The organism is Ruegeria sp. G10 (assembly GCF_056533645.1).
Genome location: NZ_JBQFOQ010000007.1, coordinates 1 through 55,235, shown reverse-complemented (window position 1 = coordinate 55,235; position 55,235 = coordinate 1). Strand labels below are relative to the sequence as shown.

Annotated in this window: 59 protein-coding genes, 1 tRNA gene and 1 riboswitch (1 of these 61 running past the window's edge); of the genes, 27 read left to right on the top strand and 33 right to left on the bottom strand. The window is 59.4% G+C overall.

What is annotated here, in order from left to right; all coding sequences use genetic code 11:
• The 8 genes from ACR0KM_RS13040 to ACR0KM_RS13005 all read left to right on the top strand — a co-directional run.
• Window positions 1–553 carry the 3' portion of a pyridoxal-phosphate dependent enzyme gene (locus tag ACR0KM_RS13040; protein ID WP_480859175.1) on the top strand. It extends 479 nt beyond the left edge of the window, so only the last 553 of its 1,032 coding nucleotides appear in the window; its start codon lies beyond the left edge, outside the window; its stop codon occupies window positions 551–553.
• A complete protein-coding gene (locus tag ACR0KM_RS13035; protein ID WP_480859177.1) occupies window positions 550–1,695 on the top strand; it encodes a M24 family metallopeptidase in 1,146 nt (381 codons plus the stop codon). Before ACR0KM_RS13040 ends, ACR0KM_RS13035 begins: the two co-directional genes overlap by 4 nt.
• Window positions 1,692–2,399: a maleate cis-trans isomerase family protein gene (locus tag ACR0KM_RS13030; protein WP_480859179.1), complete on the top strand. Its 708-nt coding sequence runs from the start codon at window positions 1,692–1,694 to the stop codon at window positions 2,397–2,399. Before ACR0KM_RS13035 ends, ACR0KM_RS13030 begins: the two co-directional genes overlap by 4 nt.
• A 138-nt stretch (window positions 2,400–2,537) precedes the next feature.
• Window positions 2,538–3,638 carry an ABC transporter ATP-binding protein gene (locus ACR0KM_RS13025; protein WP_480824022.1) on the top strand — a complete coding sequence of 367 codons (1,101 nt, stop codon included), beginning with the start codon at window positions 2,538–2,540 and terminating at the stop codon, window positions 3,636–3,638.
• A gap of 102 nt (window positions 3,639–3,740) precedes the next feature.
• A complete protein-coding gene (locus ACR0KM_RS13020) occupies window positions 3,741–4,832 on the top strand; it encodes an extracellular solute-binding protein (protein ID WP_480824024.1) in 1,092 nt (363 codons plus the stop codon).
• A gap of 71 nt (window positions 4,833–4,903) precedes the next feature.
• A complete protein-coding gene (locus tag ACR0KM_RS13015) occupies window positions 4,904–6,181 on the top strand; it encodes an ABC transporter permease (protein ID WP_480824026.1) in 1,278 nt (425 codons plus the stop codon).
• Between the two features lie 5 nt (window positions 6,182–6,186).
• Window positions 6,187–7,398 (top strand): ABC transporter permease, encoded by a 1,212-nt coding sequence (locus ACR0KM_RS13010; RefSeq protein WP_480824028.1) that lies wholly within the window; start codon window positions 6,187–6,189, stop codon window positions 7,396–7,398.
• A 160-nt stretch (window positions 7,399–7,558) separates the two neighbouring features.
• On the top strand, window positions 7,559–8,770 hold the full coding sequence (locus tag ACR0KM_RS13005; RefSeq protein ID WP_480859181.1) for an aminopeptidase P family protein: 1,212 nt from the start codon (window positions 7,559–7,561) through the stop codon (window positions 8,768–8,770).
• On the opposite strand, the gene ACR0KM_RS13000 is transcribed toward ACR0KM_RS13005, so the two are convergent.
• Window positions 8,757–8,972: a hypothetical protein gene (locus ACR0KM_RS13000; protein ID WP_480859183.1), complete on the bottom strand. Its 216-nt coding sequence runs from the start codon at window positions 8,970–8,972 to the stop codon at window positions 8,757–8,759. The two genes, ACR0KM_RS13005 and ACR0KM_RS13000, sit on opposite strands and share 14 nt — an antisense overlap.
• Before the next feature lie 30 nt (window positions 8,973–9,002).
• Between ACR0KM_RS13000 and ACR0KM_RS12995 the strand changes: the two genes are divergently transcribed.
• Window positions 9,003–9,518: an aspartate carbamoyltransferase catalytic subunit gene (locus ACR0KM_RS12995; RefSeq protein WP_480859185.1), complete on the top strand. Its 516-nt coding sequence runs from the start codon at window positions 9,003–9,005 to the stop codon at window positions 9,516–9,518.
• A gap of 115 nt (window positions 9,519–9,633) precedes the next feature.
• Here ACR0KM_RS12995 and speB read toward each other — a convergent pair whose 3' ends face one another.
• The 7 genes from speB to ACR0KM_RS12960 form a co-directional block, all read right to left on the bottom strand.
• Window positions 9,634–10,605, bottom strand: coding sequence for an agmatinase (gene speB / locus ACR0KM_RS12990; protein ID WP_480859186.1), 972 nt, complete (start codon window positions 10,603–10,605; stop codon window positions 9,634–9,636).
• 70 nt (window positions 10,606–10,675) lie between these two features.
• Complete coding sequence (dxs, locus tag ACR0KM_RS12985) at window positions 10,676–12,604, bottom strand: 1-deoxy-D-xylulose-5-phosphate synthase (RefSeq protein WP_480859188.1); 1,929 nt, start codon at window positions 12,602–12,604, stop codon at window positions 10,676–10,678.
• 14 nt (window positions 12,605–12,618) lie between these two features.
• Entirely contained in the window at window positions 12,619–13,482 is an 864-nt protein-coding gene (locus tag ACR0KM_RS12980) for a polyprenyl synthetase family protein (RefSeq protein WP_480859190.1), read from the bottom strand.
• Window positions 13,483–13,725 carry an exodeoxyribonuclease VII small subunit gene (locus ACR0KM_RS12975; RefSeq protein ID WP_480519961.1) on the bottom strand — a complete coding sequence of 81 codons (243 nt, stop codon included), beginning with the start codon at window positions 13,723–13,725 and terminating at the stop codon, window positions 13,483–13,485.
• Window positions 13,722–14,648: a histone deacetylase family protein gene (locus tag ACR0KM_RS12970; RefSeq protein WP_480859192.1), complete on the bottom strand. Its 927-nt coding sequence runs from the start codon at window positions 14,646–14,648 to the stop codon at window positions 13,722–13,724. Before ACR0KM_RS12970 ends, ACR0KM_RS12975 begins: the two co-directional genes overlap by 4 nt.
• Window positions 14,649–14,716: 68 nt before the next feature.
• Window positions 14,717–15,418, bottom strand: coding sequence for a response regulator (locus tag ACR0KM_RS12965; protein WP_480859194.1), 702 nt, complete (start codon window positions 15,416–15,418; stop codon window positions 14,717–14,719).
• Window positions 15,415–15,927, bottom strand: coding sequence for a MarR family winged helix-turn-helix transcriptional regulator (locus ACR0KM_RS12960; RefSeq protein WP_480859197.1), 513 nt, complete (start codon window positions 15,925–15,927; stop codon window positions 15,415–15,417). The genes ACR0KM_RS12965 and ACR0KM_RS12960 overlap by 4 nt, the downstream gene beginning before the upstream one ends.
• 158 nt (window positions 15,928–16,085) lie before the next feature.
• Here ACR0KM_RS12960 and ACR0KM_RS12955 point away from each other — a divergent pair, with 158 nt between their 5' ends.
• The 4 genes from ACR0KM_RS12955 to ACR0KM_RS12940 all read left to right on the top strand — a co-directional run bounded on the left by ACR0KM_RS12955 (window position 16,086) and on the right by ACR0KM_RS12940 (window position 19,041).
• A complete protein-coding gene (locus tag ACR0KM_RS12955) occupies window positions 16,086–16,952 on the top strand; it encodes a branched-chain amino acid aminotransferase (protein WP_480824046.1) in 867 nt (288 codons plus the stop codon).
• 115 nt (window positions 16,953–17,067) lie between these two features.
• Window positions 17,068–18,018 (top strand): AraC family transcriptional regulator, encoded by a 951-nt coding sequence (locus ACR0KM_RS12950; RefSeq protein ID WP_480859199.1) that lies wholly within the window; start codon window positions 17,068–17,070, stop codon window positions 18,016–18,018.
• Window positions 18,019–18,129: 111 nt separating this feature from the next.
• Entirely contained in the window at window positions 18,130–18,495 is a 366-nt protein-coding gene (locus ACR0KM_RS12945; RefSeq protein WP_480824050.1) for an SPW repeat domain-containing protein, read from the top strand.
• A 345-nt stretch (window positions 18,496–18,840) separates the two neighbouring features.
• Window positions 18,841–19,041, top strand: coding sequence for a hypothetical protein (locus tag ACR0KM_RS12940; RefSeq protein ID WP_480859200.1), 201 nt, complete (start codon window positions 18,841–18,843; stop codon window positions 19,039–19,041).
• A 22-nt stretch (window positions 19,042–19,063) separates the two neighbouring features.
• Here the strand turns inward: ACR0KM_RS12940 and cobO are convergent, their stop codons facing one another.
• The 5 genes from cobO to ACR0KM_RS12915 form a co-directional block, all read right to left on the bottom strand.
• A complete protein-coding gene (cobO, locus tag ACR0KM_RS12935) occupies window positions 19,064–19,663 on the bottom strand; it encodes a cob(I)yrinic acid a,c-diamide adenosyltransferase (protein ID WP_480859202.1) in 600 nt (199 codons plus the stop codon).
• Window positions 19,664–19,720: 57 nt separating this feature from the next.
• Window positions 19,721–20,656, bottom strand: coding sequence for a DMT family transporter (locus tag ACR0KM_RS12930; RefSeq protein ID WP_480859204.1), 936 nt, complete (start codon window positions 20,654–20,656; stop codon window positions 19,721–19,723).
• Between the two features lie 54 nt (window positions 20,657–20,710).
• Window positions 20,711–21,373, bottom strand: a complete 663-nt coding sequence (locus ACR0KM_RS12925; protein WP_480859206.1) for an HD domain-containing protein — start codon at window positions 21,371–21,373, stop codon at window positions 20,711–20,713.
• Window positions 21,357–22,457, bottom strand: a complete 1,101-nt coding sequence (aroC, locus tag ACR0KM_RS12920) for a chorismate synthase (RefSeq protein WP_480859208.1) — start codon at window positions 22,455–22,457, stop codon at window positions 21,357–21,359. Before aroC ends, ACR0KM_RS12925 begins: the two co-directional genes overlap by 17 nt.
• Before the next feature lie 127 nt (window positions 22,458–22,584).
• Window positions 22,585–23,022, bottom strand: a complete 438-nt coding sequence (locus ACR0KM_RS12915) for a 6,7-dimethyl-8-ribityllumazine synthase (protein WP_480859210.1) — start codon at window positions 23,020–23,022, stop codon at window positions 22,585–22,587.
• Window positions 23,023–23,093: 71 nt separating this feature from the next.
• Window positions 23,094–23,243: riboswitch (FMN riboswitch) on the bottom strand.
• 55 nt (window positions 23,244–23,298) lie between these two features.
• Between ACR0KM_RS12915 and ACR0KM_RS12910 the strand changes: the two genes are divergently transcribed.
• Entirely contained in the window at window positions 23,299–23,922 is a 624-nt protein-coding gene (locus tag ACR0KM_RS12910) for an FMN-binding negative transcriptional regulator (protein WP_480859212.1), read from the top strand.
• A gap of 56 nt (window positions 23,923–23,978) precedes the next feature.
• Window positions 23,979–24,587, top strand: coding sequence for a glutathione S-transferase (locus ACR0KM_RS12905; RefSeq protein WP_480859214.1), 609 nt, complete (start codon window positions 23,979–23,981; stop codon window positions 24,585–24,587).
• Window positions 24,588–24,591: 4 nt separating this feature from the next.
• On the opposite strand, the gene ACR0KM_RS12900 is transcribed toward ACR0KM_RS12905, so the two are convergent.
• The gene (locus tag ACR0KM_RS12900; protein ID WP_480859216.1) at window positions 24,592–25,038 is read right to left on the bottom strand and encodes a c-type cytochrome; all 447 of its coding nucleotides are present in this window, start codon (window positions 25,036–25,038) and stop codon (window positions 24,592–24,594) included.
• A gap of 484 nt (window positions 25,039–25,522) precedes the next feature.
• Between ACR0KM_RS12900 and petA the strand changes: the two genes are divergently transcribed.
• From petA to ACR0KM_RS12885, 3 genes are read left to right on the top strand one after another with little or no spacing between them, the layout of a single operon-like run.
• A complete protein-coding gene (gene petA / locus ACR0KM_RS12895; protein ID WP_480824070.1) occupies window positions 25,523–26,107 on the top strand; it encodes a ubiquinol-cytochrome c reductase iron-sulfur subunit in 585 nt (194 codons plus the stop codon).
• A 14-nt stretch (window positions 26,108–26,121) separates the two neighbouring features.
• Window positions 26,122–27,453 (top strand): cytochrome b, encoded by a 1,332-nt coding sequence (petB, locus tag ACR0KM_RS12890; protein WP_480859219.1) that lies wholly within the window; start codon window positions 26,122–26,124, stop codon window positions 27,451–27,453.
• A gap of 17 nt (window positions 27,454–27,470) precedes the next feature.
• A complete protein-coding gene (locus ACR0KM_RS12885; RefSeq protein WP_480859221.1) occupies window positions 27,471–28,256 on the top strand; it encodes a cytochrome c1 in 786 nt (261 codons plus the stop codon).
• Between the two features lie 141 nt (window positions 28,257–28,397).
• On the opposite strand, the gene mtaB is transcribed toward ACR0KM_RS12885, so the two are convergent.
• A complete protein-coding gene (gene mtaB, locus ACR0KM_RS12880; protein WP_480859223.1) occupies window positions 28,398–29,654 on the bottom strand; it encodes a tRNA (N(6)-L-threonylcarbamoyladenosine(37)-C(2))-methylthiotransferase MtaB in 1,257 nt (418 codons plus the stop codon).
• Window positions 29,651–30,493, bottom strand: a complete 843-nt coding sequence (dapF, locus tag ACR0KM_RS12875) for a diaminopimelate epimerase (protein ID WP_480824078.1) — start codon at window positions 30,491–30,493, stop codon at window positions 29,651–29,653. The genes mtaB and dapF overlap by 4 nt, the downstream gene beginning before the upstream one ends.
• A 212-nt stretch (window positions 30,494–30,705) precedes the next feature.
• Here dapF and ACR0KM_RS12870 point away from each other — a divergent pair.
• A tRNA-Lys gene (locus ACR0KM_RS12870) sits at window positions 30,706–30,781 on the top strand.
• Window positions 30,782–30,997: 216 nt separating this feature from the next.
• Here the strand turns inward: ACR0KM_RS12870 and ACR0KM_RS12865 are convergent.
• The 3 genes from ACR0KM_RS12865 to ACR0KM_RS12855 all read right to left on the bottom strand — a co-directional run bounded on the left by ACR0KM_RS12865 (window position 30,998) and on the right by ACR0KM_RS12855 (window position 33,464).
• Window positions 30,998–32,125: an ATP-binding protein gene (locus ACR0KM_RS12865; RefSeq protein WP_480859224.1), complete on the bottom strand. Its 1,128-nt coding sequence runs from the start codon at window positions 32,123–32,125 to the stop codon at window positions 30,998–31,000.
• Window positions 32,126–32,325: 200 nt separating this feature from the next.
• Window positions 32,326–32,985, bottom strand: a complete 660-nt coding sequence (locus ACR0KM_RS12860; RefSeq protein ID WP_480824082.1) for a response regulator transcription factor — start codon at window positions 32,983–32,985, stop codon at window positions 32,326–32,328.
• A gap of 38 nt (window positions 32,986–33,023) precedes the next feature.
• A complete protein-coding gene (locus ACR0KM_RS12855) occupies window positions 33,024–33,464 on the bottom strand; it encodes a PepSY domain-containing protein (protein ID WP_480859226.1) in 441 nt (146 codons plus the stop codon).
• A 332-nt stretch (window positions 33,465–33,796) separates the two neighbouring features.
• Here ACR0KM_RS12855 and ACR0KM_RS12850 point away from each other — a divergent pair, with 332 nt between their 5' ends.
• Complete coding sequence (locus ACR0KM_RS12850) at window positions 33,797–34,861, top strand: hypothetical protein (RefSeq protein ID WP_480859228.1); 1,065 nt, start codon at window positions 33,797–33,799, stop codon at window positions 34,859–34,861.
• A gap of 248 nt (window positions 34,862–35,109) precedes the next feature.
• Here the strand turns inward: ACR0KM_RS12850 and ACR0KM_RS12845 are convergent, their stop codons facing one another.
• The 7 genes from ACR0KM_RS12845 to iolD form a co-directional block, all read right to left on the bottom strand.
• Entirely contained in the window at window positions 35,110–35,298 is a 189-nt protein-coding gene (locus ACR0KM_RS12845; protein ID WP_480824088.1) for a hypothetical protein, read from the bottom strand.
• Between the two features lie 471 nt (window positions 35,299–35,769).
• Complete coding sequence (gene iolG, locus ACR0KM_RS12840) at window positions 35,770–36,759, bottom strand: inositol 2-dehydrogenase (protein WP_480859230.1); 990 nt, start codon at window positions 36,757–36,759, stop codon at window positions 35,770–35,772.
• 1 nt (window position 36,760) lies between these two features.
• Complete coding sequence (locus ACR0KM_RS12835; protein WP_480859231.1) at window positions 36,761–37,591, bottom strand: class II fructose-bisphosphate aldolase; 831 nt, start codon at window positions 37,589–37,591, stop codon at window positions 36,761–36,763.
• Window positions 37,588–38,445 (bottom strand): 5-deoxy-glucuronate isomerase, encoded by an 858-nt coding sequence (locus tag ACR0KM_RS12830; RefSeq protein WP_480859234.1) that lies wholly within the window; start codon window positions 38,443–38,445, stop codon window positions 37,588–37,590. The genes ACR0KM_RS12835 and ACR0KM_RS12830 overlap by 4 nt, the downstream gene beginning before the upstream one ends.
• Before the next feature lie 12 nt (window positions 38,446–38,457).
• On the bottom strand, window positions 38,458–39,435 hold the full coding sequence (gene iolC, locus ACR0KM_RS12825; RefSeq protein ID WP_480859235.1) for a 5-dehydro-2-deoxygluconokinase: 978 nt from the start codon (window positions 39,433–39,435) through the stop codon (window positions 38,458–38,460).
• Window positions 39,432–40,271, bottom strand: coding sequence for a phytanoyl-CoA dioxygenase family protein (locus tag ACR0KM_RS12820; RefSeq protein ID WP_480859237.1), 840 nt, complete (start codon window positions 40,269–40,271; stop codon window positions 39,432–39,434). Before ACR0KM_RS12820 ends, iolC begins: the two co-directional genes overlap by 4 nt.
• On the bottom strand, window positions 40,271–42,139 hold the full coding sequence (gene iolD, locus ACR0KM_RS12815; RefSeq protein WP_480859239.1) for a 3D-(3,5/4)-trihydroxycyclohexane-1,2-dione acylhydrolase (decyclizing): 1,869 nt from the start codon (window positions 42,137–42,139) through the stop codon (window positions 40,271–40,273). The genes ACR0KM_RS12820 and iolD overlap by 1 nt, the downstream gene beginning before the upstream one ends.
• Window positions 42,140–42,268: 129 nt before the next feature.
• Here iolD and ACR0KM_RS12810 point away from each other — a divergent pair, with 129 nt between their 5' ends.
• From ACR0KM_RS12810 to ACR0KM_RS12800, 3 genes are read left to right on the top strand one after another with little or no spacing between them, the layout of a single operon-like run.
• Complete coding sequence (locus ACR0KM_RS12810; protein ID WP_480859241.1) at window positions 42,269–43,372, top strand: Gfo/Idh/MocA family protein; 1,104 nt, start codon at window positions 42,269–42,271, stop codon at window positions 43,370–43,372.
• Window positions 43,373–43,391: 19 nt separating this feature from the next.
• The gene (locus ACR0KM_RS12805) at window positions 43,392–44,285 is read left to right on the top strand and encodes a TIM barrel protein (RefSeq protein ID WP_480859243.1); all 894 of its coding nucleotides are present in this window, start codon (window positions 43,392–43,394) and stop codon (window positions 44,283–44,285) included.
• Window positions 44,286–44,298: 13 nt separating this feature from the next.
• On the top strand, window positions 44,299–45,432 hold the full coding sequence (locus tag ACR0KM_RS12800) for a Gfo/Idh/MocA family protein (protein WP_480859246.1): 1,134 nt from the start codon (window positions 44,299–44,301) through the stop codon (window positions 45,430–45,432).
• Here the strand turns inward: ACR0KM_RS12800 and ACR0KM_RS12795 are convergent.
• Window positions 45,429–46,433 (bottom strand): LacI family DNA-binding transcriptional regulator, encoded by a 1,005-nt coding sequence (locus ACR0KM_RS12795; protein ID WP_480859248.1) that lies wholly within the window; start codon window positions 46,431–46,433, stop codon window positions 45,429–45,431. The two genes, ACR0KM_RS12800 and ACR0KM_RS12795, sit on opposite strands and share 4 nt — an antisense overlap.
• Window positions 46,434–46,621: 188 nt before the next feature.
• Between ACR0KM_RS12795 and ACR0KM_RS12790 the strand changes: the two genes are divergently transcribed.
• The 3 genes from ACR0KM_RS12790 to ACR0KM_RS12780 all read left to right on the top strand — a co-directional run bounded on the left by ACR0KM_RS12790 (window position 46,622) and on the right by ACR0KM_RS12780 (window position 49,573).
• Entirely contained in the window at window positions 46,622–47,572 is a 951-nt protein-coding gene (locus tag ACR0KM_RS12790) for a sugar ABC transporter substrate-binding protein (RefSeq protein WP_480522167.1), read from the top strand.
• A gap of 86 nt (window positions 47,573–47,658) precedes the next feature.
• Window positions 47,659–48,783 (top strand): ABC transporter permease, encoded by a 1,125-nt coding sequence (locus ACR0KM_RS12785; protein ID WP_480522168.1) that lies wholly within the window; start codon window positions 47,659–47,661, stop codon window positions 48,781–48,783.
• 1 nt (window position 48,784) lies between these two features.
• The gene (locus ACR0KM_RS12780; protein WP_480522169.1) at window positions 48,785–49,573 is read left to right on the top strand and encodes an ATP-binding cassette domain-containing protein; all 789 of its coding nucleotides are present in this window, start codon (window positions 48,785–48,787) and stop codon (window positions 49,571–49,573) included.
• A 36-nt stretch (window positions 49,574–49,609) separates the two neighbouring features.
• Here the strand turns inward: ACR0KM_RS12780 and ACR0KM_RS12775 are convergent, their stop codons facing one another.
• Genes ACR0KM_RS12775 through ACR0KM_RS12755 form a run of 5 tightly spaced genes read right to left on the bottom strand, consistent with a single transcriptional unit; the run spans window position 49,610 to window position 53,807 of the window.
• A complete protein-coding gene (locus ACR0KM_RS12775; RefSeq protein ID WP_480859250.1) occupies window positions 49,610–50,152 on the bottom strand; it encodes a DUF3833 domain-containing protein in 543 nt (180 codons plus the stop codon).
• Window positions 50,149–50,766 carry a DUF3833 domain-containing protein gene (locus ACR0KM_RS12770; RefSeq protein ID WP_480859252.1) on the bottom strand — a complete coding sequence of 206 codons (618 nt, stop codon included), beginning with the start codon at window positions 50,764–50,766 and terminating at the stop codon, window positions 50,149–50,151. Before ACR0KM_RS12770 ends, ACR0KM_RS12775 begins: the two co-directional genes overlap by 4 nt.
• Window positions 50,763–51,986 (bottom strand): MFS transporter, encoded by a 1,224-nt coding sequence (locus tag ACR0KM_RS12765; protein ID WP_480859254.1) that lies wholly within the window; start codon window positions 51,984–51,986, stop codon window positions 50,763–50,765. The genes ACR0KM_RS12770 and ACR0KM_RS12765 overlap by 4 nt, the downstream gene beginning before the upstream one ends.
• On the bottom strand, window positions 51,986–52,522 hold the full coding sequence (locus ACR0KM_RS12760; RefSeq protein ID WP_480824117.1) for a hypothetical protein: 537 nt from the start codon (window positions 52,520–52,522) through the stop codon (window positions 51,986–51,988). Before ACR0KM_RS12760 ends, ACR0KM_RS12765 begins: the two co-directional genes overlap by 1 nt.
• Entirely contained in the window at window positions 52,479–53,807 is a 1,329-nt protein-coding gene (locus ACR0KM_RS12755; RefSeq protein ID WP_480859256.1) for an NAD(P)/FAD-dependent oxidoreductase, read from the bottom strand. Before ACR0KM_RS12755 ends, ACR0KM_RS12760 begins: the two co-directional genes overlap by 44 nt.
• A 192-nt stretch (window positions 53,808–53,999) precedes the next feature.
• On the opposite strand from ACR0KM_RS12755, the gene ACR0KM_RS12750 reads away from it, so the two are divergent.
• A complete protein-coding gene (locus ACR0KM_RS12750; RefSeq protein ID WP_480859258.1) occupies window positions 54,000–54,725 on the top strand; it encodes an SDR family NAD(P)-dependent oxidoreductase in 726 nt (241 codons plus the stop codon).
• Window positions 54,726–54,727: 2 nt separating this feature from the next.
• Here the strand turns inward: ACR0KM_RS12750 and ACR0KM_RS12745 are convergent, their stop codons facing one another.
• A complete protein-coding gene (locus ACR0KM_RS12745) occupies window positions 54,728–55,015 on the bottom strand; it encodes an I78 family peptidase inhibitor (protein WP_480859260.1) in 288 nt (95 codons plus the stop codon).
• Window positions 55,016–55,235: the final 220 nt, after the last annotated feature.

Genomic DNA, 55,235 nt, shown 5'->3' with positions numbered 1-55,235 from the left:
GCAGAATGGCTGGACCTTGCTGTCGGACAGCTCTTGGGAGGGATATACCGATCTGCCTTATCTGCTGATGGAGGGGTATTTGCAGATGGCCGTTGAAGCGGCAGAGCAATGCCCCGAACAGCCCACCCACATCTTGTTGCAGGCCGGGGTCGGCGGCATGGCGGGCGCGGTCGCTGCCTATGCGCGCAAAATCTGGGGCGACGCGCCGCAGATTGTTGTCGTCGAACCCGATGCCGCCCCGGCGCTTCAGGCCAGCGTCAAAGCCGGGCACTGCGTCTTCGCCGATGGCCCGGACAGCATCATGGGGCGGCTGGATTGCAAAGAGCCTTCACTGATCGCCCTGAACGGCTTGGCGCGGGATGCCGATCTTTTTCTGACGCTCAGCGACGATGAGGTCTCCGCGCAGCTGCCACGCATGGCCGAGGCGGGGCTGGAGACCAGTGCCTCGGGCGGGGCGGGCGTTGCGGCGGTCATGAACGCCGAGGCGCGTGCGGCGATGGCGATAGACGCGCGGTCGCGGGTTCTGTGCATGCTGACCGAGCAGCCCGCATGACCGCTTTCGCGCCCGAGGAATTTCAGGCGCGACTGCACCGCGCGCAACAGCAGATGGCGCAGGCCGAGCTTTCGGCACTGTTGCTGACCACCGAGCCCGAGATACGTTATTTCACTGGGTATCTGACCCGCTTCTGGGAAAGCCCGACGCGACCCTGGTTCCTGATCGTGCCCGCCTCGGGCAAGCCGGTGGCGGTGATCCCGTCGATTGGCGCTGCCCTGATGGCGCAGACCTGGATTGACGATATCCGTACCTGGAGCGCGCCGGACCTCGAAGACGACGGCGTTACTCTGCTGGCGGACACGCTGGCCGAGTTGACGCCAATGGGCGCTACGATTGGCTGCCCGGATGGGCACGAAACCCATGTCCGGATGCCGCTGGCCGACCTGAAGCGCCTGCAGACCGGAATTGGCAGCCGCCACATCACCGGCGATCAGGGCATCCTGCGCGCCCTGCGCATGGTGAAATCCTACGCTGAGGTCGCCAAGATACGCGCCGCCTGTCAGATCGCTGCCCGCGCCTTTGCACGCGTGCCCGAGATCGCCGCGACCGGTGTGCCGCTGGATCAGGTTTTCCGACGCTTCCAGACGCTTTGCCTTGAGGAAGGGGCTGATTGGGTGCCCTATCTGGCCGGAGGCGCCGAACAGGGCGGTTATACCGACGTGATCTCGCCCGCTACCCGATCGCCGCTGAGGCCGGGCGATGTGCTGATGCTGGATACCGGCCTCGTGCGGGATGGGTATTTCTGTGATTACGACCGTAACTGGTCGGTTGGCCCGGCCAGCGCACTGGTGCGGGACGCGCATGCGCGGTTGATCGAGGCGTCGGATGCTGCCTTTGAACAGGCCCGCCCCGGTGCCACCGCCGCACAGCTGTTTCATACGATGAACGCGATCCTGACGGATGGTACGGGGGGCACTGATGCCGGGCGATTGGGTCACGGGCTGGGGATGTCGCTGACCGAATGGCCATCGTTGATCCCCGGTGATCACACCACGCTGGAACCCGGTATGGTCCTGACGCTTGAACCGGGTATTGCCGTGGGTGGTAAGATCCTTGTGCACGAAGAAAACATCCTGATCACCGAAGGCGCGCCCGAATTCCTCAGCCCGCGCATCGGGCCCGAGATACCGACGCTATGACGATACTGCCCTATACGCTTGACCCTGACGACGCTGCTGCGGCGCCTATGGGCCTTATTGTTCTGCAAACCGATGAGACGATCGAGCCCGAGTTTCGCAGCCTGTTCGCCGGTGACCCCAGCCCCCTCTACGTTAGCCGCATTCCCAGCGGGGCCGAGGTCAACACCGAGACTCTGGCGCGGATGGAGATCGATCTGCCCGCCGCCGCCGACCTGCTTCCGAAGGCGCGGCGTTACAAGGTGGTGGGTTATGGCTGCACATCGGCCAGCTCTGTGATCGGATCGGACCGGGTTGAACAAATGGTGCAGCAGACCTGCGACGTTGTGACCGTGACCAACCCGTTACGCGCCGCTGCGGCTTGTGCGGCTGATCGCGGCGTGTTGAAATTCGCCCTGCTCTCGCCCTACATCGAAGAGGTGAACACGCCGTTGCGGCAGGCCTTCGCACAGATGGGCATCACGATGGACGTGTTCGGTAGCTTTGGTGAGGCCGAAGAGGCCAAGGTTGTGCGTATATCAACCGAATCCGTTGTAAATGCGGCGGTGCGGCTGGGGTCCGACCCCTCTGTCGACGCCGTATTTCTGAGTTGTACGAACCTGCGCACGTTGGCCGCGATCCCCCGTATCGAGGCGCAGATCGGCAAGCCGGTGCTGTCCAGCAACCAGAGTCTGGCGTGGCATATGAAAGCGCTGAACGCCCTTTGATTGAGCAGAATTGTGTTCGCGTTATCGCTAAAATCACTATTCTGGGTTGCCAGTCCCGCTTGGCTGCGTTTTTAATGCGGGACATGATCAATGAAATCCGGACCAACCGGATAATCATTTGACGCAACAGGGGGTCTTGTGACCGACATAAATACCGACGCCGCGTTTGTTGAATTTCAACGCGTTCAAAAGTCTTATGATGGCGAGAATCTCGTTGTCAAAGATCTCAACCTGGCGATGCCAAAGGGCGAATTCCTGACCATGCTCGGGCCGTCCGGATCAGGCAAGACAACCTGCCTGATGATGCTTGCCGGATTCGAAACCGCCACCCATGGCGAGATTCTTCTGGATGGCAAACCCATCAACAACATCCCTCCGCACAAGCGCGGTATTGGGATGGTGTTCCAGAACTATGCCCTGTTTCCACATATGACGGTGGCCGAGAACCTCTCGTTCCCGCTGGAGGTGCGCAAGCTGGACAAGTCCACGCGCGAGGAAAAGGTCAAGCGCGCGCTGGACATGGTACAGATGGGCGATTTCGGCAATCGCCGCCCCGCGCAGCTTTCGGGGGGGCAGCAGCAGCGGATCGCCCTGGCCCGCGCGCTGGTGTTTGAACCGGAACTGGTGCTGATGGATGAACCGCTGGGCGCGCTGGACAAACAGCTGCGTGAGCATATGCAGTTCGAAATCACCCGCCTTGCGCATGAGCTGGGCATTACCACCGTTTACGTGACCCACGACCAGACCGAAGCGCTGACCATGTCGGACCGGGTCGCGGTGTTCGACGATGGCCGCATTCAGCAACTGGCCCCGCCGGATCAACTGTATGAAGAGCCCGACAACAGCTTCGTCGCGCAGTTCATCGGTGAAAACAACACGCTGGAAGGTGTGGTCAAATCGATCGACGGCGACAGCTGTGTGGTGCAGCTTGATGACGGATCAGAAATTGATGCGGTGCCGATCAATGTTCACAACCCGGGCGAGCGGACCAAGGTTTCGATCCGCCCGGAACGTGTGGAATTCAACAAGGACCGTCTGCATGCCGACGCGCATACGCTGAAGGCGACGGTCAAGGAATTCATCTATATGGGTGACGTGTTCCGCTTCCGCATGTCGGTTGCTGGCAATGACGAGTTCATCGTCAAGACACGGAACGCCCCCGATGCCATCCGCCTGAAACCCGGACAGGAGATCGAGATCGGCTGGCTGGCACAGGATTGTCGTGCGCTTGACGCATAGACCAAACCGCGCGGCACAAGCGCGGTTTCACTGAGGGACCGGCTGGCGAAAACCCGTGCGTCAGCTGACCATACAACAAACGGGAAGTACTGGGAGTAACACATGAAACCAACCAAAACACTGCTGACCGCAGCGGCTCTGGCGACGGCTGCCGGTGGCGTTTCCGCCGAAGAGATGACCATCGTCTCGTGGGGCGGCGCCTATTCCAAATCGCAGCTCAAGGCTTATCACGAGCCCTATTCGGAAAAGACTGGCGTCACCATCCTGAACGACGACAGCTCGGCCGAAGCGGTGGCCAAGCTGCGCGCGATGAACGAAGCCGGCAACATCACCTGGGACGTGGTTGACGTTGTTGCAGCGGATGCGATCCGCCTGTGCGACGAAGGTCTGGCGATGGAAATCGATCCCGACACCATGCTGGCTCCGGCACCTGATGGCACGCCCGCATCCGAAGATTTCGGTGATCTGCTGGTCAGCGACTGCTTTATCCCGCAGATCGTTTACTCGACCACATTCGGATATCGCACCGACCTGGTGGGTGATACGCCGCCGACAGACGTCTGTGCCGTGTTTGATCTGGAAACCTATCCGGGCAAACGCTCGCTGGAGAAGCGTCCGATCAACAACATGGAATGGGCCCTGATCTGCGACGGTGTTGCCAAGGACGACGTTTATGACGTGCTGGCTACTCCTGAAGGGCAGGATCAGGCTCTCGCCAAGCTCGACACCATCAAGGACAGCGTTGTCTGGTGGTCGGCTGGCGCGGATACACCGCAGCTGCTGGCCGATGGCGAGGTCATTATGGGTTCGACCTATAACGGTCGTCTGTTCAGCGTGATCGAAGAACAGAACCAGCCTGTTGCCATGCTCTGGGACGCGCAGGTATTCGATCTGGACGGCTGGATCATCCCCGCCGGTCTGAGCGAAGAGCGTCAGGCGCGCGCACTGGACTACATCATGTTCGCGACCGACACTCAGCGTCTGGCGGATCAGGCCAAGTGGATCTCGTACGGCCCGGCCCGTGCTTCGTCGGCTCCGCTGGTGGGTCAGCATGCCGAACTTGGCATCGACATGGCACCGCATATGCCGACCGACCCGGAAAACGCCAAGAACACGTTCCTGTACAACTACGAGTTCTGGGCCGACTACCGCGACGATATCGACGCCAAATTCCAGGCGTGGCTGGCGCAATAAGCGTCTGATTTCATGACAAAGTCGGGGGCGGTACTTCGCCCCTGACCCCAGAAAGGACCCAAGGGGCACCGATGACTGACGCCACCCAACAAAACTCCGGTCCGATGCTGGCCGCCGATGGAACGCCGCTTAAGCAATCGCTTGCGCGGTCATTAAGACGGCAAAAACTTCGGGCGCTGATGCTGGTGGCTCCTCTGCTGCTGTTCGTGCTGTTCTCGTTCATTGTGCCGATTGCGTCGATGCTGTTCCGGTCGGTGGAAAACAGCATTGTGCAGGAAACCCTGCCCCTGACGGTCGAAGCCCTGCAAAACTGGGACGAAACCAGTGGCGAACTGCCGGATGAGGCGGTCTACGACGCCTTTGTGCGCGACATGGTCGTGGCTGTCGATAACAAGACACATACCCGACTGGGCTCGCGCCTGAACTACGAAGAGACAGGCATGTCCTCGATGTTCCGCCGCTCGGGACGGAAAATGGGCAAGCTGGATCCTGAGACAGATGGTCCATTCAAGGATCAGGTGATCGAAATCCACGAAGGCTGGGGGGAACCGCAGACCTGGGCGGTGATCAAGACGCATTCTCCGGCGATTACAAATGGCTATTTCCTGAATGCGGTCGACATGCAGCGCACGCCCGAGGGCGCGCAATCGCAGCCCGAGGACAAGCAGATTCTGATCAAGCTGTTCGGGCGCACGCTGTTCATGTCGCTGGTGATCACCGCGTCGTGTATCCTGCTGGCCTATCCGGTCAGCTACCTGCTGGCGACCCTTCCGATGCGGGTGTCGAATCTGCTGATGATATTGGTGTTGTTACCGTTCTGGACGTCACTTCTGGTGCGAACCTCGGCGTGGAAGGTGATGTTGCAACAACAGGGTGTGATCAACGAAACGCTGGTTTGGCTTGGGTTGGTGGCCGATGACGCCCGACTTGTCATCATCAACAACCAGATCGGCACGATCATCGCGATGACGCATATCCTGCTGCCGTTCATGATCCTGCCGATGTATTCGGTGATGCAGACGATACCGCCATCCTACACCCGCGCCGCGAAATCGATGGGCGCAACCAACTGGACGACCTTCTGGCGCATCTATTTCCCGCAATCCATTCCGGGTATCGGCGCGGGGTCGATCCTGGTCTTCATTCTGGCGATTGGTTACTACATCACGCCCGAGATCGTGGGTGGCACCAAAGGTGTCTTCATCTCGAACCGGATTGCCTATCACATCTCGTCCTCGCTGAACTGGGGACTGGCGGCGGCGCTGGGTACGATTCTGTTGGGCGTCGTGCTGCTGCTCTACTGGTGTTACGACAAGATCGTCGGCATTGATAACGTGAAGCTGGGATAATCGACATGGCCGCACTTACTCCGATTTCCCGCAAACCTTTGTCCATGGTTCTGCCCAGCGTCGCGCTCGCAGGGGCCTTCGCCGGTATCTTTGTCGGCGCAGGCAATGGCGCGGTGTTTCTTGGCATCATTGGCGGCGCGGCTCTGATCGCGGCGCTGGCCTGGGTTTACATTACTGTCTTGAAGAACGAGCAAATGGCCCGCTGGATCACCATTTTGGGCTTCGGCATCGCCGGGTTTCTGTTTTCGGGTCCGATGGGCGGCGTTCTGGGTCTGCTGGGCGGCTGGTTCTTCGCATGGTTCATCTACTGGCTCTATGAGGGTCGTTATCGCCGCAAACTGCTGCCGTATCTGACCCCGAAACAGGTGTTCTATCACTACCTGTTCCGAGTGATCTGCGGCGCGATTTTCGTGTTCCTGATCACGCCGATCCTTGTGGTTCTTCCATTGTCGTTCAACGCGCAGGACTTCTTTACCTTCACGCCGGAAATGCTGCGACTGGACCCTGAGGGGTACTCGCTGAAGCATTACCGCGACTTCTTCACCAACAATGAATGGCAGCGCAGCTTCAAGAACTCGCTGATCATTGCGCCGATTGCGACGGTGATCTCTGTCTCGCTGGGTACTCTTGCAGCCATCGGCCTGAGCCAGAGCCACGTTCCCGGTCGCCGTGCCATCATGGGTATCCTGATCTCGCCGATGATCGTGCCACTAATCATCTCGGCCACCGGCATGTTCTTCTTCTACAGCGATATCGGCCGCTTCATGGAAGGCACGCTGGGCATGAACAAGAACTTCGTGGGCTATGTGAAGGTGATCCTTGCCCACGCCGTTCTGGGAATTCCCTTTGTCATCATCACCGTGACTGCGACGCTGGTGGGCTTTGACCGCTCGCTGACGCGGGCGGCAGCGAATATGGGTGCGGGGCCGGTGCGGACCTTCTTCAAGATCCAGATGCCGCTGATCCTGCCGGGCGTGATCTCGGGTGGTTTGTTTGCCTTCATCACCTCGTTCGACGAGGTGGTCGTGGTGCTGTTTGTCGGCTCGGCCAGCCAGAAGACGCTGCCATGGCAGATGTTCACTGGTCTACGCGAACAGATCAGCCCGACCATTCTGGCGGTGGCGACCATCCTCGTCGTGATCTCGATCGCGCTGCTGACCACGGTCGAATTGCTGCGCCGCCGGTCCGAGCGTCTGCGGGGCCTTTCCCCCGCTTGACGCAAGCGCACGGCTGATCTAACGATTTAACCGTTCATCCCAGCCGCGATGGCGTCGCGGACGCACTGGGATGATCGGCTCTCGGACCCCGAGACCGCCTGTCCTGAACGCCGGGACAAGTGGCCGGGTTTGCCGCCCGGCAAAGATGAGAGACCAGACCATGACAAATCGCCCCGAATTCTTCACCTGCCACAATGGCGACAAAGCACCCCTGCCTTTCAGCAAGGGCGAATATGACCGCCGCCTTGGCAAATTGCGTGCCATCATGGCGGCGCGGGATATTCCGGTGGTCCTGCTGACCTCGATGCAGAACATCGCCTATTATTCGGGCTTTCTGTATTGCGCCTTTGGCCGTCCCTATGGCTGCGTCGTCACACAGGACGCCTGCACGACCGTTTCGGCCAATATTGATGCTGGCCAGCCCTGGCGCCGCTCGGTCGAGGACAACGTGATCTATACCGATTGGAAACGCGACAATTATTGGCGCGCGGTGGCCAGCCTGATCGGTGGCGCGAAACGCATCGGTGTTGAGAATGATCACATGACACTGGCCGCCCGCGACACCGCGCTGGCGATGCTGGGTCAGCCTGAAATAGTTGACATCGCGCCCGACACCATGGCGGCCCGTATGGTGAAATCGGCGGAAGAGATCGAGCTGATCAAAGGCGGCGCACGCACCGCCGATGTCGGCGGAGCGGCCATCCACGCCGCCATCCGTGAAGGCGCAACCGAGATCGAGATCGCCATGGCCGGGCGCGACGCGATGGAGGCGGAGATCGCCCGCGCTTATCCCGACGCAGAATACCGCGACACATGGGTCTGGTTCCAGTCCGGCCTCAACACCGATGGCGCGCATAACCCGGTCACCAAACGGGCGCTGCAAAAGGGCGATATCCTGTCGCTGAACACCTTCCCAATGATCTCGGGCTATTACACCGCGCTGGAACGGACCCTATTTCTGGGCGAACCCGATGCCGAAAGCCTGCGCATCTGGAAGGCCAACGTCGCCGCGCATGAGCTTGGCCTGAGCCTGATCAAACCCGGCGCGACCTGTTCCGGCATCACCGCCGAGATCAACCGTTTCTTCGAAGATGAGGGCCTGCTGCAGTACCGCTCCTTCGGCTATGGCCATTCCTTCGGCGTCCTCAGCCACTATTACGGGCGCGAGGCCGGTCTGGAACTGCGCGAGGATATCGACACGGTTCTGGAACCCGGCATGGTCGTCTCGATCGAGCCGATGCTGTGGATCCCCGAAGGCCAACCCGGTGCGGGTGGCTACCGCGAGCACGATATCCTTGTGGTTGGCGACGACGGGGCCGAGAACATCACCGGCTTTCCCTATGGTCCCGGCCACAACATCAAAGGCGCTTGAGGAAACACATCAGCTTCAAGATCAGTCCTTTGCCGCAAGTGGTAAAGGTACGCGATATAAAAGCTCGGAGCGCATTGACCGCTCTGAGCCAAAATTGCTCTTTCGGTGGTGTGCGGAAAACGTCTTGCTTCGTCTGCATCATTGGCCCTTTGTCTTTTTGTAGATTTTCAAAGAAAATAAAGCCATACGATACTGCAAGCATTGTATACGCCAATTCATCAAGAGTTCACAAATGACTGATCCTTGGAAAGACCTTCTCGCGCCAAACGAAGAAATTCTTTGGCAGGGTGCTCCAAAAAGCCGTGTCCGGCTTGAATGGGAAAGCCCGTTCATTCCTTTCTTTTATGTCTTTTTTACCGGATTTTCTGTTTTCTGGATGGCTATGGCAAGCAAAGCCGGAGGTCTTTTTTGGACTTTTGGTCTCATATTCTTTTTCGTGGGTTCATATGGTCTTGTGGGCGTTCACTTCTGGAAGGCCTACACTCGCAAGCAACAGCATTATACGCTGACAAATCAACGTGCTATGATTGGCACGAAGATGTTTGGACGCAAAAAATTGCAAACCTATCCCATTACCAAGACTACAGAGATCGAGTTTGAGGACTCCGGGGCAACCGGCGATATCTATTTTGCGAAACACGAAAGCTTGGGAAAAAATGGTGCTAAGGTAACGAAGATTGGATTTGAACAAATCGAAAGTCCACGGCAGGTCTTATCCCAAATACGTAAAGTACAAGAAGAGCGTTAAACGAAAAGTAGACTTTGTTGTGATGTCCGCTTTGTCCCGCTTCCCAGACATACAATATCAAAAACCACCTAAACCCCATCACGAAACACAAAAGGCTAGGGCGACAAGTCGCCGCCTACAGCCGCGTACGTTCGTGAAAGATAAACCCCAGAAAGTTCAGCAGCAGCTGCGCCGCCAGAATCTGGGTGCTCTCGGTTGGGTCATACGAAGGCGCGACCTCGACCAGATCGATGCCCGCGACGTCCCCGCGCTTGGCCAGCCCCTGTAGTATTTCCAGCACATCGTAATAGAGAAACCCACCATGGCTGGGCGTGCCGGTTCCGGGCGCAATCGACGGGCAAAACGCGTCGATATCAATGGTCACATAGTACCGCGCTCCCTCCGGGATTCGGGCCAGCACGGCTTCGGGTCCCAGTTTGCGCACTTGTCGCACCGACAGGATATCCGACCCGCGCGCGCGGGCATCCTCGTACCCTTCCTTCGCGGTGGACGAGACATTGCGGATGCCCAGCTGCGTCATGCCCGAGACATAGTCTTTTTCAATCGCCCGCCGCATCGGGTTGCCGTGCCCGGCGGTCACGCCGTGGCGTTCATCGACGAAATCCAGATGCGCATCGATCTGAACCACGTGGATCAGACCGTTTTCTGCGCAATCCTCGGCAAAGGCGTTGATGCAGGGGATGTTGATCGAATGATCCCCGCCAATTGTGACAGGCAAAGCGCCTGCTTTCAGAATCTTGCCTACGCCATAAGCGATGTTGGCATGGCTCTGGTCGGTTTTGGTGTGGATGATATCCGCATCCCCCAGATCGACCATCCGCACCGAGCCATCAAGGTAAGTCGCGTCATCCTCGTGATCATAGGCCCCGGCATGGCCGAAGCTGAACAGGGTCGAGGCCTCGCGCACGGCGCGCGGTCCAAATCGTGCGCCGGGCCGCCATTGCGTGCCGAAATCAAACGGCGCACCCAAAATGGCGACATCGGCATCGATCTGATCCCAATCCGCGACATAAGGCGACTTTGCAAAGGTTGAAATCCCGACGAAAGGCAGGTTCAGCCGCCCTGACGCGTACCCGTGATCTTGCATGCACATCCCCGACATAGCCTGATACTTTGGTACATCATGGCCACCTCGCATCCGGTTGTCGAGCGATCACCTAGGCGCGCTTCTCGCCGATCGAGGTTACGCCCAAAACCGACAGCACCTTGGCCTCGATCTGTTCGGCATTCATGCCTGCGACCGCGTACATATCTGCGGGGCTGGCCTGGTCGATGAAGATATCCGGCAGCACCATCGAGCGGTATTTCAGCCCCGCATCAAAAACGCCTTCATCCGCCAAGAGCTGCGCAACATGGCTGCCAAAGCCGCCCACAGCGCCCTCTTCGATGGTGATCAGCGCCTCGTGGTTCGCGGCCAGATTAAGGATCAGGTCGCGGTCCAGCGGCTTGGCAAAGCGCGCATCGGCGATGGTCGGGGTGATGCCGCGTGCCGACAGAGCCTCGGCGGCCTTTTGCACCTCGGCCAGACGGGTGCCGAATGATAACAGCGCCACGCGGGCACCTTTCTGAATGATGCGTCCCTTGCCGATCTCCAGCACTTCACCGCGTTCCGGCAGGTCAATACCCACACCCTCTCCCCGTGGATAGCGGAACGCGATGGGGCCGTCATCATGGGCCACGGCTGTGGCGACCATATGCATCAGTTCTGCCTCATCGGCGGCGGCCATCACCACCATGCCCGGCAGATTGGCCAGATAGGCGATGTCGAACGAGCCCGCATGGGTTGCGCCGTCAGCCCCCACAAGCCCCGCGCGGTCGATGGCAAAACGTACTGGCAGACGCTGGATCGCCACATCATGCACCACCTGATCGTACCCACGCTGCAGGAAGGTCGAATACATCGCGCAGAACGGCTTCATCCCGCCTGCAGCAAGCGCCGCCGAGAAGGTCACCCCATGCTGTTCCGCAATCGCCACATCGAAACAGCGCGACGGGTAACGTTCGGCAAACAGGTTCAGCCCGGTGCCATCGGGCATCGCGGCGGTCACGGCTACGATCTTGTCATCCCGCGCAGCCTCTTCCACCAAAGTCTTGCCGAAAACCGAAGTATAGGACGGCGCGTTAGAGGGTGCCTTTTTCTGCTCACCCGTCACCACATCGAACTTGGCGGTCGCGTGGCCCTTATCGCGGGCCTGCTCGGCGGGGGCGTAGCCCTTGCCCTTCTTCGTCAGCACATGGATCAGGATCGGCCCGGTCGCCTTGGCCTTGACTGCCCGCAACACCGGCAGCAACTGGTCCAGATCATGCCCGTCGATGGGGCCGAGATAGGAAAAACCCAGTTCTTCAAACAGGGTGCCACCCATCGCCATGCCTTTCAGCATGTCCTTGGCACGCTTGGCCCCCTCGCGGAACGGTTCGGGCAGCAGCGACACCGCACCCTTGGCGGCAGCTTTCAGCTCGTGAAACGGTTCCTCGGCATAGATGCGCGACAGGTAGTTGGACAGCGCACCCACAGGTGGCGCAATGCTCATTTCATTGTCGTTGAGGATCACAATCAGGCGTTTCTTCAGGTGACCCGCATTGTTCATCGCCTCGAACGCCATGCCTGCGGACATCGATCCATCGCCGATCACCGCAATCGCATCACCAAGCCCCTCGGGCGTCACACCGCCCAGATCGCGCGCCACGGCAAACCCCAGCGCGGCGCTGATCGAGGTGCTGGAATGGGCCGCACCAAACGGATCATAAGGGCTCTCGCTGCGCTTGGTGAAACCGCTGAGGCCGTCTTTCATGCGCAGGGTGCGAATGCGGTCGCGGCGTTCCGTCAGGATTTTATGCGGATAACACTGGTGGCCCACATCCCAGATGATTTTGTCGCGGGGAGTGTCAAAGACCGCGTGCAGCGCCGTGGTCAGTTCCACCACGCCCAGACCCGCGCCCAGATGCCCGCCGGTCACGGACACGGCCGAGATCGTCTCGGCCCGCAATTCCTGTGCCACCTGATGCAACTGCGCGTCCGAGAACTGCCGCAGGTCCGCAGGGCGGTTCACAAGGTCCAGCAAAGGCGTATTCGGGCGGTCAGACATATGGCATTCCTGGCTTAGCTGTCCCGGGCAATAACGAAGCGGGCAGCCTGCTTCAAGGTTTCTGCCTTCGGCCCGTACCCATCAAGCGCCGCGCAAGCCTGTTCAACCAGCTCGGCTGCGCGGGACTTGGCGGCATCCAGACCCAGAAGCGAAACAAAGGTCGCCTTGCCCGCCTCAGCATCTTTCTGCAGCCGTTTTCCGGCCTTTTCGGCATCCCCCTCAACATCCAGAATGTCATCGGCGATCTGAAAGGCAAGGCCAAGGGCTTGGGCATATTGGCGCAAGGGGGTCGGGTCGGCCCGCGCCAGACGTGCGCCCGCACAGGCTGACCATTCGATCAGGGCTCCGGTCTTGCCCGCCTGTAAGCGCGTGATCTGATCCAATGTCAGCGGGTCTGACGTCTCCGCCGCGATGTCTCGGGCTTGACCTAATACCATCCCCTGCGCGCCGCTTGCTTTCGCCAGTGTTAGGGTCAAATCGGTGCGGATTTCGGCGTCGCCAACCTCGGGTCGCGCGCAAAGCTCAAAGGCCAGTGTCTGCAGCGCATCCCCAACCAGAACGGCAGTGCCTTCGTCCCATTTCACATGCACTGTGGGCCGACCGCGCCGCAGGTCATCATCGTCCATGCAGGGCAGATCGTCATGAACCAGCGAATAGGCGTGCAAAGCCTCAATCGCAGTGGCGGGCCAGATCGCACGTGTTTCACCGATCCCATGCAGTCGCGCACTTTCGAGCACCAGAAACCCACGCAGACGTTTACCGCCCTCAGTGGCGTAGGCCATGGCCCGGGTTACGTCCAGATCGTCCAGCCCCCCCAGAACCAGATCGAAATGGCCCTGAATCCGTGCCGCGTCCTGCGCCAGCCTGTCACGAAACATTTACTGACCTTCGACAGGCGTCGTCCCGGTGGGCTGACCATCCGCGTTCAGCGTGATCGCGGCCACTTTTTCTTCGGCGCGCTTCAACTCATCCTCACAGCGTTTCTTCAACGCCGCCCCGCGCTCATACAAAGCGATCGACTGATCCAAAGCCACATCCCCGCGTTCCAGCTGGCCGACCACGGCCTCAAGCTCTTTCATCGCCTGTTCAAAGGTCATCTGTTCGACTGGAGTATCGGTCATTTTGCTGCCTTTATCAGTTCTTCCACATGGGCGCGTGTCGCCTCGGCCAGTGCGTTCAGATCATACCCGCCTTCCAGAGTCGAGACGATACGGCCACCGCAGACCTCATCGGCAATCTTGCACAGCTCGGCGGTGATCCAGACGAAATCGCCGGTTGACCAGTTGAGATTGGCCAGTGGATCGTCCTGGTGCGCGTCAAACCCGGCGGAGATGATGATCAGTTCCGGCTTGAACGCGCGCAGACGGGGAAAAGCCTGCGCCTCGTAAGCCGCGCGCATCTCAGCCCCGCCCGTGCCCGGGGCCAGCGGCATGTTCACCACCGTCTCAAACGCGCCGGTCTCATCCGCGCGGCCAGTGCCGGGCCACAGCGGCATTTGCTGGCTGGTGATCACCAGCGCCCGCCGTTCGTCCCACAGCAGGTCCTGTGTGCCATTCCCATGATGCACATCGAAATCCACCACCGCGACGCGGCTCAGCCCGTGGTGGTCCAGCGCATGTTTGGCCGCCAGCGCCGCATTGCCGAACAGACAAAATCCCATCGCCGTCTCGGATTCCGCATGGTGTCCCGGCGGGCGAATTGCGCAGAACGCATTCCCAACCTCTCCGCCTAGGACCAGATCGACCGCCCGCACGGCAGCCCCCGCCGCGCGATAGGCCGCGTCGACCGATCCTGGTGACATAAACGTATCCCCATCGATCTGCGTGAAGCCGTCAACGGGTCTGCTGCGTCGAATCTCGTCGATATGGCTTTGCGGATGCACCCGCAGCAGATCGTCATCCGCCGCCATCGGAGCCGTCCGTCGATCCAACTCCAAAGGCTCTAACGCATGCAAAATGTGCTCCAACCGCGCCACCCGCTCAGGGTGCCCGTCCGGGGTCACATGCCCCAGACAATCGGCATGGGTCAAAAGCGCAGTCTTCATCGGGATCCCATCTTCATCTGGCTAAAAATATCCTCGCCGAAGGCAAAAATCGCCGCGTAGCGGCTAAATCAATCCGGCGCCAACATATACCCGGCCCCGCGCACGGTCTGCAAATACCGAGGCTGCTTGGGATCCTGCTCGATCTTACGCCTTAGCCGCGTGATCTGCACATCCACCGCCCGTTCTTGCGCCTGACCCTTGTCGCGGCCCAGATCTTCAACCAGCTTTGCCCGGCTGATCGGTTCGCCGGGTTGGGCCGAGAAAATCTTCATCAATTGGCTCTCGGTTGCAGTCAGACGTACAGGATCATCCCCCTGCCACATCTCGCCGCGTTCGATGTCGTAACGGATCGGCCCGAGGCTTAGTATCTTCGCCGCGCTCTCCTGTGCCGGGGTCTCGGGCATACGCCTTAGGATCGCGTTGATCCGCAACAGCAGCTCTTTAGGCTCGAACGGCTTGGCCAGATAGTCATCCGCCCCGGCTTCAAGACCGGCAATCCGGTGCTCGGTCTCACCTTTGGCGGTCAGCAACAGGATGGGGGTCGTATGGGTCTCGCGCAGGGCGCGCGTCAGGCTGACCCCGTCTTCGCCCGGCATCATCACGTCCATCACGATCAGATCAAAATCCAGCCCCGACAGCACCCGCCGCGCATGGGCGGCATCCCGCGCCGATGTCACCAGAAACCCGCTGCGCATCAAAAATTTCTTGAGCAGATCACGAATGCGCTCGTCATCGTCGACGATCAGAAGATGGGCGTCCATATCGCTCATGAAGTCGTATCCCGCAGTTTCGTATATGCACGACGCATATCAGCATCCATCATGGCTTCAAGCACTTTGCGAAAACCGGCTACCGCTTCGGGGCCTGCATCCTTGAAAGCCGCCCGCATCCGGGCCCGTTGGGCATCGGACAGTGTGGCCTCCAGTGCTTTTCCTTTATCTGTCAGAAATAGGTGGCGTTCGCGTTTGTCCACCTTGCCGACGCGGCTTTCGACCAGCCCGTCCTCGATAAGCGTACGCAGCACCCGGTTCAGCGACTGCTTGGTCACCCCCAGAATGGCCAGCAGGTTGTTCACGGTGGTTCCCGGCGCGCGGTTGACGAAGTGAATCGCCCGGTGATGGGCCCGGCCATAGGCCATCTCCGAGAGGATACGATCAGGATCGGCCGTAAAGCCGCGATAGGCAAAGAACATCGCTTCAATGCCTTGCCGCAACTGCTCATCCGTCAGAAATAACAGGCTTTCTCCGCCAAAGACCGGGGCGCGACGGATTTCCGACATCACAGACCTCATACGCAATACCATCCAAGTTTATGTCAGCCTTATTGACATTCCAAGGGCGCACAGGTATCGAATCGCAGTTTTTGCGCAATAATATGTCCGATGTGGACCTAAACGGCGCAATATTCGGAAATTCAACCCGGTTCAGGAGGTTTCGCATGGCGGGGTATGATGATCGTGATGGCACCATCTGGGTAGATGGCAAACTGGTCCCATGGCGTGAGGCGAATGTGCACATCCTGACCCACGCGATGCACTATGCCTCGTCGGTGTTCGAGGGTGAGCGCGCCTATAACGGCAAGATCTTCAAAAGCCGTGAGCATTCCGAACGTCTGATCGCCTCGGCCGAGGCTTTGGACATGCCTATGCCGTACACCGTGGACGACATCGAAGCCGCCAAGGAAGAGACGCTGAAAGCCAGCGGTCTGAAAGATGCCTATGTGCGGGTACTGGTCTGGCGCGGCTCGGGCGAGGATATGGGCGTGGCTTCGGCCAAGAACCCCGTGCGGATGGCCGTCGCCGTCTGGCCCTGGGGCGCGTACTACGGCGACGCGAAGATGCAAGGGGCCAAGCTGGACATTGCCGAATGGAAACGCCCCAGCCCCGAAACCATCCCGGTGCATGCAAAAGCCGCTGGCCTTTACATGATCTGCACCATCTCGAAGCATAAGGCCGAGGCCAAGGGATGTTCGGACGCACTGTTCATGGACTGGCGCGGTTATGTGGCCGAGGCGACCGGGGCCAACGTGTTCTTCGTCAAGGATGGTGAAGTGCACACTCCGCTCGCCGATTGCTTCCTGAATGGCATCACGCGCCAAACCGTCATCCAGATGCTGAAAGACAAAGGTATCACCGTCCACGAACGCCGCATCAACCCCGAGGAGATGGCTGATTTCGAACAATGCTGGCTCACCGGAACCGCCGCCGAGGTGACGCCGGTCGGTCAGATCGGGGAGTATACCTTTGAAGTTGGCGACCTGACGCGCGAGATTGCCGAGGACTACGAAAAGCTGGTCCGCGCATAATCAAAAGCCCTTGAAACCCTCGCCGCAGCGGGGGTTTTTGTTGCAGGACGTGCAATTCTTCGTGCAGATCGTCCCGCACCGTGGACTTGGATGATCTGCGCCGTATCTTTGGGTTATGTTGGACCTGCTCAGCGATATACTGACCCGCCTCTCGCTGCGGGGTACATTCTACTTCCGCACTTCGTTCACACCGCCCTTCGGCGTTCAGGTGCCGGGCTTCGAGAACGTTGCCCGGTTTCACTTTGTCCAGCGTGGTGAGCTGAAGGTGCACATTCCCGCAACGACCGAGACCTTGCGCCTGAAGCAGGGCGACCTGATTCTGATCCCGCATGGCGCCCCGCACGCGCTGCTGTGCAACGAGGTGACGCCCCTTGACGCATTGCCGCTGGAACAGGTCCTTGAGATCGCCGGCTATAAGGATGACGGCGTTCTGGTCTATGGCGGTGCGGATGAAGACCGCGACACGCAACTGATCTGCGGTCATTTCTCATTCACCGGTCCAGCGGGGCGCGGCGGTACCGGGCATATGCTGATCGACCGGTTACCGCATTACATCCTGATCCAGAATTACGGGGAAGAGGCCGGTTCGTGGATTGAGGCGACATTACGCATGATCGGGTCCGAAGTATCCGGCGCACGGATTGGCGGGGATCTGATTGCGTTGAAGCTGTCCGAGGTGCTGTTCGCACAGGCGATCCGCGCCTATCTGGAACATCAAAGCCCCGACGACGCGGCACTGGCGGGCTTTGCGGACCCGCGTATCTCGCGCGCGTTGACGGCATTCCACCAGTCTCCGGCGCAGGATTGGAGCGTGGCGACACTGGCGCGCGAGGCCGCGATGTCGCGCACTGCATTTGCCCAGCTTTTTGCCGAGAAGATGGGCACCACACCGATGCAATACCTGACCGATTGGCGCATGCAGATTGCGTGCCATGGCTTGACTGAGGGCCAATGGAACGTAGCCGATGCAGCGGCCGAGGTCGGTTATGCGTCCGAGGCGGCATTCTCGCGCGTGTTCAAGAAACAGGTGGGCGTATCGCCTGCTGCGTATCGGGCGATGCACTGATCCGATCCAAATTCCGAACGATCTGCAAAGCATCGTAAACGATCTGAGCTGCTACGTTCGCAAGTCCGCACATATCCTATACTCATCACTGATTGAGGAAAGGAAGTTCTGATGTCCCTGCGTTTTGTTACCCGCTCGGTCCATGCTTATCTCGACTATCCGGTTGCCATCGCGCTGATGGTGTTGCCCTTTGCGCTTGGGCTGGGTCAGTCCAACCCGCTGGCGCTGTGGTTGTCTGTAGTTACCGGGGTAGCGGCCTTTGTGCTGACGGTTCTGACCGACCACCATCTTGGGATCTGGCGGGTGCTGCCCTACAAGTTTCATCTTGCCGTAGACCTGCTGGTCGGTGTCGCGTTTCTGGCAGCGCCCAGCCTGTTTGGATTTTCCGGTCTGGACGCGCTGTTCTATTGGCTGAACGGTGCAGCGGTGGTCGCGGTCATATCGCTCAGCGCGCCGGAAGAGGCTGTCGCCGCCTGAGCGTTGGACGCAAGGCGGTCACATTAACCAAGCGATATTCTTAAAACCCAGGGCCGCCGCTTTGCCAAGAAGGCGGCTCTGTCGTGGGTGCGCGGCGCTTGACCTGCGCCAGCATCCCAAACCACCAGCGCCCCTGCGCAACGGTACATGCGCCCCTTCGCGCGCCTCACCTTTTGGATTCATTTTGTCTTGAAAATTCCGACTAAAATAATCAGATAAGGGATGAAGCAAGATGACAGATCATTAAGCCCCGAATTTCGAGGCAGCTTGCGGGCAAAGCACGCCAAAGCGAGAGCGCGCCGCTGTCTCGGAAACGATGGACGTGCAACGCTAAGAGGGTGCGGAATGCAAGAAACGCTGGAAGAACTAATGGCGCGGCACGATGCCCTTGCGGCCTGCGGGGCCTGCTATTGCGGCGACGATTATTGTGCGTATCTTGATCAGGCGAATGCGCAGGATAAACGGCGCGACCACACGCGCCACCAGGGTACTACCGCAAAACGTCCGTCGGTCCGACACCAGTTCGAGCGTACACCACCGGAATGAAACCGGGTGTATGGAGCTGGGCTTAGAAATCCACGCCACGCTGCGCTTTGATCCCGGCCTGAAACGGGTGTTTCTCTTCGGTCATCTCGGTCACCAGATCGGCGTAATCGCGCAGTTCTTGCGGTGCATCGCGACCTGTCAGGAACACGCTGGTTTTGTCCGCACGGGCATTCAGACCCTCAATAACAGTGTCTACTGAAAGGTATTCATAACGCAGCGCGATATTGATCTCGTCCAAGACCACCAGATCATACGCGCCGCTGGCCATCAGGTCGCAAGCCTTGCCAAATGCTGCGGTAGCGGCCGCAATGTCACGCTCACGGTCTTGCGTGTCCCAGGTAAAACCTTCGCCCATGGTGTGCCATGTCACCAGATCGCGTTCCTCGAAGAAACGACGTTCGCCGGTTTTCCACTTGCCTTTGATGAATTGAACGACGGCGACTTTTTGTCCCCAACCCAACGCCCGGATCACCACGCCAAACGCTGCCGAGGATTTGCCCTTGCCTTTACCGGTGTTGATCAGCACCAGCCCGCGTCCCGGGTCGACGGCCTCGGAGACTTTCTTGCGGTGCTTGGCCTGCACCTTCTGCATCTTTTCCTTGTGATCCTGCGCGTCGCTCATCGGGGAACCTCTGTTTGATGTCGGGCTCAACCTAAGCGAAGTTTTGCAAAGGTAAAGTCAAGGTTTGTGATCCGAAAGCGCGCGCGCCTTGCCGCGTTCAAGCCCCAGCTGACGCTCGCGCCAGATGACGACGACATTGCCCGCGATGACCAGTGCCGCGCCGGCCAGCATCACCACTGTGGGCAGCTCATCGAACCAGACATAGCCGATGACAATGGCAAACAGCATGGTTGCGTAATCGTAAGGCGCCAGCATCGAGGCCTGCGCGAAGCGATAGGACGAGGTGACCAGAATCTGCGCGATACCACCGATCAGTCCGATCCCGATCAGCAGGGCGGCCTGTTCCCATGTGGGTATTTTCCAGCCCCAGAACGCGGTCAGTCCCGACATCAACGTGGCCGTCAGTGAGAAATAGAAAACGATTGCGGCAGGATGATCCACCTGAACCAGCTGGCGGATATGTATCTGCACAAAGGCCCGTGCCACGGTGGCGCTGAGCACGCATAGCGCACCCAAGGTCGCCGCCGTTTCCATGTTGCCGCTGCCAAGGCGCGGCCAGAGCATGATCAGAACCCCCAGCAGCCCGATGCCAACCGCGCCGATACGGATCATGCGGATACGCTCTCCCAGTATCACCGCCGCGAGAATCAGCGTGAAGATCGGGGTGGCGTAGCCGATCGCCGTGACCTCAGGCAGGGGAAGAAGGCTGAGGCCTGTAAAGGTCAAACCCATGGCTGACGTGCCCAGAACACCGCGCCAGAAATGGCCCATGGGTTTCTTGACGACAAAGCCTTCGGCCAGCTCTCCGCGCGCAATCAGCCAGATGAGGATCACGGGGATCGCAAAAAGGGAGCGGAAGAAGACCATCTCGCCGGGTGGGAAATCTTCGGACAACGCTTTGACCAGCGCCGACATCGAGGTGAACAACACCAGCGCACTTAGTTTCAGACCCACGGCAAGCATGGGTCGATGCGATGTTAAGGATTTGGCCATTGCGCATGTATCTGCGCCTTTGTGGCCCAAAGATCAACGACAGGATTGTACCAATCAGGTGCTCTTCCAGCCCTCAGGCAAGGGCGCGCCGATCTCTTCGCTCAGTTCTTCCAGATAGCGGATCATCCGTTTGATCCGGCGTGTCGCGAGCGCGCGACCTGCCTCGGTCAACATACCGTCGGGCAGGTTCAGAAGCTTTACTTTCCAATGGTCGATCGAGAATTGCAGGTCATCCAATGGCCGGTTCTCGGCAAACGGATCGGTCGGATCATAGAGCGTGCGGCCCAGTGCGCCGCCGACCAGAAAGGTGCGCGCGATCCCGACAGCCCCCAGTGCATCCAACCGATCCGCATCGCGAAGGATGCGGGCCTCGGGCGTTGCTGGCATCAGGCTGGCCGAGAAACTGTGTGCTTCGATGGCATGTTGGGTGGCAGTGATTTGGCCTGAGTAATAGCCCAATTCCAACAGTATAGACTCTGATTCAAGTGCTGACCTGCGCGAGGCAAGGTGCCGGTCGGGATCATTCTTGGGCAGGTTGATGAGATTGTGCAGATAGCATGCGGCCAGAAGGACAGGCATGTCGGTCCCGTCATCGGAGATCGAACAGGCATTGGACCAGACCCGATCCAGATGCGCCATGTCATGGGCGGGATCGGTCTGCATCCGCTGCGCGACGATGCCGCGCAGGCGCGCGCGCAGATCAGCCGATATGTCCACGATTCTCGCCGATTTGACCCCGGTGCAGCAGCAAGTGATCCAGGATCACGCAGGCCATCATGGCCTCACCTACCGGTACGGCGCGGATGCCGACGCATGGGTCGTGGCGGCCTTTGGTGATGATCTCGGTCTCTTCGCCGGATTTGGTGATGGTCTTGCGGGTGGTCAGGATCGACGAGGTCGGTTTGACCGCAAAACGCACCACGATATCCTGCCCGGTCGAGATGCCGCCCAGAATGCCGCCTGCGTGGTTTGAGCTGTATTGAGGTCCATTCTGACCCATGAAAATCTCGTCTGCATTGGCTTCACCAGTCAGTTCGGCGGCGGCCATCCCCTCGCCGATTTCGACGCCTTTGACGGCATTGATCGACATCATTGCGGCGGCCAGATCAGTGTCTAACTTGGCATATATGGGCGCGCCGATCCCGGCGGGAACGCCCCGGGCGACAACCTCGACCACCGCGCCGACCGAGTTGCCGGATTTGCGCAGGTCGTCCAGATAGGTCGCCCAGTCTTCGGCGGCCTGGGCGTCGGGTGTCCAGAACGGGTTCTGCTCGATTTGCGACCAGTCGAAATTGGCGCGGTCGATTTTGTGTGGGCCGATCTGGGTCATGTAGCCGGTGATTTGCACGTTGGGCGCGATCTGTTTGATCGCCTCGCGCGCCAGCCCCCCTGCGGCAACGCGGGATGCGGTTTCGCGGGCCGAGCTGCGCCCGCCGCCGCGATAGTCGCGGATGCCGTATTTCTGCCAATAGGTGATATCCGCGTGACCCGGGCGGAACTTGTCCATGATATCGCCGTAGTCTTTTGAGCGTTGATCGGTGTTCTCGATCATCAGCTGGACCGGGGTTCCGGTTGTCTGGCCTTCGAACACGCCGGACAGGATTTTCACCTGATCGGGTTCACGCCGCTGGGTGGTGAACTTGTTCTGCCCCGGTTTGCGCTTGTCCAGCCAGTGCTGAATCATGGCTTCGTCGATCTGTACGCCCGGCGGGCAGCCATCGACGGTCGCGCCCAAAGCCGGTCCGTGGCTTTCGCCCCAGGTGGTGACGCGGAAAAGGTGTCCGAAACTGTTCATCGACATGGGGCGTGCTCCTTTGAAAGTCGTGATTAGCGGGGAGTGCCCTTGGTCTCAAGCGGATTTGCGGCTGGATGGGTCGGGGGGCGCTGCCCGAGGGCAGCGCGATTGAGTATTTTTGAAAAGATGAAGATCAGGCGGTTGCGATCTTCGAGCGGGTTTTCGTGATGCTGAGTGCGGCTTGGGCGGCCTCGCGCCCCTTTTCGACGAAATGCGTACGGTAGATAGCGTTATGGTGGTCGGTTTCCTGATACTGGTGCGGGGTCAGTGATACCGACAGAATCGGGACGCCCGTGTCGAGGCCTGCGCGTATCAGGCCGTCGACCACCGCCTGAGCGACGAAATCGTGGCGGTAGATGCCGCCGTCCACTACGAAGGCGGCGCAAGCGATCGCCGCGTAGCGTCCGGTTTGGGCCAAATCGCGGGCCAATAGCGGCATCTCGAACGCGCCGGGGACGTCAAAGACGTCGATCTGGTCGCCGGGAATGAGCTGTTGAAACCCCTTCAGCGCGCGATCGACAATATCGGAATGCCAGTTGGCTTTGATGAAAGCGTAGCGGGTGTGTGTCATGGTGATCTCCTTTCGCAACAGACACGTCACCCAAGGCGATCACGGGCAGGCGCACCGGTTCGCGGCACGCTGCACGTTCTCTTTCATCCGGACTATGACCGTCGGCTCTGGCGTCTCACCAGATCTGCTGACACCCCGGAGAATCCGGGGCCGCTCGCGGGCTTACGGGTCGCAGCCCGCATACCGCCGGTGGGGAATTCCGCCCCGCCCTGAGAACGAGGCGGACCTTGCCAAGGGTGCGGCGCTTCTGCAAGAGAAATTGGCAGGAGGATCGTCATGCACCCCAATCCAGCCTTCCGGGCCGAGACCGCCGCGCGTCACATTGCCTTTGCCCGTGCGCGCGCGTTCGGTGTTCTTGCGGTGTCGACGGACGCTGCACCGCTTATGAGCCACGTGCCGTTTTTATTGAACGAGGATGCGTCGCAGGCCGAATTGCATCTGGTTCGGTCGAACCCGATTGTGCGGGCGCTGAAACAGCGCCAGCCCGCGCGGATTGCGGTGTCGGGACCGGATGGGTATGTCTCGCCCGATTGGTACGGGATCGAGGATCAGGTCCCGACGTGGAACTATGTGGCCGTGCATCTGACCGGCCAGCTTGAGCTGCGCCCGCCCGAGGAGCTGCGGGATATGCTGGACCGGCAAACGGCGTTTTTTGAGGATCGATTGCTGCCGAAGCCCCCTTGGCTGGCATCAAAGATGCCAGACGAGTTGATGGATCGGTTCCTGCGGATGATCGTGCCCTGTCGGTTGGAGATCAATGATATCGATGGGACCTGGAAGCTGAACCAGAACAAGCCAGATGACGCGCGGCAAACTGCGGCTGACCGCATTGCAGAAGACGGCTTTGGTTTGGAACTGCAGGCCCTGCGGTCGCTGATGCAGGGTGTAGGTGGGTCCTGACGGGTTTTGTTTTGGTTCGGCTTCTGTAGTCTGCGGAGCAGACAAGGAGACAGGACATGAAGCTTTATCATAGCCCCACCTCACCTTATGTGCGCAAAGTCATGGTGTTGCTGCACGAGACCGGCCAGCTTGCGGATGTCGCGCTGCAGACGGTTGCGAGCACGCCTGTCTCACCCGCGGAACCTCTGCTCGGCAAGGCGCCGTTGACCAAGGTTCCGGCGCTTGAACGGGCTGACGGTCCCACGCTGTTCGATAGCCGAGTGATATGCGCCTTTCTGGATGCGCGGGTCCAGGCCGGGCTCTATGCTGCCGGCGCGCGGCGCTGGGATGTGCTGACGCTTGAGGCGCTGGCCGATGGTATTCTGGATGCGGCGCTGTTGATGACCTATGAGGATCGCCTGCGGCCCGCCGACAAGCAATGGGATGATTGGGTCGACGCGCAATGGACCAAGATCGAGCGCGCCTGTGCGGCCTTGAACCAGCGCTGGATGGCGCATCTGGCGGGACCATTGGATATGGGACAGGTGGCCGTTGGATGCGCGCTGGGCTATCTCGACCTGCGCCACGATGCACGAGGGTGGCGCAAGGGCAATGAGGCGCTGGCGGATTGGTATGCCGCCTTTGGAGACAGACCCAGCATGGTCGCAACGCGACCGCCGGGCTGAGAGATCAGGGTGCGTTGAACGTGGCAAGATAGGCCGCGATGTCGGCGGCACCCTTCTTCAGCTTGACACTCATGTTGGGGCGGGCGGTCTCGTCGTCCAGATAATCGCGAATAAAGCGGATCGGGTCTTCGGAATAAGCGATGATGTTCTCTTCGGTCCAGACCAGCCCTTCTTGCCCGGCGCGGATCATGTCATCGGTGAACATGCCGACGGGCAGACGTTCGCTGCCGTTCAGGTAGTCGTTCTCGGTTCCTGCGACACGACCGACCACGCCATAGAGATTCGGCCCGGTGATACCGCCTTTGACCAGAACCTCGCCATCTTTGATGATCGCATGGCACGAGGAACAGCGATTATAGAGGGCTTCACCCTTTGCCGGATCACCGGATGCAAAAGCGGGGGCCGTGCCGAGAAGCGGGATGAGCGCCATCGTGAGGGTAAGTTTTGGCATGAGATATCTCCGGCTGAGGGGTGGGTTCTTCGGCCTTTGAGATATTCTCGCTCAGATTGCAATCGGTAATTCTTTTTTATCGGTTATCTTGAAATATCTATTTAAAATTAGTATTTTAACGCGCCACAATTCAACTTAAAATGGAAATATTTAAGGCTGACCTGTGGCGGAGTTCCGGCAAAAATGCGACGCCTGAGTGAACAGTCTATTCAACTCGGGTGTTACCTCTACCGTTTTGACTAGGTCGAATCGGAGGGAAAGCGATTCGGCTGCTTGCGGTGCACATGCGCCCGGATTGCCGGTCTGATCTTGAAAAATAGCCCTCTGAACATGAAATGAATGCCCAGATGCGGCGTATTGCGCGTTTAAGAGCGCTGGACGAACTCTATTCTCCCCGATAGATACCCCGTTTAAGACGCCGCAGTTCATGCGGTGCGCGAGCTTTATGCCCGTTCGCGGGCGCCAGACAATCGGAGAGAACCTCGTGTCCCACGCTGAAGACCACGAAGGCACCCGCAGAGACTTCCTGTACTACGTCGCTGGCGGCGCAGGTGTCGTGACAGCCGGTGCAGCCGTATGGCCCCTTGTCAATCAAATGAACCCATCGGCAGACGTTCAGGCGCTGTCCTCGATCCGCACTGACGTGAGCGGGGTAGAGCCGGGCACGCAGCTGACCGTGAAGTGGTTGGGCAAACCCGTCTTTATCCGTCACCGGACCGGTGCCGAGATCGCGGAAGCCCAACAACAGGACGAGGAAGCGGTTGGTAACCTGCCGGATCCGCTGGCCCGTAACTTCAACATCAACGCGGATGCTCCGGCAACGGACGCCAACCGTGTGATGCCCTCGCCCGAAGGCGAAGCGCCCGGTGCATGGATCGTTCAGATGGGTGTGTGTACCCACCTTGGCTGTGTGCCGCTGGGTGATGCTGGCGATTTTGGCGGCTGGTTCTGCCCCTGCCACGGGTCGCACTATGATCTGGCGGGTCGGATCCGCAAGGGTCCTGCGCCTGAGAACCTGCCTGTTCCGCCCGCAGAATGGGTCGACGCAACAACAATCAAGCTCGGCTAAGGGAGACCCAACTTATGTCCGGAATTCCCCACGATCATTATGAGCCGAAGACAAACGGCGAAAAGTGGCTGAACAGCCGCCTGCCCATCGTCGGCCTGTTGTATGACACCCTTATGATCCCCACCCCCAAGAACCTGAACTGGATGTGGATCTGGGGCATCGTTCTGACCTTCTGTCTGGCGCTGCAGATTGTCACCGGCATCGTTCTGGTGATGCACTATACCCCGCATGTCGATCTGGCCTTTGCCAGTGTCGAACACATCATGCGCAACGTGAATGGCGGCTATATGCTGCGCTATCTGCACCAGAATGGCGCATCGCTGTTCTTTGTCGCGGTCTACATCCACATCTTCCGTGGGCTGTTCTACGGCTCGTACAAAGCCCCGCGTGAGATCACGTGGATCATCGGGATGCTGATCTACCTGATGATGATGGGCACCGCCTTTATGGGTTACGTTCTGCCCTGGGGTCAGATGTCCTTCTGGGGTGCGACCGTGATCACCGGCCTGTTTGGCGCGATCCCGTTTGTGGGTGAGGCGATCCAGACCTGGCTGCTGGGCGGACCGGCGGTGGACAATGCCACGCTGAACCGGTTCTTCTCGCTGCACTACCTGCTGCCGTTTGTCATTGCGGCGCTGGTGATCGTGCATATCTGGGCCTTCCACACCACCGGTAACAACAACCCCACGGGTGTTGAAGTACGCCGCTCGTCGAAAGCTGAAGCCGAGAAAGACACGCTGCCCTTCTGGCCGTATTTCGTGATCAAGGATCTGTTCGCTCTGGCGGTTATCCTGGTCGTGTTCTGGGCCATCGTAGGCTACATGCCGAACTATCTGGGCCACCCCGATAACTACATCGAGGCCAACCCGCTGGTGACGCCTGCACACATCGTGCCCGAATGGTACTTCCTGCCGTTCTACGCGATCCTGCGCGCCTTCACCGGTGAGGTCTGGGTTGTTCAGTTCGCCAGCTTCATCACCGGCGGCATCATCGATGCCAAGTTCTTTGGTGTGATCGCGATGTTCGGTGCGATCCTGGCGATGGCGCTGGCGCCGTGGCTGGATACTTCGAGCGTTCGGTCGGGCAAGTATCGTCCGATGTTCAAATGGTGGTTCTACCTGCTGGTCATCGATTTCTTCGCCCTGATGTGGCTGGGTGCGATGCCCGCCGAGGAGCCCTATGCGACTTTCTCGCTTATCGCGTCTGCGTACTGGTTCGCCTATTTCTTCGTGATCCTGCCGATCCTTGGCGTAATCGAGAAGCCCGAGGCGCAGCCCGAGACCATCGAAGAAGACTTCAACGCGCATTATGGCAAGGCTGACGCCGACGCTACGCCGGCCGAGTAAGAAGAGGGACCGGAATCATGTTCAAGAAACTTGCAATCGGTGCCGCGTTTGCCATCGCCCTAACCCCTGCTGCGTCTTTCGCAGCAGGTGCTTACGACAGCCATGTCGAGGATTTCGACTTTTCGTTCGAAGGGCCGTTTGGCACGTGGGATCTGAATCAGCTGCAGCGCGGTCTTCAGGTCTATACCGAGGTCTGCGCAGCCTGCCATGGCCTGCAATACGTACCGCTGCGCGATCTCGAAGCTTTGGGATACTCGGAAGAAGAAGTGATCGCCTATTCTGCGGCGAATTTCGAAGTATTCGATCCCGAGCTGGATGATTTCCGTCCGGCGATCCCGACCGACCACTTCCCGGCCAACACCGGAGTGGGCGCACCCGACCTCAGCCTGATGGCCAAGGCGCGTGCGGGCTTCCACGGGCCTTATGGTCTGGGGATCAATCAGCTGGTCAAAGGTATGGGCGGCGCAGAGTATATTGCCTCGCTTCTGGATGGCTATACTGGTGAGGAAAAAGAAGAGGCGGGGACCATCCTTTACAAGAACACCGCCTTCCCGGGTGGCTGGATTTCGATGGCACCGCCGTTGTCGGAAGATCAGGTCGAATACGCCGATGGTCATCCCGCCACTGTTGAGGCCATGTCAGAAGACATCGCCGCCTTTCTGATGTGGACCGCTGAACCCAAGATGATGGAACGCAAGAATGCCGGGTTCGTGGGTGTTCTGTTCCTGTCCGTGCTGTCGGTTCTTCTGTACCTGGTGAACAAGCGTCTGTGGGCACCGGTGAAGGGCAAGCGACACGACTAAGCCTACGGGCAATCCAATCTGAAACCCCCGCACTGTTATGGTGCGGGGGTTTTTTGTTTTTGATGGTTTTGAAGGGGCCAGCCCCTTCTTGGCCTGCGGCCAATTCATCCCCGGGATATTTAGGGCCAGATGAAGGACGGATCAGGCCTGAAGCTGGGTTGCCGTGTGTCCCGTGATTGGGGCGTGGACAATTTGGCCTTCGGGTTGGGCGTTGGTGAACGTGACCTCGGCGAATTGTTCGGTGCGGCCCATATGGGGGTTTTCCATCAGGATGCGATGGGTCTTTCCCGTCTGGGCTACGAGGTGTTTGGCGATCTGCTTGTCGCCGGCGACGCGCAGGCGGGCGGCGCGGTCTTTGATGATGGTGCCGTTGATCTGCTGCGGGATTCGGGCGGCGGGGGTGCCTTCGCGTTTGGAATAGGGGAAGACGTGCAGCCAGGTCAGGTCGCAATCGGTGACGAGCTTTAGTGAGTTATCGAAATGCGCTTCGGTCTCGGTCGGGAAGCCTGCGATGATGTCGGCGCCGAAGGTCATGTCGGGGCGTAGTTTGCGGGCCTCTTCGGTAAAACGGATGGCATCGTCGCGCAGGTGGCGGCGTTTCATGCGTTTCAGGATCAGGTCGTCGCCATGCTGCAGGGAAAGATGCAGGTGCGGCATAAGGCGCGGTTCGGTCGCGATGGCCTGCATCAGGTTTTCATCCACTTCGATCGAGTCGATAGAACTGATCCGCACGCGCGGGAGGTCAGGCACCAGCCTGAGGATGCGCATCACCAGATCGCCCAGTTTGGGCTGCGCGGGCAGGTCTACCCCCCATGAGGTCAGGTCAACGCCCGTCAGGACGACCTCGTTATAGCCTCGGTCCACCAACCGCTTGATCTGATCCACCACCACGCCCGCAGGCACGCTGCGCGAGTTGCCGCGGCCATAGGGGATGATGCAGAAGGTACAGCGGTGGTCGCAGCCATTCTGGACCTGCACATAGGCGCGGGACCGGGTGCCGAAGCCGTCGATCAAGTGGCCTGCGGTTTCAGTGACGGACATGATGTCGTCGACCTGTACCGCCTCGGTCTGGCCGATGAAATCCGCCGCCATGCCTGTCCATGTTTCGGGCTGCATTTTTTCGGTATTGCCGATGACCGCGTCGACCTCGTCCATCGCGGCAAAGGTTTGGGGTTCGGTTTGAGCGGCACAGCCCGTGACGATCAAGCGGGCACCCGGGTTTTCGCGCCGCAGTTTGCGGATTTCCTGACGTGCCTTGCGGACAGCCTCGGCTGTGACGGCGCAGGTGTTGACGATCACGGCGTTTTCCAGCCCAGCCTGCCGCGACAGCTCTTTCATCGCCTCTGTTTCATAGGCGTTCAGGCGGCAGCCCAACGTTGTGAATTTGGGCGGGTTCATCCCAGAGACCTCAGGAATTCCGGCGTCAGGGTACCCGAGAAGACATGCGCGGTGGGTCCGGTCATCCAGACCCCGTCTTCGCGCCAGTCGATCCAGATGGTGCCGCCATCCAGATCGATCTGAACCTTGCGACCGGTCAGGCCGCGCCGCGCCGCCGCCACCGCCGTGGCGCATGAGGATGACCCAGAGGCGAGCGTTATCCCGACACCCCGTTCCCACACGCGCATACGGATGTGATCAGGGCCGATGATCTGCGCGACCTGCACGTTGGTACGTTCGGGATAAAGGGGGTGGTGTTCGTATCGCGCGCCGAACTCGGCCAGCTGGACGGTGTCGGCGTTGTCTACGAAGAACGTACAGTGCGGGTTACCCATGCCGGTAGCGGTGGGTTCGCCTTCTATGGGCAATCTCAGGGTATCAACTTCTTCGGCCAGGGGTATTTCGCGCCAGTCGATTTGCGGAGGGCCCATATTGACCGAGGTCATGCCATCCCCGACATCCCGCGCATAAAGCGTTCCCCTCCCGGTGGTCAGTGTAAGGTCGGATTTGCCGGTTTCGTCCATCAGAAACCTTGCGATGCAACGCGTCGCGTTCCCGCACGCGGCCGAGGTCGATCCGTCGGAATTGTAGAACACCAGATGCGCATCTGCTGCGCTGTTTTCGATCACAGCCAACTGATCGAATCCAACGCCGAATTGCCGATGTCCGATTCCCTTTGCCAGCGCCGGCGTAATGGCCTGAGGGTGCGCGCGTGCATCCACAATGACAAAGTCATTGCCCAGCCCGTGCATCTTCATGAAGGGCAATCCGGTGTCGTTTTCGGGTCGCATGCCGGGCATATAACCTTGGTCACCCGGCGAATCCACCCTGTCGCGCAGATTCCTGAAAAAAGGGCTTGACCCCCTTGCACCACCTGCCTAATTAGGCCGCCTATCGGGTCGTCGGATATACCTTCGGTATCGACGGAACGAGTTGCAAAATAAGGTCTTGAACCCGGTTGGGAAAATACCTTAGAGAGCGCTACGGACCACCAAGGTCCGAATACAAAAGTGGGCCGTTAGCTCAGTTGGTAGAGCAACTGACTTTTAATCAGTGGGTCGCAGGTTCGAATCCTGCACGGCTCACCACTGAACCTTCGGGGAAAAATAGAAAATGCCCCTTGGTCGGTTCTGGCGATTTTGATCTTTCAATGTGTCAATCCATAACGTGGCTTGCGGACGCGGCCTCGTTCAGCCGATGTCGGAAAATGCGCTCTCAGCTGGCCAGGAGATTGATTCTGTCCGTTCGTCGCTACATTGGGGAGCACGACGTCTCAGCCCAGTTTATGCCGAATGCCGCCATTGTCACCGCGGTAAGAACACGTGGCAGGCTAAACCGCCAAGGTTTATTGATGTCCCCAGTTTCAATCTGGCGCCGTAGGCGTTCAACAGGTCAACGGATATGGCCAAACCCAGGCCGGTGCCGCTGACAGATGTGTCCAGCCGACCTCCGGTTTGGATCGCTGCATCACGCGCCTCTTTCGGGATTCCGGGCCCATCATCTTCGATGCAAATCTCGATGCCACCGTCGACGCGTTTTGCGCCGATGTGAATCGTCGTTCGACACCATTTAAGAGCGTTATCGAGGAGGTTTCCAATCACTTCTTCGATGTCCTGAGTGTCCATCCGGATCTGGAGCCCATCTTCACAATCTGAGGTCAGCGATTTTCCTGCGCGTTCGGCCATAACCGAAAACAGTCTGGATAGTCTGGCGACCGAATTCGAAAGATCGGTGCGCGAATGCGCGAGTTCAGCGGTGTTTGACGCCCGCATGCGCGCAAGAGATCGCTTCAACTGGGCATCAATCCTGTTCAGCGCGTCGTCGGTCGGTTCCGTATCCACTCCTTTGTCGGACAAACTTGCCAATTCGTTCCTGAGTATTGCCGTCGGCGTCTTCAGAGCATGCGCTAGATCCGCCGCTTGCCGCCGAGAACTGGATACGATCTCGCGGTTTCTGTGCAGCAGTTGATTGAGGTCCTCGACAAGCGGCGATACCTCTTCCGGATAGTCTTCCGGGTTCAGATCGTCTCCGTTGTCCCATCGACGCGCGACGTCTGCGCGCAGTTTCCCGAGGGGGCCGACAATGGCAGACATCAATAACAAAGAACCGGCGACACCGATCAAGCCGACCAACCCAAATACAGGAAGCAAGTTGTTTTGCGCCGCCCGGCGTTCGCTGATCAGTTCGAGCCTGCTTTCCGCGACGGTCACGCCCCATTCGGTTCCATCTTCGAATGTGATTTTCTGATAGACACTGCGAACGGCCTCATTGTCCGGCCCTGATGCGTTCCAAATGATGAACCCGTCCGTTGCACGAGCAGGTTCGGGAATTGTTTCATCAAAGAGTGATGCTGATGTGTATGTCGCCCCGCTGCCATCGGTCACCTGCCAGTATCTGCCCGAGTACGGCGTTGCATAGGCAGGGTCGAACATAAGGTTTCTCAACGCCTCGGGGTCGTCCGTGGCCGCGCTCAGGCCAACGATAAGCTGTGTGTGCCGGTCTCGCAGGGTCTCGTCGAACTGTTCCAGGACACGCGTGTTGATGTAGGAAAAAACCACCAAAGTGCCAACGCCAACAGAAAGCGCGCCGGTGGCGAGACCGCCCAACAAAGCGCGTTGGCGCAGAGATAACATCAGGCAGAATCGATCATATAGCCGCGCCCCCGGACTGTCGTAATAAGATCCGGGCCAAGTTTTTTGCGCAGCCGTGTTATGAAAACAGCGATGGTGTTCGAGTCCCGATCACCATCGTATTCGTAGATGTGCTCTGACAACTCGGTGCGCGACACCATGCGTCCCATATTATGGGCAAGGTATGTCAAAACGGCAATTTCCTGCGCGGTCAGATCGACGGGAATTCCACCGACGCTGACACGCCCGTTGCGGGTATCCAGCGAGACATCCCCCATTTCGATCACCGGGTTCAACTGACCGCTTTGCCTGCGAAGGATTGCGCGCACGCGGGCTGCCAGCTCGGGCATGTGAAACGGCTTGGTCATGTAATCATCCGCGCCTGCATCAAGGCCGTCAACGCGCTCGCTCCACCCGTCGCGGGCCGTCAGGATCAACACGGGTGTCTTGACGCCTGCCCCGCGCCATTCACGCAGGACAGAAATACCGTCCCGCTCTGGCAACCCGATGTCGAGGATGATCATGTCGTACGGTTCAGTCGCACCGAGATGCAGGGCGTCCGTTCCATTGTGAGCCACATCTACCACGCGGCCCTCTGCACTCAGCAGTTTCTTAATCTGCTCGCATAGCTGCGGCTCGTCTTCGGCAAGAAGTACTCTCATATCCAAAAGCTACAGCCACAACGACTTTGGTTTAAGCCCTATTTTCTGCCTTTGCCGTTGCCGCCAGAATTGCCGCCACCATTACCGCCACCGTTTCCACCGCCATTGCCGCCGCCGTTTCCACCGCCATTACCGCCGCCGTTGCCGTTTCCACCGCCATTACCATTACCTCCAGCGTTGCCGCTGCCACCACCGTTACCGTTGTTTCTAGCGCTGGCAGAGGCACCGCGGTTGCCTTTGGTATCGCGATTCTGGTTGGCGCTGGCGGGGTTTGAACGCGCCGCTTTCGATATTTGACGACCAACATTGGATCGGTTTGGAACGACTGTTCCGTTCTGGGCATCCACGATGACACTGACAATTTTCCCATCGGGCTTTTTGACAAGGATGCGATAATAAATCTGGTCAGCCTGAAACGCGCGCGCATCTACCGGGGTGCCACCATAAGCTTTCTCGACACCTTTGATGACGCGGCTCAACCGGATGGTATCTCCGGTCAGGGTCGCTTTGCGCAACTCACCTTGCTTTAGCTCACGCGTCTGAGCAGTCGCCTGCCCAACGGGCAACGCGACAAGCAGGCTTGCGACCACCAAGAACACCTTTGCAAGCATGAAAGCCCTCAAAAACCGATCAGCCCGGAGATTACGCAGTTCGACATGAACCTAGGATGAACAAGCAATTCGCGCTGCGTTCAAGCGCTCTCAAGTTAACTGGCAACGAACTTAGAGGATTCGTATGCGAATCGAAACAATTGAGACAGTGGGTTGATTCGAAAGACAGATGCTTGCTGCCTTCCACTTAAGAGGTCGACATGAAAACTTTCACTTTGGGACTGTTAAAGGCAACTACCGTTGCGGTCGCGTTGCTGGGATCAACGGCCATCGTGGCGACTGTCGCGATGCCGGACGTCGCTTTTGCAAAAGAAGGCAAAGGGGGCGGAAAAGGTAACGGTGGAGGAAACGGCGGCGGCAATGGCGGTGGAAACGGTGGCGGCAATGGCGGCGGCAAGGGGGACAGCGGAGACCGCGGTTCTGCCAGCGAACGGGGTGGCGGCAAGGCTGCCGACTCGAACCGCGGCGGCCAGAAATCCGGAAAGTCCCATCAGAGCAAGGCCAAGTCGCAATCAGCGCGTTCATTCTCTGGCAAAAACAACGGGTTTTCTCTGAAAGATCTGTTCAATGGAAAAAGCAAAGCCAAGCGAGTGACGGCGGCCAAAGGTAGCAAGCAAACGCGCGGATCCTATCAAAAGCCATCGAAAACCGTCAGCGTTGAGACCTCCATTCGTCCTGCGGTGCGTACCAAGGGCAATCGAATTGCGGCGCTGCTTGGCGCACACCCCTCTGAGCTGGGTGCTTTGAATGCGGCTAACGCCAGCGCAACCGCTTTGGCGAATGCTTCACCCACGTCTCGGGTCGGTCGAATCGCGACCTACCGTGATACGGTTCTGGCCGGAGATCTTCTGCGCGAAGACCTCGCGACTACGCTGGAAGAACTCAGCAGCCTGGAGCAGCCCGAACGCAGCGTTTCAGAGATCGAAGCCGATCTGGAAACAGCGCTGTCTGATGTTCAGGACAATCAAACCGAAGTCGAACGGCTTGAGCAGGAGTTGGCAGATGCCGGCGGATCTTCTCCGGAAATTGAACAACAGCTTGAGGAAGCCCGCGCCGAGTTGAACCAGTCCGTGGACGAAGCACAGGCGTTGAACGAAGAACGGCAAGCTGCCGTGGAGTACGACGAAACGGCACAGGCTGCAGAAGACTTGGCTGATCAAGTCGCAGAGCAGGAACTGGCCGAGCGCGAGGCCCTGGAGGCGGCTGCGAACAAGCCCGTGACCGATGCGGTTGAAGCAGAGGTCAAATCACTTCTGGGTCTGTAATCGGAAGTTACCGAAACGTTCATTCGTCTCAACATCAGTGCGACTGCTCACGGAAGTACTGAAAGCTGGGCCAGCCAAATGTTTCACAGGGATGGGAAACGGCTGGCCCAGCTATTTGCGCATCAGCTTTGACGCCAATTGGTTGTCGAACAAAAGAAACCCCGCCCCTGGAAAGGGGCGGGGTTCAGTTTTCAATTCCTATATTTGGACAGATATCGGGAATTGTGTGGGGGTCTGCTGAACTACCTTCAGACGTTGTTTTGTGCCTCGGAAAGTCGCTTGTTTTTGATGATATCAGACAGTGCATTTTCAATAGGAGGGAAGCGACCGCTGCTCGAAGGGGTCGTCGTTGACACACGTTCTTCGGCGATTTTGCCGGAGGTTTGCATCACAGCTGTGGGGCTGGACTCTTTAGTCACAAAGGCAGGCTTGATCATGCGTTTCCCCTTGTTTGCAATTGAACGGCTGACCGCACGTTCGATCCAACATGATCACTATGACTCAGTTTGGTTGAACACTCTGAGAATACATTGTTCACGTTCGGTTAATGTTGTTCTTGAAACGAAGACAAACGGAAAAAAGGGCTGCTTCGCGGATCAAGATACTCTGCCTTGGTGCCGCAAGTGAGTTCAGAGCTGAGCGAAGCTGCACTCGGTTGGTGCGAAAGACCGGATAGCGTCTCATCCGAAATTGGACGCGCTGGCTCGAGTTTCTCCGGCTGCTCGCATAGGCGATTTTTTCCAAGGCGAAGGGGCTTTGTGACCGGTAAAATTAATCTCTCAGACACATTCCGAACATCTCAGGCAGATACCAAACACATGCGGCGCGTCTGGAAGATGTCTGACGATTTCTTGAGGGGGTACGAGTTTGGCGCGTCGTACCTTGCCCTCGTGCGCTTTGCGATTCCCTCAGGTGATGGCGACGACTGTTCCGTCTTTCAGTGATCTGTCTGCAGCGTCAGCCAGTATCTGTGCGCGCAACCCGTCGAGAATTCCGGGTGACAGGGATGCGGATCCGGTCAAAGCGGCCACGAAATGAGTCATCTCTGCCCGATAGGCCGCTTCATAGCGTTCGAGGAAGAAATGCTGGGCCGGGGCCTTGCGGAAGCCATCGGGGGTGGCGACTTCAACCGTGTTTTCCAGCATGTTTTCCGCCCGCAAAAGGCCCTTTGCCCCATGCACTTCGATGCGCTGATCATAGCCATAGCTGGCGCGGCGCGAGTTCGAGATCTGGCAGATCTTGCCGCTGGCGGTGGTCAGCGTGACGGCCGCGGTATCGACGTCTCCGGCCTTGCCGATTGCGGGATCGACCAGAGAAGAGCCGACGGCGTAGACCGTTACAGGTTCCTCACCCAGCAGGAAACGCGCCATATCCAGATCGTGGATCATCATATCGCGGAACAGACCGCCCGAGCTTTCGATATAGCTGATCGGCGGTGGTGAGGGATCGCGGGACAGGATGGTGACGATCTCGACCTCGCCGATTTCTCCGGCTGCGATGCGGGATTGGATGTTGGCAAAGCTGGGGTCAAAGCGGCGGTTGAAGGCGGTCATGAAGGGGACGCCGGTTTCTTGCACCACCTTGATGCAGTCGCGGATGCGGTCGGCGGACATATCAACAGGTTTTTCGCAGAAGATCGCCTTGCCCGCACGGGCCGCTTGGTGAATCAGGTCGTAGTGGGTGTCGGTTGGGGTTCCGATAACGACGGCATCGACATCCGCGCTTTCGATCAGGCTTTTTGCCGACAAGATCTGAGCACCGGTTTTGTCAGCCAGCGCCTCAGCCGGTTCCGAGAAGGCGTCTGCCACGGCTGTGATCCGTGCACCATCAATCTGCCCGACCGAGCGTGCATGCACCTGCCCGATCCGCCCGCAGCCCAGCAATCCGATATTCAGCATGTCATGCCCCCTTGAAGGCTTGAAGAACCCGGCGCGTCGCCTCGACCACCGGTTCATGTGTGTCTTTCAGGATAAGTACGCGGTCGAACCGGTCCGGGTCGGCATTCACTGCCGCGCGCAGGGCGTGGCCAAAGGCCATTCGCAACTCGGTTCCGATGTTGAACTTGCAGATTTTCGAACCCCGCGCCAGCGCCGTGCGCTGCGCCTCCGGCACGCCCGATCCGCCGTGGATCACCAAAGGCACCTCGGTGACGGCCTCGATCGCGCGGATGCGGGGCTCGTCCAGCCCGCCTTCCTTGTTCTGCTGCAGATGGACATTGCCAACCGAGATCGCCATTGCGTCCACACCCGTCTCGCGGGCGAATTGCGCGGCCTCGTCCGGGTTGGTGCCATCCGAGCCTTCGCCCCCGGAATAGCCGACAAAGCCGATTTCCCCTTCGCAGGAGACACCCGCCGCGTGAGCCATTTCGGCAATGGCTGCCGTTTCATCGATATTCTGGGCCAGAGGCTTGCGCGAGCCGTCAAACATGACCGACGTAAAGCCGCTGTCGATGGCAATACGGCAGTCCTCATGGCTGTACCCATGATCCAGATGGGCCACGACTGGAACGCTGGCCCCTTCGGCCAGATGCCGGAACATTTTGCCCAAGATTGGCAGCGGTGTGTGCTCGCGGCAGGACGGACCGGCTTGTAGGATGATCGGCACGTCTTCGGCCTCGGCTGCGGCCACATAGGCGCGCATGTCTTCCCAGCCCAACGTCACCAACCCGGCCACGGCATAGCCGTCACGCAGCGCGGGTTGGAGGACGTCCGATAATGTCACAAGGCTCATTTGAACTTGGCCACCATGTCCATGATGCCGGGAATGGTATGCAACTGATCCGCATGGGTCGGCTGGAAATACTGCTTGAGCGAGCGTTGGCTGAGGCCACCAAGGATGGTGAAATAATACATCTCATACCCCGGCAGAACCGCGCAGGGGTGATAGCCCTTGTCCAGCAGGATCGTTGAGCCGTCCATGATGTGATAGGCATCGCCCGGCTTGTTGTCCTCGCGCTGCAGCATCTGAACGCCCGAGCCATGGTTGGGCCGGAAGCGGAAATTGTAGGTCTCGTCATGGCGGGTCTCGATCATCTCGCCATCGTCACCTTTGCGGTCGGTGTCATGCTTGTGGCTGGGAAAGCCGGACCAGCCGCCCTGACCCACGGTATAAAGCTCGGACACCAGTAAGCGGCCCACCTTGTCGTGGTGGTTCGCGCCCAGAATGTGTTTGATCTTGCGGTGGGTCTTGGTGTCGTCCGAGCCGTATTGCACCAGATCCAGCTCGGGCACGCGGACGTCAAAAGGTTCCAACACGCGGTCGAATTTTGCGCCAGCGATGAAGGTCTCGGTTTCATCCGTCACGCAGGTGATACGCACCTTGGCTCCGACAGGCACATAGACGCCCTCGGGCTCGCCATCCCAGACGTCGATGGTGCGGTTGCCGAGGTTGGTATAGATCGCGCCGTCCACATCGACATCCACGGTGCCGGTGGCGGGCACGATGCAAGTCTCATAGCCCGGAACGGCATATTCGAACACCTCGCCCTTTTTCAGTTTGACGATGTTGAAATAGTTCAGTGGCACCAGGTCATGGTCGGCATCGACGATAGGTTTGTTCTGGTTGTCATGGGGCGCGATATGCATCTGCGTCTCCTTTCAGGTATCCGTGGGGCCCGGGTGCCGGGCCAGAAATTCATCCAGTTCGGGCGTGGTCGGCATGGCCCCGGCACAGCCGGGTTTCGACACGACAATGGAGGCGCAGGCCGAGCCGCGCAGAACCGCGTCGCGCAAGCCGTGCCCGGCGGCGATCGAGGCGAGGAGACCGGCCAGAAAACTGTCACCTGCGCCGTTGGGCTTTACGGCGGTAACGGGGTAGATGCCGGTGCGGACCTCTTGCGCGTCTGCCAGCGTGATGGCGCCTTCGTGGCCCATCTTGTAGATCACCATCTTGCCGATGGCCGCCAGTTCGCGGGCCTTGTCCAGGCCTTTTTCGATGCCGCCCGCCATGAATCCGAACTCTTCGTCATTGCCGACGATCAGATCGCTTTCGTTGCCCGCGCGGGTCAGAACCTCCGAGGCGACGTCCGGCGACGGCCAGCTATAGGGGCGGTAATCAATGTCGAAGATCACCGGCAGACCTGCAGCGCGCGCATTTTCGAACGCGCGGAACGTGGCTGAGCGGGAAGGCTCGGCCGCAAACACCGTGCCTGCCGTGATCAGGGCCGAGAACGCGGTGTAATCAACCGCGTCCATATCCGCCTCGGTCACCTGAAAATCAGCGGCGCCGTTGCGATAGATGACGTTCTGAAAATCCTCGATACAGCTTTCATATAGGGCCAACGATGTGCGCGCCTCACCCCCGACCGTGCGCACATAGCGGGTGTCGACGCCGTAGATCCGCAATCGGTTGACGCAGAACCGGCCCACAGCGTCGTCCGAGACCGACGTGATCAGCGCCGCCTGACTGCCCAGTTTGACCAGCCCGGCGCAGATATTGGCGCTGGAGCCGCCCAGATCGGCGCGGAAGGTGCTCGCGTCCACGCTTTTGGTGCCGACCGGGTCCGCAAACAGGTCCATCCCGGCCCGGCCAAACACGGCAAAGCGATTGCCTTTTATGCCTTCGATCAGAGTCACTTGCGCCCCTCGGTATTGCCTGCCCGCGCGGTGTCCAGCACCTCGGGGTAGGGATAGTCCAGACCCAGCAATTGCCGCATGTCAGGGCTGGCCTGATCGAGGAAATCCTGCGGCAGGGCGGCTGGCATATCCTCCATCGGTTTGACCCATTTGGGCAGGTATTGGATCAGGATCGCGCTGCGGTCGTGATCTGCCTTGTTCGGCATCGCGCAATGCCACGTGACACCATAGAACAGAGCCACATCGCCGGGCTCTCCAGTCATGCGTTCGCACTTGTCATAGAATCTGTCTTCAGGCGTTGGATAGCGCAGCTCTTTCTGCGATCCCGGCACATAGCCTGTCGCGCCGCTTTCCTCGGTGAACGGGTCCAGCAGGACCGAGACCTGTGCATTCATCGGAAAGGTTCCGTTCAGCCCAACTGGATGCGTTTCGGGGCTGTGAAAATCCCAATAGGGATAATCCACATGCGGTTCCTGCCCCGGTCCACCCGGCAGGATGCGATTGGCCGCGATCGAGCCCATGATGAATTCGGTGCCCAGAAACTTTCGCAGGATCTTCATCAGCACTGGATGCGCCGCCATGTGTGAGAACACGTCGCCCTTGGCCAACAGGTTCCACACCCGGCGTTGCAGGTTCAGCTTGCCGTCTTCTTCTGCAGCGCCTTGAAAATGGGTTACTTTCTCGGCAGCTGTCTCGGATTCGGCCATGATGATGGCGCGCGCCTCGGCGATTTCGTCGGATGTGAACAGGCCCGATATGGCAACCGCGCCGCCGCCGTTCAGCAACTCATCGACGATGATGTCAGGATCGGCTGTTTGAGCTGTGAACCGCCTCATCACACCCCCTTGCGCTGCTTTTCGCGCGTGGATTCCCATTCGACGTGCGCATCGCGGACCTTCTCATCCGCCGAGGTGTGGGGGGTTCCAACTTCCCACCAGGCATGGCCCTCGGTTGTCCAGCCTTCATAGGCATCCACGTCCATGACGATCACATAGGTCTTGTCGCTGGCCTTGGCGCGCTTGAACGCTTCGGCCAGTTCGGCCGGGTTCGCGACTTTTTCGCTGGTCGCCCCCATCGAGGCCGCATGGGCCGCGAAATCGACGCCGAAGGCTTCGGGGATGGTGGGGCAGTCTTCCAGCAGGTTGTTGAAGCTTTCGTTGCCTGTGTTGTTCTGCAGCTTGTTGATGACCGCAAATCCGCCATTGTCCAGCACCAAAACGATCATCTTCTTGCGGCTCAGAACCGAGGAATAGATGTCTGAATTCAGCATCAGGTAGGACCCGTCACCGCAGAAGGTGATGGTGTCATTGTCGGGTTCGCGCTCGGACTGGGCAATGCGTGCGCCCCATGCACCTGCGATTTCATAGCCCATGCAGGAGAAGCCGAATTCCACATCGACCGTGCCGATATCCAATGTGCGCCAGTTGGCGGTAACCTCCGCAGGCAGACCCCCGGCAGCGGCCACCACGCGGTCGCGCGTATCGCAAAGATCGTTCACCACGCCGATGGCCTGAGCGTAGGAATTCGGGCGGTTTCCGTATGAGACATTCTCGGCCACATAGGCATCCCACTTATGCCGCTCATCTTGCGCCAGCGATACCCAATCCTGTGGCGCTTTGTAGTCAACAGCCTGTGTCAGAGCCTGAATCGATAGCTTGGCATCCCCAACAATCGGCAGCGACATATGTTTGCCCGCATCATGCCGCGCGGCGTTGATCGAGATGAACTGAGCATCCTTGGCAAAAGCCGTCCATGATCCGGTCGTGAAATCCTGCAGGCGCGTTCCGATGGCGACGATCACATCGGCCTGCTCCGCAATGGTGTTGGCGCTGTCCGATCCGGTCACGCCAATCGGGCCGATATTCAGCGGATGGGTCGCCAGCATATTGGCGCGGCCTGCGATGGTTTCTACGACCGGAATCTGGTGCTTTTCGGCAAACTCGGTCAACTCGGCCACGGCTTGCGAATACTGCACGCCGCCACCTGCGATGATCATCGGGCGTTTCGCACCGGCCAGAGCGGCAGCTGCATCGGCAATCTCATCCGCATCGGGCGCTTGGCGGCGAATGCGATGCACCTTCTTCTCGAAGAATTTCACCGGGTAGTCATAGGTCCAGCCTTGCACATCCTGCGGCAGCCCGAGGAAGGCAGGCCCGCAATCACCCGGGTCCAGCATCGTCGCGATGGCAGCGGGCAGCGATTGAATAACCTGCGCCGGATGGGTGATACGGTCCCAGTACCGGCTGACTGGCTTGAACGCGTCGTTCAGGCCAAAGGTCGGATCGTTGAAATTTTCCATCTGCTGCAAAACCGGGTCCGGCAAGCGGGTGATAAACGTGTCTCCGCACAGCATCAGCATCGGCAGGCGGTTGGCATGGGCCAGACCCGCAGCCGTCAGCAGATTCGCAGTACCGGGCCCCGCGCTGGCGGTGCAGAACATGAATCGCTGACGCAGCCATTGTTTGGCATAGCCTGCGGCGGCGAATCCCATGCTCTGTTCGTTCTGCCCGCGATACAGCGGCAGCTCGTCCCGCACCGTGTTCAGCGCCTCGCCAAGGCAGGTCACATTGCCATGGCCAAAGATCCCGAAACCCCCGCCACATAACCGATATTCCTGCCCGTCGATCTCGATGAACTGGTTCGACAGCCAGCGAATGATCGCCTGCGCCGTTGTCAGGTAAACAGTGTCGTGTTGCGCGGACATGTCTGCGGGCTCCTCTAGGAAAATTGCGGTGCTGTGCCGAATGCAGCTTGCGAGAGTCCTATTCTCACGATACAAGTTTTGCAACCGGTTGCAAATGGTTTTCAAGAAAAAGCGGAGGAGGGCGTCGGAATGGCAGAGATCGGCATTGGCATTCTGGGCGGCGGATATATGGGCAAGGCCCATGCGGTTGCCATGACCTCGGTTGGTGCCGTGTTCAACACGGGCCTGCGCCCCCGGTTGGAGATGGTGTGTGCGTCCTCGCCCGAAAGCGCCGAGCGGTATCGTCAGGCCTACGGTTTCGCTCGCGCGACCGACGATTGGCAGGCGCTGGTGAACGATCCCAAGGTCGAGGCCATTGTGATCGCGACCCCTCAGGAAACGCACCGTCAGATCGCTCTGGCGGCTCTCGCACTGGGCAAGCCGGTTCTGTGCGAGAAACCTCTGGGCGCGTCGATGGAAGATGGCGATGCCATGGTGAAGGCAGCCGAGGCCTCGGGTGTCGCCAACATGGTCGGCTTCAACTATATCCGCACGCCCGCCAGCCAACATGCGCGCAGGCTGATTGCAGACGGAGAAATCGGTGACGTCACATGGTTCCGGGGTGAGCACACCGAGGACTTCTACGCCGACCCGCAGGCCCCCGCCACATGGCGCACTTCGGGAATGTCCAACGGCACGATGGGTGATCTTGCCCCGCATATGATCAACGCCGCGCTGGCATTGATCGGACCGATCAACCGCGTGATGGCCGAGGTCGAGACCGTGCACAAAACCCGTCCGGGCGGTGAGGTCGACAACGACGATCATGCCCAGATGATGGTACGTTTCGCTAATGGAGCGATGGGGTCGATGTATTTCAGCCGCATCGCGACCGGGCGCAAGATGGGCTACGCCTATGAGATCAGCGGCACCAAGGGTGCGATCCGCTTTGATCAGGAGGATCAGAATGCATTGTGGCTCTATCGCATGGACGGTCCCGAGGCTGAACGTGGCTTCCGCAAAATCCTGACCGGCCCCGCGCACCCCGACTATGAGCCGTTTTGCCAAGGGCCGGGCCATGGCACCGGCTATCAGGATCAGATCATTATCGAAGCGCGCGACTTCCTGCACGCGATCGAGACAGGTGAGCCGGTCTGGCCAACCTTCCGCGACGGGCATGAGGTCAACCGGATCGTCGCTGCGGCGCTGGCGTCGTCGACGGATGAAAGCTGGAAAAACATCGAAGATTTCTGAGCATCGGAGACAAGACAAGATGAGCATCAGAATTGGCAATGCGCCCTGTTCGTGGGGCGTGGAATTTGCGCAGGACCCGCGCAACCCGCATTGGAAATCCGTTCTCAGCGAATGTGCCGAGGCGGGGTATAAGGGCATCGAGCTGGGCCCGGTGGGTTTCATGCCCGAAGACCCTGCGATCCTGGCCGATGCGCTGGCCGAGCATGATCTGGAACTGATCGGCGGTGTGGTGTTCCGCAACTATCACGACCCCGACGCGTGGGAGGATGTGCTGTACGCCACCCACCGCACCGCGCGCGCGTTGAAGGCACATGGTGCGCAGCATCTGGTGCTGATCGACGCGATCTCACCCCGTCGCGCGCCGACCGCTGGCCGTGCGAATGAGGCCGAGCAGATGGACAAGGCCGAATGGACCGCTTTCCGGGATCGCCTTGCCGAAAGCGCGCGCATTGGCGCTGAGGAATACGGGCTGACCGTGGGCATGCACGCCCACGCGGCGGGTTTCATGGATTTTGAGCCCGAGCTGGAACGGCTGCTGGATGAGGTGGACGAAAGCCTGCTGAAAATCTGCTTCGACACGGGCCATCATTCCTATGCCGGGTTTGATCCCGTGAGCTTCATGCAGCGTTACGTTGACCGGATTTCGTACATGCACTTCAAGGATATCTCACCGACTGTAAAGGCAGATGTGATCGCCAACCGGACAGGCTTTTACGATGCCTGCGGGCAGGGAATTTTCTGCAATCTGGGTGAGGGCGACGTGGACTTTCCGACCGTCCGTCAAGTGCTGCTGGATGCAGGGTTCACCGGATGGTGCACGGTGGAACAGGACTGTGACCCGACGCTGGATCCCGACCCGGTCGGCGATGCTCGGAAGAACCGCGAATACCTTGAATCCATTGGTTTCAGCTAAGGAGGCCCAGAGCATGACCAAACTGAAATGGGGCATGATCGGTGGTGGCGAAGGCAGCCAGATCGGGCCGGCGCACCGGCTGGGCGCGCTGGCAGACGGGCATTTCGAATTCGCTGCTGGGGCGCTGGATCACCGGCCCGATATCGGGCGCGAATATGCGCAACGATTGGGCATCGCGGCAGACCGGGCCTATGGCGACTGGACCGAGATGCTGGAAGGTGAGCGCGGGCGGGACGACCGGATCGATCTGGTCACTGTGGCCACGCCGAACGCAACACATTTCGAGATCACCAAAGCCTTTCTCGAGGCCGGGTTTAATGTGCTGTGTGAAAAGCCCATGACCATGACCGTGGAAGAGGGCGAAGAGATCGTCAAGGTGGCCGAGAAAACCGGCAAGATCTGCGCGGTCAACTACTGCTATTCCGCCTATCCTATGGTGCGGCAGGCCCGCGCGATGGTCCGCGCAGGTGAGATCGGCAAGGTCCGTCTGGTCGTCACCAACTTCAGTCATGGCCATCACGGCGACGCCACCGATGCCGATAATCCGCGCGTCCGCTGGCGCTATGATCCGGCGATGGCGGGCGTGTCCGGCCAGTTCGCTGATTGCGGCATCCACGCGATGCATATGGCCGGGTTCATTGCCGATGATGAGGTTCAGACTTTGTCTGCCGATTTCGCCTCAACCATCGGCAGCCGCGAGTTGGAAGATGACGCCATGGTCAACTTCCGCACGGCCAAAGGCGCAGTTGGCCGCCTATGGACGTCCTCGGTGGCCATCGGTCGCCAGCACGGGTTCGACATTCAGGTGTTCGGGGAAACCGGTGGCCTGCGCTGGGCGTCCGAACAGCCGAACCAGTTGATCTATACGCCCGTCGGTGGGCGCTTGCAGATCATCGAAAAGGGTGAGGGCGGGTTGCATGAAGATGCGCAACGTCTCAGCCGCGTGGCGATTGCGCATCCCGAGGGGTTCCCGCTGGCGGTTGCGAATATCTACTGCGATCTGGCCGATGCGATTGCCGGAGAACTCCGCGACGGGTTGCCCAATGCAGCAGACGGAGTGCGGTCGATGGCTGCGGTGCACACTGCGGTTGCGTCTGCCAAGCAGGGCAGCGCGTGGATGGATGCCCGTCCGCCGATGTTCCGTTAACCTTCAGGCACGGGGCGCAATGTGCCCCGTTCCACCACCGAGCAGGGGAAGATACGTGCCTCGGGATACCGGTCGGGTTCCCGCAGGGTCGCCACCATAAGCTCAATCGACGAACTGACGATCTGTCTGATCGGCTGATGAATGGTGGTGAGGTCGATGTTCTCCCACCGGGCCATCTCCATATCGTTCAGACCGATGATGCCGATATCGTCAGGCACGTTCAGGCCGCTGTCCAAAACCGCCGACAGGACACCGATGGACAACACGTCGTCACCGCAGAAATAGGCCTCGGCCCGTTCAGATTTCAGCAGTCGCAGCATTTCCTGTCGGCCCGCGTCGAACGAGTAAGCCTCGGCGAAAGAGCAGGTCACGGTGATCTCAGGGTGCAGCGCCATTTCCGACATGAAACCCGCATGGCGATCCTGCGTCGATGTTGCGGCTTCGGGCCCGCCCAGAAAGGCCACCTTGCCATAGTCGCGCGCGACCAGTTCACGAGCGGCCATGCGCCCACATTCAACGTTGTCGATTCCAACCACATGCACCTGCGGCGACGATGATGACCGGCCAAAGCTGTGCACCACCGGCACGCCCGCATCGCGGAATGCCTTGGCAAAGCCCGGTGGCAGGGTCGAGGATGCCACGACAACGCCATCAACCGAATACTGACGCAGCATCCGAACCGAGTTCTCGGGCTCAACCTCATCGGTGAGGTTCACCAGCAAGGGGCGCAAGCCGCGATCCTGCAGCCCCCGGGTGAACAGATCGAAGACCTGCAGAAAGATCGGATTGTGAAAGTTGTTCGACACCAGTCCGATCAGCTTGGTGCGCCCTGTCGTCAGCGACGAGGCCAGCGCGTTGGGGCTGTATCCCAACTCCTGCGCGGCCTTCTCGACCTTGCGGCGCATCTTGTCGGATACCGAGGCCCCGTCGGTGAAAGTGCGCGACACAGCTGACCGGGATACACCCGCGCGCTCTGCAACCTCTTTCAATGTGACAGCCATGATCTGCCTGACCTTCCCGCGTTTGGTGATAGCCCTCTTACCCTTAATCTCGGGCAGATACAGTATGAAACAGGTTCAATATCTTTTGCAACCGGTTGCAAAATTTTGACGGATGTGCTCTAACACGACTCGGAGAGGTGCGAAGAACCGCCTCAATCCGCGATAACATGAGTTTTTGGGAGGACATCATGACATCACTGACGAAGAAGCTGGCGCTGGCGGCGGTGGTCGCTGCGACGCCGCTGATCGCAGCCACAAGCGTTGCGGCGGAGGGCGAGAAGTACATTCTGGTCAGCCACGCACCAGACAGCGACAGCTGGTGGAACACGATCAAGAACGGTATCGCGCTGGCGGGCGATCAGATGGGTGTTGAGGTTGAATATCGCAATCCGCCCACTGGTGACCTGGCCGACATGGCGCGGATCATCGATCAGGCGGCAGCTTCGGGCCCCAACGGGATCATCACCACGCTGGCGGATTATGATGTGCTGAGCGGCCCGATCAAATCGGCTGTCGACGCGGGTGTGGATGTGATCATCATGAACACCGGCACACCGGATCAGGCCCGTGAAGTGGGTGCACTGATGTATGTGGGTCAGCCCGAATATGACGCCGGTTTCGCGGCGGGCCAGCGGGCCAAGGGTGACGGCATCGGCTCGTTCCTGTGCGTGAACCACTATATCGTTCAGCCCTCGAGCCAGGAGCGCTGCCAGGGCTTTGCGGATGGTCTGGGCATCGAACTGGGCGATCAGATGATCGATGCCGGTCAGGACCCCGCCGAGATCAAGAACCGCGTGCTGGCCTATCTGTCGGCCAACCCGGACACCGAAGCGGTTCTGACGCTTGGCCCGACCTCGGCTGACCCGACCATTTTGGCGCTGGAAGAAAACGGTATGGCCGGTGACATCTATTTCGGCACCTTCGATCTGGGTGGTGAAATCGTCAAAGGCATCAAATCCGGCGTGATCCAGTGGGGTATCGACCAGCAGCCCTTCCTGCAGGCTTACCTGCCGGTTGTCGTGATGGCGAATTACCACCGTTACGGCGTTCTGCCCGGCAACAACATCAACTCGGGCCCCGGTTTCGTAACTGCGGATGGCCTGACCAAGATCGAAGAATTCGCTGGCGAGTACCGCTAATTCTTGCAACGCGGGTGCCCTGCAACCGGGGCGCCCGCTGACAGTTTTCTGACGCAAATCACTGTTTTTATCGGAGGAGCGCTCTCATGGGCGAGTCTGCTCAAAACACGACGTTAACCGACGAACGGATCAAAGAGATCTCGCCCTTGCGCAAGGCTCTGATCCGGCCTGAACTGGGCGGGATGGTCGGCACCGTCGCGGTCTTCACCTTCTTCCTGCTATTCGCCTTTGACAGCGGCATGTTCAACGCCCAGGGCATGATGAACTGGTCGGTTGTCTCGGCGCAGTTCATGATCATCGCGGTCGGCGCGTGCCTTCTGATGATCGCAGGTGAGTTCGACCTGTCCGTCGGATCAATGATCGGCTTTTCCGGCATGATGATTGCGATCTTCTCGGTCACGCTCAGCTGGCCGGTGTGGATGGCAATCATCGTCACCTTCGCCATGGCCGTCGCCATCGGAGCGCTGAATGGCTGGATCGTGGTCCGGACCGGGCTGCCCAGTTTCATCGTGACGCTGGCCTTCCTGTTCATCCTGCGCGGCTTCACCATCTTCCTGCCTCAGGTGATCGAGCGCAAAACCATCATCGGCGGTGTTAAGGACGCAGCCGAAGGCGATTGGCTGGCCCCGATCTTCGGCGGCAAAATCCTGCAAGGGCTGTTCCAGTGGCTGGGCGACGCCGGGATCATCGCCGTATTCGAGCGCGGTACCCGTGCAGGGCAGCCGGTTGTCGACGGTGTGCCCATGCTGATCGTCTGGGCCATCGGGTTGATCATCTTTGGTCACGTTCTGCTGACCAAGACACGGTTTGGTAACTGGATCTTTGCCTCGGGTGGGGATGCCGAGGCAGCACGCAACTCGGGTGTACCTGTGAACCGGGTCAAGATTCTGATGTTCATGTTCACCGCCTTCTGCGCCACCGTCTTCGCCGTCTGTCAGGTGATGGAGTTCGGCTCGGCGGGTGCCGACCGGGGTCTACTGAAAGAGTTCGAGGCGATCATTGCGGTGGTCATTGGCGGCGCGCTTCTGACCGGAGGCTACGGCTCAGTCCTCGGGGCGGCGCTGGGCGCGCTGATCTTTGGCGTGGTGCAGCAGGGTCTGTTCTTTGCGGGCGTCGAAAGCTCGTTGTTTAGGGTCTTCCTTGGCGTGATCCTGCTGGGGGCTGTGATCCTCAACACCTATATCCGCCGCATCATTACGGGAGAGCGTTGATATGAATCCCGAACATGCACCCATTATCCAGATGAAGAACATCGAAAAGCACTTTGGCAGTGTGATTGCGCTGGCGGGGGTCTCGGTGGATGTGTTCCCCGGTGAATGTCACTGTCTTCTGGGCGACAACGGCGCGGGAAAGTCGACCTTCATCAAAACCATGTCGGGCGTGCATCAGCCTACGCACGGAGAGATCCTGTTTGAAGGCAAGCCCATGCACTTCACCGATCCGCGCGATGCGATCGAGGCTGGGATCGCGACGGTGCACCAGCATCTGGCGATGATCCCTTTGATGTCCGTCTCGCGCAATTTCTTCATGGGGAATGAACCGGTTAAGAAGATTGGCCCGATCAATTTCTTCGATCATGATTATGCCAACACCGTCACGATGGAAGAAATGAAGAAGATGGGGATCAACCTGCGCGGTCCCGATCAGGCAGTCGGCACCTTGTCCGGCGGTGAACGCCAGACGGTAGCCATTGCGCGGGCGGTGCATTTCGGGGCCAAGGTTCTGATCCTGGACGAACCGACCTCGGCGCTTGGTGTACGTCAGACGGCCAACGTGCTGGCGACCATCGACAAGGTGCGCAAGCAGGGTATCGCCGTTGTCTTCATCACGCACAACGTCCGCCATGCGCTTGCTGTGGGGGATCGCTTTACCGTTCTCAACCGTGGTCAGACGCTGGGCACGGCACAGCGTGGCCAGATCACCCCCGAAGAGCTGCAGGACCTGATGGCCGGGGGTCAGGAAATGGTCGAGCTTGAGGGCAGCCTTGGCGGCACCGTTTGATCTTATCACACCCCGCCGGTTGCTTTGGTGGGGTGGCTATTTCTTTTCAAAGAACAGAATAACCTCGCCCAGGCGCACGCCAAAACGCGAGACATAGGCTCTGTTCAACAGACGATCATCGGACAAAAGCCACATCCAGTCATCGAAATCGACACGCATGGTGCCGTCTTTGACGGGTAGGTCTATCTTGTACTTCCAGTTGAACGTATCGCCCCGCTCGACACCGCTGGCGGTGCCCAGCACACCGGGGGCGGCGCCGGTCCAGCTGTCTTCGCCGGTCTTGGTCAGGGTCCAGATGCGTTGCTCGGTGGCCCCGTCATCATAGATAAAATCCTCGACCAGCGTCAGCGTTTCGCCATCCCATGTGCCGTCTATGTCGACCGTAAAGCGGCGCGGGACGTTGCCCAGCACATCCTGAAACTGTCCGTAAGCGACGGTCTTGCCCTCAAAGAATTCTTCAAGGTTCAATTGGCGATCTGACAGGAAGGTATTTGGGATGCGCGGTTTGGCCGAGCAGGCGGACAGCACGACAAGCCCTGCGAGCACGACAACCGCGAAAATGGTCCGGCGGGCAATCATTGCAGAGGCCTCAGTTCAGAGTCTGTATCGTGGCCGTTTGCACCATGCAGATGGGCCGATTTCACCTCGGGGGCCGGACGCATCGTAGCGACCAGTTCAGCGACCTTGATCCCGAATTTGCGCATCTCGGACCGGTTCATGATCGCGCCGTTTTCGGTCAGATACATCCAGTCGGTCACATCCAGCGTGTGCCCGCCCGCATCCTCGGGCAGGATGATGCGATAGGTCAGCTTCACGGCCGCGCCCGAGATCACGCCCTTGCCCTCGCCCACGATATCATCTGCCGTCGCGGTAAATGTGTTGCCGGTGCCCATTGTCAGGTACCATTTGCGGGTCATCTGCTTGCCGTTGGAATAGGTGAAATACTCGGACAGTGTCCCGGTATTGCCGTCCCAGTCGCCCACCATACGCGCGACAAAGCTGTTCGACATCTTGCCGTTGGGGCCATAGATCAGCCCTTCGGACAGGATTTCCCCGTTCAGGTTATCTTTCAGCGAGAATTCGGGCCCGGTGCCGCTATAGTCCGACGGTGATTGCGACCGGAAACTAAGGAACCGGTTCTTTACGGCAAACAGCGCAAAAACGGCGAGTAGACAGATCAGGAGCGTTTTCATTTGGCAGAGACCTCCGTCGGGAGCGTCAGGACCATGCCAAACGCTCCGAGTTTCAGAATGCAGGGCAGTACCGCATAGGCGAGGGTGAGCGTGTTCAACGCCTCAGCCGAATTGGCCTGCCCGGGCGTGAAACCGCTGCGTTCCAGCAGCGGCAGAGTGAAAAAGGCGGCCAGCGCCAGTCCCAGCTTGCCCGCAAAGGACCAGATGCCGAAAGCGGCGGACGCGTTCAGACCCGCGCGGGTCAGAACGACCGAGAACATGGCGGGCAGGACCACCATATCGGCGCCCAGAGCCGCCCCCGAGGCGAGGCAGATAAGGGCGAAACCCACCAGGTTTCCGGGGGCCAGAAGCGCAGCCCCGACAAAGCCAAGAATGGCCAGCGGCATCGCAATAATCAGAGTCTGTTTCGGGCCAATCCGGTTGCTGAGCCTGGCCCAGAACGGCACGCTTAGCCCCGCGCTGAGGAAGAACAGGATCAGAAGCGGTCCGGCTTTTCCGGGCAATTGCAGCCGGTCCTCGACAAAGAACAGAAACAGGGTCGAGGTGATCGCCACAGGCAGGCTGTTCACCAGTGCCAGAACGAGCAGTCGCAATGCCCCGGCTTGTCCCAGCCCTGAAAACGACAACGCTTGTCCGGTGACTGGACTGCGCCTCCACATCGGCAGGGTCACGACCAAGGTCACTACGGCCAAAATGCCAAGGAAAAGGCCGAAGGCCGGGTATCCCTGCGCGCCGGCACCCAGCGCCACGAACAATGCGGGTGCGGCTGCGGCAATGACAACACCGGTCAGTTGGCCGCCCTCACGGAAGGCGGCCAGCCGCATCAGCTCTTTTGGGGTGGACTGTTTGGCCAGCGTCGCGCTGCGGCCGTAAAGCAGGATGGTTCCAAGGCTGTAGGCAGAGAACAGAAGGATCAAAACAGACACTAATGCGGTAATATTGGCCCCTTCTGGCAGTCCAAAGAGCAAGGGAAACCCGATGGCCAAACCCAGCGCAGCGGCGGCGGCAAACAGGACCTGCGCCCCGGGCCAGCGGTCAATCGCCCAGCCGATCAGCGGGTCCTGCACCAGATCGATCAGCCGGATGACCAGCAGCACAGTGCCGATCACGCCCAAACCTATGCCAAGGTTTACCGCCGCAAAGCGCGGCAGGTGGATGTAAAGCGGGATGCCCGCCGCAGCCAGCATCAGCGCATACAGGCTGACCCGCGGATACAGCATCAATTCCCTCGCAACGCCTGCGTAAAGGCTGCGGACCGGGTGTTTTCGCCCAGAAAGATCGACATGAAGCTGCGTTTGATGCCCGGATAGGACATCGTGCACAGCTTTTGCCCGTTCAGCCAGAATTCAACCTTGTCAGGCCCTTGCGAGATCGCCAGATAGCGGTCGCCCTTGCGGACCGCGTTGAAACAGACCTCAAGCTGATCGCGCACAGGGGCGGCGCGTCCGATGCGCTTCATCTCGTCCAGGGTCGAGTTGATCAGCGCCTTCTTCGTCACATTGCGGCGATAGAGCAGCTCAAGGCCGAAATCGTCGCTCCACTTCAGGGGCGCACCGCCCTTGGTGAAGAGTTGCGCATCGTATAGCGGAAAGCCCAGATAACGATAAGTGGCGGTGCCGCGCAATTCAGCATCGTTGAGGACACCAAACACGGGCGACGCCGCCAACCCGCCGGGGGTCAGCAGCGCAAGCGACAGCAAAGCCGCGCCAAGGTTAAGCCGAGGCAGGAACGGCCGGTTCTTCGTCAGAAATGCCATTGTCAGCTCCGATGATTTGCGGGGTGCCGGTGATGCGTTCGACAACATACATCGCGCTGGCAATCCCGTCTTCGTGAAAGCCGTGCCTGTTATAGGCACCGGCAAACCAGGTTCGGTTCTGTCCCTGCATCTCGCGGATTTGCCCTTGTGCGCGCAGGGCGGCTTTGTCGAACACCGGATGGGCAAACTCGACCTGATCATAGATTTTATCCGCAGGAATCTCTGAGGCGGCGTTCAGCGTCACAAACAGCGGATCGCTGTCTGGAATGTTCTGAAGCCTGTTCATCCAATATGTGACCCCAACATTGCCTTTTTGCGACCGGTAGGTCCAGCTGGACCAGCAGGCGCGGCGGCGCGGCATCTGCCGGGGATCACAGTGAAGGATGGCTTTGTTCGGTTGATACTTGATCGCTCCAAGCGCGGCTTTCTCATCTTCGGTCGCCGTATCGCCAAGAATGGCGAGGGACTGATCGGAATGGGTGGCCAGAATGATTTCATCAAACAGATCGGCTTCGCCGCCGGCATGCACCGTGACACCCAGATCATGACGTTCGATCCGCTGAACGGGCGAGGCCAGACGAATGTCGGCCCCCCGGGTGCGCAACGCGGCCTCGATCCGGCGCACATATTCGATGCTGCCGCCTTTGACCGTGTACCACTGGTGCTGATTGGCACGTCCCGAAGCCAACAGCGCATGGTTGCGAAAGAACTGCACCAGCGAGCGGGCCGGGAACTGATCGACAAACTCGACCGGCGTTGACCAGATCGCGCCGCACATGGGCATCAGGTAATTGTGCCGGAACCAATGGCCGAGGCGCAGCTGATCCACCAGCTCTCCGATCGTGGTGTCATCGTCCTGGGCAGCTTCGGGCGCTTCTTTGCCGAAGCGCAGGATGTCGGCGATCATCTTGTAATAGGCAGGCCGTGCAAGGTTGCGCTTCTGCGCCGTCAGCGTGCGCAGGTTGTTCAGCCCGTATTCGATGCGGCCATTGTCGATGGTTGCGCCAAAGCTCATTTCGCTTTTCGTGACGGGCACGTTCAACTCATCGAACAGCCGGGTCAGGTATGGGTAGGTGGCATAGTTGAACACGATAAAGCCGGTATCGACCGGCTGATCACCATTGCGGCCTGCCATAACCGTGCGGGCGTGGCCGCCCAGTCGGGGCTCGGCCTCGAACACGGTGATATCGTGGTTTTCAGAAAGGTAATAAGCTGCGGAGAGACCTGAAATGCCTGCGCCAACTACTGCGATTTTCTTGCGTACGCCCCGGGTTTCGTCGAACATTCCATCCTCGTTATTCGGTATTTACAACAGGATACGCAGGATAGGGGGGGATGGATCAATTGGATTAGCAGTTTTTCGGTGCCGCACTATGTTGTGATGTCTGGTTACATGCAGCCCAAAACCAACCAGGCTTCGTGATCCAACCGTATTGTTGGGTCGTACATCCCTCAGCAAATCATGAATGGCCCGGGTATGAGCAGCTTTGACGGAAAAACCTACTGGATCATCGGTGCGAGCGAAGGCCTTGGCCGAACGCTGGCCGAAAAACTGAGCGGTGCAGGTGCGCATCTGATCCTGTCGGCCCGCAATCAGGATCGGCTGACCGACATCTGCAACACCTTGCCCAATGCGCGCGCGCTACCGCTGGATGTAACGGACCTTGGCACTATCCGTGATGCTGTGGCTGCGGCTGGCGCCTTTGACGCGATTGTATACAACGCCGGTGCCTATGAGCCGATCACCACTGCGTCCTGGGATACCGAAGCCGCTTTGATGATCAGCGACGTCAACTATAACGGTGCGCTTCGGGTTTTGGGGGAAACGGTCCCGGATATTGTGCGCCGAGGTCGCGGGGACATCACTCTGATCGGGTCGCTGGCCGGGTATCACGGCCTACCCAACGCGATCTCTTACGGAGCCAGCAAAGCGGCGCTGATTTCTTTGGCCGAGACCATGCGCCATGATCTGGCGGGCACTGGCGTGACCGTGCGCATCGTCAATCCGGGCTTCATCAAGACCCGCCTGACCGACAAGAACAGTTTCAAGATGCCTATGCTGATGACGCCCGAGGACGCCGCCGACCGCGTTCTGCGCGCCATGTCCCGGCGCCGCTTCCGTACCGATTTCCCGGCCCCGTTTTCTTGGGTGGTTCGCCTGATCGACTATTTGCCCGATATTCTGGTCTATCGTGGCAAGTGACGTCAGCCGCAGCTGAGCCTTTGGATCACGCCCGCCCCATTCACGAACACGTTCAACCTGTCGATGCGGTAATCCTGCGTTGCGATGCCGTCTGGGCCCAATATGCGTGATCGCTCGGGCAATTGGGTCTGAATGTCCGAGAGTGGCTGGCCCACAGCATTGGCAAAGGGCTCTCCTTCGCAAAAGGCCAGATCAACAGGCGAAGTCGCGGGCCCGGGTGGCGTAGTCTCGGGTCCAGTGGTCTCGGCGCAGGCTGCCAACAGGCACAGGATTGGAATAAATCGGTGCATTGGCGTTCCTTTTTACGGCAATGTCGTTTCTGAAATATCAAAGCTTTAGCCAACCTGTCACGAAAGCGCAGTTGAAAACACCCTGTATTTGACGCAGGGTCGGGGCAAATAAGACAGGGAGACAAGCCATATGCGTACCCGTGCTGCCGTCGCCGTTCAGGCGGGCAAACCTTTGGAAGTGATGGAGGTGAACCTCGAAGGCCCCAAGGCGGGTGAGGTT

Coding starts and splice junctions, on each gene's coding strand:
- cobO (WP_480859202.1), bottom strand. CDS start 19,663: ATGAGCGACGCGCAGGATCACAAGGAAAAGATGCAGAAGGTGCAGGCC.
- ACR0KM_RS12750 (WP_480859258.1), top strand. CDS start 54,000: ATGAGCAGCTTTGACGGAAAAACCTACTGGATCATCGGTGCGAGCGAA.
- ACR0KM_RS12790 (WP_480522167.1), top strand. CDS start 46,622: ATGACATCACTGACGAAGAAGCTGGCGCTGGCGGCGGTGGTCGCTGCG.
- iolG (WP_480859230.1), bottom strand. CDS start 36,759: ATGCTGAATATCGGATTGCTGGGCTGCGGGCGGATCGGGCAGGTGCAT.
- ACR0KM_RS12885 (WP_480859221.1), top strand. CDS start 27,471: ATGTTCAAGAAACTTGCAATCGGTGCCGCGTTTGCCATCGCCCTAACC.
- ACR0KM_RS12960 (WP_480859197.1), bottom strand. CDS start 15,927: ATGTCGGAAATCCGTCGCGCCCCGGTCTTTGGCGGAGAAAGCCTGTTA.
- ACR0KM_RS12980 (WP_480859190.1), bottom strand. CDS start 13,482: ATGTTTCGTGACAGGCTGGCGCAGGACGCGGCACGGATTCAGGGCCAT.
- ACR0KM_RS12930 (WP_480859204.1), bottom strand. CDS start 20,656: ATGGCCAAATCCTTAACATCGCATCGACCCATGCTTGCCGTGGGTCTG.
- ACR0KM_RS12820 (WP_480859237.1), bottom strand. CDS start 40,271: ATGAGGCGGTTCACAGCTCAAACAGCCGATCCTGACATCATCGTCGAT.
- ACR0KM_RS12905 (WP_480859214.1), top strand. CDS start 23,979: ATGAAGCTTTATCATAGCCCCACCTCACCTTATGTGCGCAAAGTCATG.
- ACR0KM_RS12800 (WP_480859246.1), top strand. CDS start 44,299: ATGACCAAACTGAAATGGGGCATGATCGGTGGTGGCGAAGGCAGCCAG.
- ACR0KM_RS12755 (WP_480859256.1), bottom strand. CDS start 53,807: ATGTTCGACGAAACCCGGGGCGTACGCAAGAAAATCGCAGTAGTTGGC.
- ACR0KM_RS12940 (WP_480859200.1), top strand. CDS start 18,841: ATGCAAGAAACGCTGGAAGAACTAATGGCGCGGCACGATGCCCTTGCG.
- ACR0KM_RS12995 (WP_480859185.1), top strand. CDS start 9,003: ATGACTGATCCTTGGAAAGACCTTCTCGCGCCAAACGAAGAAATTCTT.
- ACR0KM_RS12975 (WP_480519961.1), bottom strand. CDS start 13,725: ATGACCGATACTCCAGTCGAACAGATGACCTTTGAACAGGCGATGAAA.
- ACR0KM_RS13010 (WP_480824028.1), top strand. CDS start 6,187: ATGGCCGCACTTACTCCGATTTCCCGCAAACCTTTGTCCATGGTTCTG.
- iolD (WP_480859239.1), bottom strand. CDS start 42,139: ATGTCCGCGCAACACGACACTGTTTACCTGACAACGGCGCAGGCGATC.
- ACR0KM_RS12860 (WP_480824082.1), bottom strand. CDS start 32,985: ATGAGAGTACTTCTTGCCGAAGACGAGCCGCAGCTATGCGAGCAGATT.
- ACR0KM_RS13020 (WP_480824024.1), top strand. CDS start 3,741: ATGAAACCAACCAAAACACTGCTGACCGCAGCGGCTCTGGCGACGGCT.
- dxs (WP_480859188.1), bottom strand. CDS start 12,604: ATGTCTGACCGCCCGAATACGCCTTTGCTGGACCTTGTGAACCGCCCT.
- ACR0KM_RS12785 (WP_480522168.1), top strand. CDS start 47,659: ATGGGCGAGTCTGCTCAAAACACGACGTTAACCGACGAACGGATCAAA.
- petB (WP_480859219.1), top strand. CDS start 26,122: ATGTCCGGAATTCCCCACGATCATTATGAGCCGAAGACAAACGGCGAA.
- ACR0KM_RS12955 (WP_480824046.1), top strand. CDS start 16,086: ATGGCGGGGTATGATGATCGTGATGGCACCATCTGGGTAGATGGCAAA.
- dapF (WP_480824078.1), bottom strand. CDS start 30,493: ATGCCCGGCATGCGACCCGAAAACGACACCGGATTGCCCTTCATGAAG.
- ACR0KM_RS13005 (WP_480859181.1), top strand. CDS start 7,559: ATGACAAATCGCCCCGAATTCTTCACCTGCCACAATGGCGACAAAGCA.
- ACR0KM_RS13030 (WP_480859179.1), top strand. CDS start 1,692: ATGACGATACTGCCCTATACGCTTGACCCTGACGACGCTGCTGCGGCG.
- ACR0KM_RS12770 (WP_480859252.1), bottom strand. CDS start 50,766: ATGAAAACGCTCCTGATCTGTCTACTCGCCGTTTTTGCGCTGTTTGCC.
- ACR0KM_RS13000 (WP_480859183.1), bottom strand. CDS start 8,972: ATGCTTGCAGTATCGTATGGCTTTATTTTCTTTGAAAATCTACAAAAA.
- ACR0KM_RS12810 (WP_480859241.1), top strand. CDS start 42,269: ATGGCAGAGATCGGCATTGGCATTCTGGGCGGCGGATATATGGGCAAG.
- ACR0KM_RS12760 (WP_480824117.1), bottom strand. CDS start 52,522: ATGGCATTTCTGACGAAGAACCGGCCGTTCCTGCCTCGGCTTAACCTT.
- mtaB (WP_480859223.1), bottom strand. CDS start 29,654: ATGAACCCGCCCAAATTCACAACGTTGGGCTGCCGCCTGAACGCCTAT.
- aroC (WP_480859208.1), bottom strand. CDS start 22,457: ATGTCGATGAACAGTTTCGGACACCTTTTCCGCGTCACCACCTGGGGC.
- ACR0KM_RS12835 (WP_480859231.1), bottom strand. CDS start 37,591: ATGAGCCTTGTGACATTATCGGACGTCCTCCAACCCGCGCTGCGTGAC.
- ACR0KM_RS12945 (WP_480824050.1), top strand. CDS start 18,130: ATGTCCCTGCGTTTTGTTACCCGCTCGGTCCATGCTTATCTCGACTAT.
- ACR0KM_RS12795 (WP_480859248.1), bottom strand. CDS start 46,433: ATGGCTGTCACATTGAAAGAGGTTGCAGAGCGCGCGGGTGTATCCCGG.
- ACR0KM_RS12910 (WP_480859212.1), top strand. CDS start 23,299: ATGCACCCCAATCCAGCCTTCCGGGCCGAGACCGCCGCGCGTCACATT.
- ACR0KM_RS12775 (WP_480859250.1), bottom strand. CDS start 50,152: ATGATTGCCCGCCGGACCATTTTCGCGGTTGTCGTGCTCGCAGGGCTT.
- ACR0KM_RS12900 (WP_480859216.1), bottom strand. CDS start 25,038: ATGCCAAAACTTACCCTCACGATGGCGCTCATCCCGCTTCTCGGCACG.
- ACR0KM_RS12830 (WP_480859234.1), bottom strand. CDS start 38,445: ATGCATATCGCGCCCCATGACAACCAGAACAAACCTATCGTCGATGCC.
- ACR0KM_RS13035 (WP_480859177.1), top strand. CDS start 550: ATGACCGCTTTCGCGCCCGAGGAATTTCAGGCGCGACTGCACCGCGCG.
- ACR0KM_RS12765 (WP_480859254.1), bottom strand. CDS start 51,986: ATGCTGTATCCGCGGGTCAGCCTGTATGCGCTGATGCTGGCTGCGGCG.
- ACR0KM_RS12845 (WP_480824088.1), bottom strand. CDS start 35,298: ATGATCAAGCCTGCCTTTGTGACTAAAGAGTCCAGCCCCACAGCTGTG.
- ACR0KM_RS12780 (WP_480522169.1), top strand. CDS start 48,785: ATGAATCCCGAACATGCACCCATTATCCAGATGAAGAACATCGAAAAG.
- ACR0KM_RS12805 (WP_480859243.1), top strand. CDS start 43,392: ATGAGCATCAGAATTGGCAATGCGCCCTGTTCGTGGGGCGTGGAATTT.
- ACR0KM_RS12915 (WP_480859210.1), bottom strand. CDS start 23,022: ATGACACACACCCGCTACGCTTTCATCAAAGCCAACTGGCATTCCGAT.
- ACR0KM_RS12965 (WP_480859194.1), bottom strand. CDS start 15,418: ATGAGCGATATGGACGCCCATCTTCTGATCGTCGACGATGACGAGCGC.
- ACR0KM_RS12950 (WP_480859199.1), top strand. CDS start 17,068: ATGTTGGACCTGCTCAGCGATATACTGACCCGCCTCTCGCTGCGGGGT.
- ACR0KM_RS12850 (WP_480859228.1), top strand. CDS start 33,797: ATGAAAACTTTCACTTTGGGACTGTTAAAGGCAACTACCGTTGCGGTC.
- ACR0KM_RS12745 (WP_480859260.1), bottom strand. CDS start 55,015: ATGCACCGATTTATTCCAATCCTGTGCCTGTTGGCAGCCTGCGCCGAG.
- speB (WP_480859186.1), bottom strand. CDS start 10,605: ATGCAAGATCACGGGTACGCGTCAGGGCGGCTGAACCTGCCTTTCGTC.
- ACR0KM_RS13015 (WP_480824026.1), top strand. CDS start 4,904: ATGACTGACGCCACCCAACAAAACTCCGGTCCGATGCTGGCCGCCGAT.
- ACR0KM_RS12865 (WP_480859224.1), bottom strand. CDS start 32,125: ATGTTCGACCCTGCCTATGCAACGCCGTACTCGGGCAGATACTGGCAG.
- ACR0KM_RS12970 (WP_480859192.1), bottom strand. CDS start 14,648: ATGAAGACTGCGCTTTTGACCCATGCCGATTGTCTGGGGCATGTGACC.